General features: G+C 67.8%; 49 protein-coding genes, 1 tRNA gene and 1 other RNA gene (1 of these 51 only partly in view). 27 read left to right on the forward strand and 24 right to left on the reverse strand.

The annotated features are described in order from the left end of the window. Positions 1 to 132 precede the first annotated feature (132 nt). Positions 133 to 2,430, reverse strand: coding sequence for an MMPL family transporter (locus tag AB0H50_RS09900; RefSeq protein WP_357449069.1), 2,298 nt, complete (start codon positions 2,428 to 2,430; stop codon positions 133 to 135). Between the two features lie 202 nt (positions 2,431 to 2,632). Here AB0H50_RS09900 and AB0H50_RS09905 point away from each other — a divergent pair, with 202 nt between their 5' ends. The 4 genes from AB0H50_RS09905 to AB0H50_RS09920 all read left to right on the forward strand — a co-directional run bounded on the left by AB0H50_RS09905 (position 2,633) and on the right by AB0H50_RS09920 (position 7,440). Further along, positions 2,633 to 3,226: a TetR/AcrR family transcriptional regulator gene (locus tag AB0H50_RS09905; RefSeq protein ID WP_357449071.1), complete on the forward strand. Its 594-nt coding sequence runs from the start codon at positions 2,633 to 2,635 to the stop codon at positions 3,224 to 3,226. Positions 3,227 to 3,262: 36 nt separating this feature from the next. Then, on the forward strand, positions 3,263 to 3,721 hold the full coding sequence (locus tag AB0H50_RS09910) for an Rrf2 family transcriptional regulator (RefSeq protein WP_357449073.1): 459 nt from the start codon (positions 3,263 to 3,265) through the stop codon (positions 3,719 to 3,721). Between the two features lie 69 nt (positions 3,722 to 3,790). After that, on the forward strand, positions 3,791 to 5,524 hold the full coding sequence (locus AB0H50_RS09915) for an ABC transporter ATP-binding protein (RefSeq protein ID WP_357449075.1): 1,734 nt from the start codon (positions 3,791 to 3,793) through the stop codon (positions 5,522 to 5,524). After that, positions 5,521 to 7,440: an ABC transporter ATP-binding protein gene (locus AB0H50_RS09920; RefSeq protein WP_357449077.1), complete on the forward strand. Its 1,920-nt coding sequence runs from the start codon at positions 5,521 to 5,523 to the stop codon at positions 7,438 to 7,440. The genes AB0H50_RS09915 and AB0H50_RS09920 overlap by 4 nt, the downstream gene beginning before the upstream one ends. Before the next feature lies 1 nt (position 7,441). Here AB0H50_RS09920 and AB0H50_RS09925 read toward each other — a convergent pair whose 3' ends face one another. Then, positions 7,442 to 8,074 (reverse strand): helix-turn-helix domain-containing protein, encoded by a 633-nt coding sequence (locus tag AB0H50_RS09925; protein WP_357449079.1) that lies wholly within the window; start codon positions 8,072 to 8,074, stop codon positions 7,442 to 7,444. A gap of 60 nt (positions 8,075 to 8,134) precedes the next feature. On the opposite strand from AB0H50_RS09925, the gene tgt reads away from it, so the two are divergent. Continuing rightward, the gene (gene tgt, locus AB0H50_RS09930; RefSeq protein ID WP_357449081.1) at positions 8,135 to 9,388 is read left to right on the forward strand and encodes a tRNA guanosine(34) transglycosylase Tgt; all 1,254 of its coding nucleotides are present in this window, start codon (positions 8,135 to 8,137) and stop codon (positions 9,386 to 9,388) included. A 386-nt stretch (positions 9,389 to 9,774) separates the two neighbouring features. Here the strand turns inward: tgt and AB0H50_RS09935 are convergent, their stop codons facing one another. Next, complete coding sequence (locus tag AB0H50_RS09935) at positions 9,775 to 10,557, reverse strand: queuosine precursor transporter (protein ID WP_357449083.1); 783 nt, start codon at positions 10,555 to 10,557, stop codon at positions 9,775 to 9,777. 148 nt (positions 10,558 to 10,705) lie between these two features. Between AB0H50_RS09935 and AB0H50_RS09940 the strand changes: the two genes are divergently transcribed. Continuing rightward, a complete protein-coding gene (locus AB0H50_RS09940) occupies positions 10,706 to 11,239 on the forward strand; it encodes a DUF4190 domain-containing protein (RefSeq protein WP_357449085.1) in 534 nt (177 codons plus the stop codon). A gap of 128 nt (positions 11,240 to 11,367) precedes the next feature. Here the strand turns inward: AB0H50_RS09940 and AB0H50_RS09945 are convergent, their stop codons facing one another. Genes AB0H50_RS09945 through AB0H50_RS09955 form a run of 3 tightly spaced genes read right to left on the reverse strand, consistent with a single transcriptional unit; the run spans position 11,368 to position 13,690 of the window. Beyond that, positions 11,368 to 12,108, reverse strand: coding sequence for an RDD family protein (locus AB0H50_RS09945; RefSeq protein WP_357449087.1), 741 nt, complete (start codon positions 12,106 to 12,108; stop codon positions 11,368 to 11,370). Positions 12,109 to 12,153: 45 nt separating this feature from the next. Continuing rightward, the gene (gene gluQRS / locus AB0H50_RS09950; RefSeq protein WP_357449089.1) at positions 12,154 to 13,092 is read right to left on the reverse strand and encodes a tRNA glutamyl-Q(34) synthetase GluQRS; all 939 of its coding nucleotides are present in this window, start codon (positions 13,090 to 13,092) and stop codon (positions 12,154 to 12,156) included. Between the two features lie 52 nt (positions 13,093 to 13,144). Next, positions 13,145 to 13,690: a DUF309 domain-containing protein gene (locus AB0H50_RS09955; protein WP_357449419.1), complete on the reverse strand. Its 546-nt coding sequence runs from the start codon at positions 13,688 to 13,690 to the stop codon at positions 13,145 to 13,147. Between the two features lie 420 nt (positions 13,691 to 14,110). Between AB0H50_RS09955 and AB0H50_RS09960 the strand changes: the two genes are divergently transcribed. After that, a complete protein-coding gene (locus tag AB0H50_RS09960; RefSeq protein WP_357449091.1) occupies positions 14,111 to 14,320 on the forward strand; it encodes a DUF397 domain-containing protein in 210 nt (69 codons plus the stop codon). Between the two features lie 82 nt (positions 14,321 to 14,402). Here the strand turns inward: AB0H50_RS09960 and AB0H50_RS09965 are convergent, their stop codons facing one another. Further along, a complete protein-coding gene (locus AB0H50_RS09965) occupies positions 14,403 to 16,049 on the reverse strand; it encodes a cytochrome bc complex cytochrome b subunit (RefSeq protein ID WP_357449093.1) in 1,647 nt (548 codons plus the stop codon). Between the two features lie 171 nt (positions 16,050 to 16,220). Here AB0H50_RS09965 and AB0H50_RS09970 point away from each other — a divergent pair, with 171 nt between their 5' ends. Continuing rightward, a complete protein-coding gene (locus AB0H50_RS09970; protein WP_357449422.1) occupies positions 16,221 to 17,687 on the forward strand; it encodes a WS/DGAT domain-containing protein in 1,467 nt (488 codons plus the stop codon). A gap of 7 nt (positions 17,688 to 17,694) precedes the next feature. Here the strand turns inward: AB0H50_RS09970 and AB0H50_RS09975 are convergent, their stop codons facing one another. Then, positions 17,695 to 18,147 carry a hypothetical protein gene (locus AB0H50_RS09975; protein WP_357449095.1) on the reverse strand — a complete coding sequence of 151 codons (453 nt, stop codon included), beginning with the start codon at positions 18,145 to 18,147 and terminating at the stop codon, positions 17,695 to 17,697. A gap of 146 nt (positions 18,148 to 18,293) precedes the next feature. Here AB0H50_RS09975 and AB0H50_RS09980 point away from each other — a divergent pair, with 146 nt between their 5' ends. The 4 genes from AB0H50_RS09980 to AB0H50_RS09995 all read left to right on the forward strand — a co-directional run bounded on the left by AB0H50_RS09980 (position 18,294) and on the right by AB0H50_RS09995 (position 21,676). Then, complete coding sequence (locus AB0H50_RS09980) at positions 18,294 to 18,632, forward strand: type II toxin-antitoxin system RelE/ParE family toxin (RefSeq protein WP_357449097.1); 339 nt, start codon at positions 18,294 to 18,296, stop codon at positions 18,630 to 18,632. Beyond that, positions 18,632 to 18,913: an XRE family transcriptional regulator gene (locus AB0H50_RS09985; RefSeq protein ID WP_357449099.1), complete on the forward strand. Its 282-nt coding sequence runs from the start codon at positions 18,632 to 18,634 to the stop codon at positions 18,911 to 18,913. Before AB0H50_RS09980 ends, AB0H50_RS09985 begins: the two co-directional genes overlap by 1 nt. Positions 18,914 to 18,989: 76 nt before the next feature. Then, positions 18,990 to 21,212, forward strand: a complete 2,223-nt coding sequence (locus tag AB0H50_RS09990; RefSeq protein ID WP_357449424.1) for a hypothetical protein — start codon at positions 18,990 to 18,992, stop codon at positions 21,210 to 21,212. Continuing rightward, a complete protein-coding gene (locus AB0H50_RS09995; protein WP_357449101.1) occupies positions 21,209 to 21,676 on the forward strand; it encodes a GtrA family protein in 468 nt (155 codons plus the stop codon). The genes AB0H50_RS09990 and AB0H50_RS09995 overlap by 4 nt, the downstream gene beginning before the upstream one ends. A gap of 30 nt (positions 21,677 to 21,706) precedes the next feature. On the opposite strand, the gene AB0H50_RS10000 is transcribed toward AB0H50_RS09995, so the two are convergent. Then, the gene (locus AB0H50_RS10000) at positions 21,707 to 22,390 is read right to left on the reverse strand and encodes a hypothetical protein (protein ID WP_357449103.1); all 684 of its coding nucleotides are present in this window, start codon (positions 22,388 to 22,390) and stop codon (positions 21,707 to 21,709) included. A 190-nt stretch (positions 22,391 to 22,580) separates the two neighbouring features. On the opposite strand from AB0H50_RS10000, the gene AB0H50_RS10005 reads away from it, so the two are divergent. Beyond that, positions 22,581 to 23,417, forward strand: a complete 837-nt coding sequence (locus tag AB0H50_RS10005; protein WP_357449105.1) for an NmrA family NAD(P)-binding protein — start codon at positions 22,581 to 22,583, stop codon at positions 23,415 to 23,417. Between the two features lie 156 nt (positions 23,418 to 23,573). On the opposite strand, the gene AB0H50_RS10010 is transcribed toward AB0H50_RS10005, so the two are convergent. Further along, positions 23,574 to 23,951 (reverse strand): hypothetical protein, encoded by a 378-nt coding sequence (locus AB0H50_RS10010; RefSeq protein WP_357449107.1) that lies wholly within the window; start codon positions 23,949 to 23,951, stop codon positions 23,574 to 23,576. A 177-nt stretch (positions 23,952 to 24,128) separates the two neighbouring features. Beyond that, on the reverse strand, positions 24,129 to 24,389 hold the full coding sequence (locus AB0H50_RS10015; RefSeq protein WP_357449109.1) for a hypothetical protein: 261 nt from the start codon (positions 24,387 to 24,389) through the stop codon (positions 24,129 to 24,131). A gap of 256 nt (positions 24,390 to 24,645) precedes the next feature. Here AB0H50_RS10015 and AB0H50_RS10020 point away from each other — a divergent pair, with 256 nt between their 5' ends. Beyond that, positions 24,646 to 25,665 carry an alpha/beta hydrolase family protein gene (locus AB0H50_RS10020; protein ID WP_357449111.1) on the forward strand — a complete coding sequence of 340 codons (1,020 nt, stop codon included), beginning with the start codon at positions 24,646 to 24,648 and terminating at the stop codon, positions 25,663 to 25,665. Between the two features lie 323 nt (positions 25,666 to 25,988). On the opposite strand, the gene AB0H50_RS10025 is transcribed toward AB0H50_RS10020, so the two are convergent. Further along, positions 25,989 to 27,881: a VWA domain-containing protein gene (locus AB0H50_RS10025; RefSeq protein WP_357449113.1), complete on the reverse strand. Its 1,893-nt coding sequence runs from the start codon at positions 27,879 to 27,881 to the stop codon at positions 25,989 to 25,991. Positions 27,882 to 28,263: 382 nt separating this feature from the next. On the opposite strand from AB0H50_RS10025, the gene AB0H50_RS10030 reads away from it, so the two are divergent. After that, positions 28,264 to 28,755 carry a hypothetical protein gene (locus tag AB0H50_RS10030; protein WP_357449114.1) on the forward strand — a complete coding sequence of 164 codons (492 nt, stop codon included), beginning with the start codon at positions 28,264 to 28,266 and terminating at the stop codon, positions 28,753 to 28,755. Here AB0H50_RS10030 and AB0H50_RS10035 read toward each other — a convergent pair. Beyond that, entirely contained in the window at positions 28,731 to 29,288 is a 558-nt protein-coding gene (locus AB0H50_RS10035) for a TetR family transcriptional regulator (RefSeq protein WP_357449116.1), read from the reverse strand. The two genes, AB0H50_RS10030 and AB0H50_RS10035, sit on opposite strands and share 25 nt — an antisense overlap. A 15-nt stretch (positions 29,289 to 29,303) precedes the next feature. Continuing rightward, positions 29,304 to 30,266, reverse strand: a complete 963-nt coding sequence (locus tag AB0H50_RS10040; RefSeq protein WP_357449118.1) for a helix-turn-helix domain-containing protein — start codon at positions 30,264 to 30,266, stop codon at positions 29,304 to 29,306. On the opposite strand from AB0H50_RS10040, the gene AB0H50_RS10045 reads away from it, so the two are divergent. After that, on the forward strand, positions 30,261 to 31,421 hold the full coding sequence (locus AB0H50_RS10045; protein ID WP_357449120.1) for a nuclear transport factor 2 family protein: 1,161 nt from the start codon (positions 30,261 to 30,263) through the stop codon (positions 31,419 to 31,421). The genes AB0H50_RS10040 and AB0H50_RS10045 overlap by 6 nt on opposite strands. A gap of 159 nt (positions 31,422 to 31,580) precedes the next feature. Beyond that, positions 31,581 to 33,029, forward strand: a complete 1,449-nt coding sequence (locus AB0H50_RS10050; RefSeq protein WP_357449122.1) for a pyridoxal-dependent decarboxylase — start codon at positions 31,581 to 31,583, stop codon at positions 33,027 to 33,029. Positions 33,030 to 33,210: 181 nt separating this feature from the next. Here the strand turns inward: AB0H50_RS10050 and AB0H50_RS10055 are convergent, their stop codons facing one another. The 3 genes from AB0H50_RS10055 to AB0H50_RS10065 are packed head-to-tail and all read right to left on the reverse strand — an operon-like array spanning position 33,211 to position 35,923. Then, positions 33,211 to 34,761 (reverse strand): multicopper oxidase domain-containing protein, encoded by a 1,551-nt coding sequence (locus tag AB0H50_RS10055; protein ID WP_357449124.1) that lies wholly within the window; start codon positions 34,759 to 34,761, stop codon positions 33,211 to 33,213. Between the two features lie 8 nt (positions 34,762 to 34,769). Then, positions 34,770 to 35,165 carry a hypothetical protein gene (locus tag AB0H50_RS10060; protein WP_357449126.1) on the reverse strand — a complete coding sequence of 132 codons (396 nt, stop codon included), beginning with the start codon at positions 35,163 to 35,165 and terminating at the stop codon, positions 34,770 to 34,772. Next, on the reverse strand, positions 35,162 to 35,923 hold the full coding sequence (locus tag AB0H50_RS10065; protein WP_357449128.1) for a GDSL-type esterase/lipase family protein: 762 nt from the start codon (positions 35,921 to 35,923) through the stop codon (positions 35,162 to 35,164). The genes AB0H50_RS10060 and AB0H50_RS10065 overlap by 4 nt, the downstream gene beginning before the upstream one ends. 79 nt (positions 35,924 to 36,002) lie before the next feature. Between AB0H50_RS10065 and AB0H50_RS10070 the strand changes: the two genes are divergently transcribed. After that, the gene (locus tag AB0H50_RS10070; protein ID WP_357449130.1) at positions 36,003 to 36,596 is read left to right on the forward strand and encodes a helix-turn-helix domain-containing protein; all 594 of its coding nucleotides are present in this window, start codon (positions 36,003 to 36,005) and stop codon (positions 36,594 to 36,596) included. A 148-nt stretch (positions 36,597 to 36,744) separates the two neighbouring features. Here AB0H50_RS10070 and AB0H50_RS10075 read toward each other — a convergent pair. Continuing rightward, positions 36,745 to 36,832: transfer RNA gene (locus AB0H50_RS10075), tRNA-Ser, on the reverse strand. A 150-nt stretch (positions 36,833 to 36,982) separates the two neighbouring features. Between AB0H50_RS10075 and ffs the strand changes: the two genes are divergently transcribed. Beyond that, positions 36,983 to 37,077: signal recognition particle sRNA small type (ffs, locus tag AB0H50_RS10080), an RNA gene on the forward strand. Positions 37,078 to 37,310: 233 nt separating this feature from the next. Further along, positions 37,311 to 38,600, forward strand: a complete 1,290-nt coding sequence (locus AB0H50_RS10085) for an aminotransferase class I/II-fold pyridoxal phosphate-dependent enzyme (RefSeq protein WP_357449132.1) — start codon at positions 37,311 to 37,313, stop codon at positions 38,598 to 38,600. 70 nt (positions 38,601 to 38,670) lie between these two features. On the opposite strand, the gene AB0H50_RS10090 is transcribed toward AB0H50_RS10085, so the two are convergent. Next, complete coding sequence (locus tag AB0H50_RS10090; protein ID WP_357449134.1) at positions 38,671 to 39,477, reverse strand: methyltransferase domain-containing protein; 807 nt, start codon at positions 39,475 to 39,477, stop codon at positions 38,671 to 38,673. Between the two features lie 137 nt (positions 39,478 to 39,614). Here AB0H50_RS10090 and AB0H50_RS10095 point away from each other — a divergent pair, with 137 nt between their 5' ends. The 3 genes from AB0H50_RS10095 (at position 39,615) to AB0H50_RS10105 (ending at position 42,665) form a co-directional block, all read left to right on the forward strand. Then, on the forward strand, positions 39,615 to 40,199 hold the full coding sequence (locus tag AB0H50_RS10095; protein WP_357449136.1) for an HhH-GPD-type base excision DNA repair protein: 585 nt from the start codon (positions 39,615 to 39,617) through the stop codon (positions 40,197 to 40,199). A gap of 115 nt (positions 40,200 to 40,314) precedes the next feature. Next, entirely contained in the window at positions 40,315 to 41,031 is a 717-nt protein-coding gene (locus AB0H50_RS10100) for a hypothetical protein (RefSeq protein WP_357449138.1), read from the forward strand. Positions 41,032 to 41,396: 365 nt separating this feature from the next. Then, entirely contained in the window at positions 41,397 to 42,665 is a 1,269-nt protein-coding gene (locus tag AB0H50_RS10105; RefSeq protein WP_357449140.1) for an ROK family protein, read from the forward strand. Positions 42,666 to 42,733: 68 nt separating this feature from the next. Here the strand turns inward: AB0H50_RS10105 and AB0H50_RS10110 are convergent, their stop codons facing one another. Next, the gene (locus AB0H50_RS10110; protein ID WP_357449142.1) at positions 42,734 to 44,359 is read right to left on the reverse strand and encodes a DUF2207 domain-containing protein; all 1,626 of its coding nucleotides are present in this window, start codon (positions 44,357 to 44,359) and stop codon (positions 42,734 to 42,736) included. Between the two features lie 77 nt (positions 44,360 to 44,436). Between AB0H50_RS10110 and AB0H50_RS10115 the strand changes: the two genes are divergently transcribed. After that, a complete protein-coding gene (locus tag AB0H50_RS10115; RefSeq protein ID WP_357449144.1) occupies positions 44,437 to 45,597 on the forward strand; it encodes a neutral zinc metallopeptidase in 1,161 nt (386 codons plus the stop codon). A 1-nt stretch (position 45,598) separates the two neighbouring features. Next, the gene (locus AB0H50_RS10120; protein ID WP_357449145.1) at positions 45,599 to 46,786 is read left to right on the forward strand and encodes a neutral zinc metallopeptidase; all 1,188 of its coding nucleotides are present in this window, start codon (positions 45,599 to 45,601) and stop codon (positions 46,784 to 46,786) included. 51 nt (positions 46,787 to 46,837) lie between these two features. Here AB0H50_RS10120 and AB0H50_RS10125 read toward each other — a convergent pair whose 3' ends face one another. The 4 genes from AB0H50_RS10125 to AB0H50_RS10140 all read right to left on the reverse strand — a co-directional run bounded on the left by AB0H50_RS10125 (position 46,838) and on the right by AB0H50_RS10140 (position 52,039). Then, positions 46,838 to 48,139: an ammonium transporter gene (locus AB0H50_RS10125; protein ID WP_357449147.1), complete on the reverse strand. Its 1,302-nt coding sequence runs from the start codon at positions 48,137 to 48,139 to the stop codon at positions 46,838 to 46,840. A 50-nt stretch (positions 48,140 to 48,189) separates the two neighbouring features. After that, complete coding sequence (locus AB0H50_RS10130; protein WP_357449149.1) at positions 48,190 to 48,879, reverse strand: TetR/AcrR family transcriptional regulator; 690 nt, start codon at positions 48,877 to 48,879, stop codon at positions 48,190 to 48,192. Next, positions 48,876 to 51,125 (reverse strand): MMPL family transporter, encoded by a 2,250-nt coding sequence (locus tag AB0H50_RS10135; protein ID WP_357449151.1) that lies wholly within the window; start codon positions 51,123 to 51,125, stop codon positions 48,876 to 48,878. The genes AB0H50_RS10130 and AB0H50_RS10135 overlap by 4 nt, the downstream gene beginning before the upstream one ends. Before the next feature lie 89 nt (positions 51,126 to 51,214). Next, positions 51,215 to 52,039, reverse strand: a complete 825-nt coding sequence (locus tag AB0H50_RS10140; RefSeq protein WP_357449153.1) for a hypothetical protein — start codon at positions 52,037 to 52,039, stop codon at positions 51,215 to 51,217. Positions 52,040 to 52,518: 479 nt separating this feature from the next. On the opposite strand from AB0H50_RS10140, the gene AB0H50_RS10145 reads away from it, so the two are divergent. Both AB0H50_RS10145 and AB0H50_RS10150 read left to right on the forward strand, forming a co-directional pair. After that, the gene (locus AB0H50_RS10145) at positions 52,519 to 55,506 is read left to right on the forward strand and encodes a DNA polymerase III subunit gamma and tau (protein ID WP_357449155.1); all 2,988 of its coding nucleotides are present in this window, start codon (positions 52,519 to 52,521) and stop codon (positions 55,504 to 55,506) included. 335 nt (positions 55,507 to 55,841) lie between these two features. Further along, positions 55,842 to 56,521: the 5' portion of an acetyl-CoA C-acetyltransferase gene (locus tag AB0H50_RS10150; RefSeq protein WP_357449157.1), read on the forward strand. Its footprint extends 535 nt past the window's final position; the window shows 680 of its 1,215 coding nt (coding positions 1–680); it begins with the start codon at positions 55,842 to 55,844; its stop codon lies beyond the right edge, outside the window.

Below are 56,521 nucleotides of genomic sequence, written 5' to 3' on the forward strand. Positions count from 1 at the left end.
GGGGGGAATAGCGGAAATAATTGCTCCCCTCCGCTAGTGGGTGTCGTTCGGCCCAAGCTTCACCCCCCGGGCGCCACGCCGGCCCCCGCCCCCCCGCGGCGGGGCGCGCCCCCGACGGTCGGCGGAATCCGATCAGCTCACGGGGACCGGTTCCTTCTTCAGCTCGACGGACTTCCGCTGCAGATCACGCAGCTTGGTGCCCTCGACGTCGATGTCGGGCACGATCCGGTCCAGCCACTTCGGCATCCACCAGGACCACTTGCCCATGATCACCAGCAGCGCCGGGATCAGCACCATGCGGACGATGAAGGCGTCGAACAGCACGCCCGCCGCCAGCGCGAAACCGAAGGACTTCGCCGTGACATCCGATTCCAGGATGAAGGAGGCGAACACCGAGATCATGATGATCGCGGCCGAGGTCACCACGCGGGCGCCGTGGTGGTAGCCGGCGACCACCGCGTCCTTGGGCGACTTGCCGTGCACGTATTCCTCGCGCATGCGGGTCACCAGGAACACCTGGTAGTCCATGGCGAGACCGAACACAAGACCGATGAGCATGATCGGCATGAAGCTGACGATCGGCTGCGGATCGTCGATCAGGCCGAGCCTGCCCTCCTGGAAGATCAGCACGGTCGCGCCGAAGGTCGCCGCCATGGAGAGCAAGAAGCCGAGCGCCGCGGTCAGCGGCACCAGGATCGAGCGGAACACCAGGATCAGCAGGATGAACGCTGCGCCTGCCACGATGGCCAGGTACGGAGCGATCTTGCTGAGCAGCACGTGGTCGACGTCGGCGTAGATGGCGGTGGTGCCGGTGATGCCGTATTCGATTCCGTACTGCGCCTTCAGTTCCGCCTCGGCTTCGCGGGCGTCGCGCACCAGGTCCTTGGTGTCCTGGTTGTTCGGGCCCGACTTCGGCACGCCGTCGAGCAGCGCGCCCGCCTTGTCCTCGCCGCTGAACTGCGGTTCGGTGACGTAGTCCATGTTGTCGTACGAGGCGAGCCGCTCGCGCACGGCGTTGACCGCCTCGTCGCGCTTCTCCGGTGCGACGTTGCTCAGGTCGACGGCGACGTTGAGCACGCCGTTGCTGCCTTCGCCGAAGCCTTCGGTGCGCAGTTCGTAGGCCTTACGCACGGTGGAGGTCTTGGGCATGCTGTCCTCGCCGGGCAGGCCGAGGTTCAGTCCGGTCGCGGGGGCGGCGAGCGCGCCGAGCGCGACGACGGACAGGATCAGCGCGACCCAGGGCGCCTTGCCGATCAAGCGGCCGAAGCGCATGCCGTTGGTGACGACGGCGTCGTTCTCCGGGTCGTGCTTGGCGACCAGCGGCAGCTTGGGCTTGAACAGGAACCGGCCGAACGCGCCGAGCAGCGCGGGCATCAGCGTGGTCGCGGTGATGACCGCGAAGCCCGCCGCGATCGCGCCGCCGAGACCCATGAAGGTGAGGAACTCGACGCCCACGATGCTGAGCCCGGCCAGGGCGATGATCACGGTGAGACCGGCGAACACCACCGCGGAACCGGCGGTGCCGAGCGCGGTGCCCGCCGCCTCTTCCGGCGAATCCTGCACGGCGAGTTCGTGTTTGTACCTGGACACGATGAACAGCGCGTAGTCGATCGAGAGCGCGATGCCGATCATCGAGGCGAGGAATGTGGTGAAGCTCGGAACCTCGATGATCGAGGTGCCCAACAGAATGACGGAGGTGGCCGCGCCGAGGCCGACGATCGCGGTGACGATCGGCACGAAGGCGGCCACGATGGCGCCGAAGGCCACGATCATCACGACCAGCGCGACGCCCATACCGATCAGCTCGGCGGTACCGCTCGGCTGCTCCTGCGTCTGGGCGATGGAACCGCTCACCTCGACTTCGAGCCCGGAGTTCCTGGCGTCGGCCCCCACGTCGTAGGCCGCCTTGCGGTTCTCTTCGGTGACGTCGGTGAACTTCGCGATGCTGAACGGCACGCTGATGACCGCGACGGAGTTGGGGGCGTCCTTGCTCAGCACGTTGAGCGGTGCGCCGCTGCACTGCGAGGGATCGGGGTTGGCGAGGCAGCCCATCTCCTCGGCGGCGTCGATCGGGTTGGCGATCGGCTTCTCGTGCTCGACGATGTCGAGCTGGCCGAGCTTGGCGATGAACGCCTCGACCGCCGCACGGTTCGCGGGATCGGTCAGCTTCTGCCCTTCGGGGGCGCCGATGACATAGGTTCCGGTGACGGCGTCGAACTTGAACGCCTCGGACGCGCCGGGGAAGTGCTTGTCGAGAATGTCGTTGGCCCGGGCCGAGGGCAGCTCGGGCATGCTGAAGTCGTTGCTCATCGGCTTGCTGAGCTGAGCGCCGAGACCACCGAGCAGCACGAATAGGACAAGCCAGACCGGAAGCACTATCCATTTCCGGCGGAAAGCGAACTTTCCGAATCTATAGAGGTATACGGACACGAGGGGTACTCCTAGCGATGACTGGGTGTGCTGGATCGTGGCGAGCAGACAACACTCTCGCGGGGCTCCCTGCCGTCCCCGCCTCCATATACGCTTCTGCCTACCGTGCGGTAGGTAGACTACCGAGCGAGTAAGTGGAGGTTCAACCTCTATTTTCGGTGGCAACCTTAGCCATGCACAGGATTGATGAGAGGATCATCCAATGGCCGGACCGGACGCACCCGACAGCGTTCTCGCAGGTAGCGGCACTAAAATCGCGATTCGCGACGCCGCGGTGAAGCTGTTCGGCGCCAAGGGATTCGAGCAGACGAGCCTTCGTGAGGTCGCGGATGCGGTGGGAATCACAAAGGCTTCTCTCTACTATCACTACCCCTCGAAGCTCGATCTGCTATTAGCGATCATCGACCCGATCATCGACCATCTGCGCTCGGTCGTGGAGGACATCGACGCGGTCCCGCACGACGCCGAAGGTGTGCGCGCGGTGCTACGCGGCTACCTGCGCGGGCTGATCCGGCACCGTGACGCGGGCGCGCTGTGCGTGCGCGACGCGGTGGCCATCGTCAACGCGATGGCCGACCGCTACCCGGACCTGAGGGATTCCAACCAGGTGCTGCGCGAGTGGCTGGCGGGCCCGGATCCGACAGACGAATCGCGGTTGCGGGCGTGCGCCGCGCTCGAGGTGCTCGGGGTGGCGCTGATTTCGACGGAGCTGGTCCCGGGCGCGGACGACTCGCTGCTGGAATCCACGCTGCTCGACTCGGCCACCTGCGTGTTGACCGCCTGCGGCACCGCGTAGATTCGAGCGCGTCGTCGAACACGCCTGGGAGTAGCCGTGCACATCACCGCGAAGGTCGATTACGCGGTGCGGACCCTGCTGGAAATCGCCATGGCCACACCGGAGGCCAAGATCAAGGCCGACTCCATCGCGACCGTGCAGCGGATTCCGCCGAAGGTGCTGGAGACCGTGCTGGGGGAGCTGCGACGCGCCGAGCTGGTCGTCAGCAGGCGCGGTCCCGACGGCGGTTACTCGCTGGCCAGGCCCGCGTCCGAGATCTCCGTCGCCGATGTGATTCGCGCGATCGAGGGCCCGCTCGCCTCGGTCCGCGGGCAGCGGCCGGAGGACGTGAAGTATTCGGGCGCGGCCGAACCACTGCAGCGGGTGTGGATCGCACTGCGCGTGAACATCCGCTCGGTGCTGGAGAACGTGACCGTCGGCGACATCGTCGCCGACGGTTTGCCCGAGTTCGTGGAGGCGCTCACCGGTGACCCCGGCGCCTGGGCGCGGCGCTGAGCTGGGGATTTCCGCCGGGAGAAAACTCCACGACCGCTGTCACCGATTGCCGGTAGCCTGCCAAGCATCATGTTGATCAGACTGCTCAGGACCCATCTGTCCCCCTACCGCGCACAACTGGCGGGGGTCGTTGCGCTCCAGCTGGTTTCGGTCATCGCGATGCTCTACCTGCCGAGTTTGAACGCCGATCTGATCGACGACGGCGTCACCAAGGGCGATATCGGCTACATCTGGACCACCGGGCTGTGGATGCTCGCGGTCACCGGCGTGCAGATCGTCGCGTCCTCGTTCTCGGTGTATCTCGGCGCGCAGGCCGCCATGGGCGCCGGCCGGGATCTGCGCGGTGCGCTGGTGCACCGGGTCGGCACGTTCTCCGCCCGCGAGGTCGGCATGTTCGGCGCGCCCTCGCTGATCACCCGCAACACCAACGACATTCAGCAAGTGCAGCTGCTCATCGTGATGTCGGCGACCATCCTGGTGATGGCGCCGATCATGTGCGTCGGCGGCATCGTCATGGCGCTGCGCGAAGACCTCGGCCTGTCCTGGCTGCTGCTGATCGCGGTGCCGGCGCTCGCGCTGTCGATGGGATTCATCGTGGCCAGGATGGTGCCGGGCTTCCGCGACATGCAGGAGCGCATCGATGGGGTCAACCGGGTGCTGCGCGAGCAGATCACCGGCATCAGGGTGGTGCGGGCGTTCGTCAGGGAGCGGCAGGAGACCTGGCGGTTCGGCCTGGCCAACACCGAGCTCACCGAGACGTCGTTGCGCGTCGGCAGGCTGATGGCGCTGATGTTCCCGCTGGTCATGCTGATCAGCAACGTCACAGCGGTGGCGGTGATCTGGTTCGGCGGGCACCTGATCGACTCCGGTGAGATGCAGATCGGCTCGCTCACCGCGATGCTGTCCTACGTCATGCAGATCCTGATGGCGGTCATGATGGCGTCGTTCCTCGCCATGATGGCGCCGCGCGCCGCGGTGTCGGCCGACCGGATCGGCGAGGTCCTCGCCACCGAGTCCTCGGTGCGGCCCCCGCACCTGCCGCAGCCGTTCAAGGGCGACCCGTCCTCCGTCGACCTGCAGTTCTGCGAGTTCGCGTTCCCCGGCGCGGAGAAGCCGGTGCTGCGCGCGATCCGGTTCCAGGTGGAGCCGGGCACCACGACGGCAATCGTCGGTGCCACCGGTTCCGGTAAGACCACGCTGCTCAACCTGATCCCGCGGCTCATCGACGTGACCGACGGCGCGGTCTACCTGGGCGGCACCGACGTCCGCCACCTCGACCTCGAAGTGCTGCGCGAACAGATCGGGCTGGTGCCGCAGAAGGCGTACCTGTTCTCCGGCACGGTGGCGAGCAACCTGCGCTACGGCAATCCCGACGCCACCGACGAAGAGCTCTGGCGCTGCCTGGAGATCGCGCAGGCCGCCGACTTCGTGCGGGAGATGTCGCAGGGTCTGGAGACGCCGGTTGCCCAGGGCGGCACCACGGTCTCCGGCGGCCAGCGCCAGCGTCTGGCCATCGCGCGTGCGCTGGTGCGCAAGCCGCGCGTCTACCTTTTCGACGATTCGTTCTCCGCGCTCGATGTCGCCACCGACGCCAGGCTGCGCGAGGCGCTGAAGCCGGAAACCAGGAACGCCTCGGTGATCATCGTGGCGCAGCGCATCGCCACCATCCGCGACGCCGACCAGATCGTGGTGCTCGAAGACGGCGTGATGGCCGGCATCGGCACCCATGAACAATTGCTGCGCGACTGTCCCGAGTACCAGGAGATCGTGGCGTCTCAGCTGAGTGTGGAGGAGGCGCGATGAGGCCAGGAGCTCCCAATCCCGGATCGCCGGACGCGAAAGCGAAATCGTTCGGGCCGTCGCTGAAGCGGTTGCTGCGCAGGCTGGCTCCCGAACGGTTCTACGTCTGGTGCATCGTCGGCCTCGCGATCGTCTCGGTGGTGCTCAACACCCTCGGCCCGTACCTGCTCGGCAAGGCGACCAACCTGGTCTTCGACGGCGTCGTCGGCAGGAACCTCGAGGCGATGCGCGGTCTGTCCAAGGAGCAGGCCGTCGAGCGGCTGCGGGAGGGCGGCAACGACACCCTGGCCGACATGCTCAACGCCATGAACGTCGTCCCCGGCGTCGGGGTGGATTTCGGCGCGGTGGGCCGGGTGCTGCTGGTCGTGCTCGCGCTCTATATCGGCGCCTCGGTGTTCGGCTGGCTGCAGGGTTATCTGCTCAACATCGTCATCAACAGGACGGTGAAGCGGCTGCGCAGCGAGGTCGAGGACAAGATTCACCGGCTGCCGTTGCGCTACTTCGACTCTCAGCCGCGCGGCGACGTGCTGAGCCGGGTCACCAACGACGTCGACAACGTCTCGCAGAGCCTGCAGCAGACCATGAGCCAGCTGCTGATGTCGGTGTTCTCGGTGATCGGCATCCTGATCATGATGTTCTGGATCTCGCCGCTGCTGGCGCTCATCGCGCTGCTCACCGTGCCCGGCGCGATCATCGTCACCGCGCAGATCGCCAAGCGATCCAAGCCGCACTTCGTCGACCAGTGGAAGTACACCGGTCTGGTCAACGCGCAGGTCGAGGAGGCCTACACCGGCCACGAGGTGGTCACCGCGTTCGGCCGCAGCCGCGAGGTGGGCCGGGAATTCGATGAGCGCAACCAGGCGCTCTACGAATCCAGCTTCAAGGCGCAGTTCATCTCGGGCCTGATCATGCCCTCGATCATGTTCCTCGGGAACGTGAACTTCGTGCTGGTCGCGCTGGTCGGCGGTCTGCGGGTGGCGACAGGGCACATCTCGCTCGGCGAGGTACAGGCGTTCATCCAGTACTCGAGGCAGTTCAGTCAGCCGCTGACCCAGATCGGCGCGATGGCGAACCTGCTGCAGTCCGGCGTGGCCTCGGCCGAGCGGATCTTCGAGATCCTCGACGCCGAGGAACAGAGTCCGGACCCGGTCATGGAGAACGCGCGACCGGTGGATCGCGGGCGGGTCGAGTTCGAGGCCGTCTCGTTCCGGTACGAACCGGAGAAGCCGGTCATCGAGCGGCTCGCGCTGGTCGCCGAGCCAGGACACGTGGTGGCGATCGTCGGCCCGACCGGCGCGGGCAAGACCACACTGGTGAACCTGCTCATGCGCTTCTACGAGCTCGACGCGGGCACCATCACCATCGACGACGTCGACATCACCGAGATCACCCGCGACCACCTACGCTCGCGAATCGGCATGGTGCTGCAGGACACCTGGCTGTTCCGCGGCACCATCCGCGAGAACATCGCCTACGGCAATCCGAACGCGAGCGAAGCGGAGATCCTCGCCGCGGCCCGCGCCGCCTACGTCGACCGCTTCGTGCACGCGCTGCCCGACGGCTACGACACCATCATCGATGAGGAGGGCGCCGGCGTCAGCGCGGGTGAGAAGCAGCTGATCACCATCGCCCGCGCGTTCCTGGCCAAGCCATCGATCCTGGTCCTGGACGAGGCGACCAGCTCGGTGGACACCCGCACCGAACTGCTCGTCCAGCACGCCACCGCGGCGCTGCGCAAGGACAGGACGAGTTTCGTCATCGCGCACCGGCTTTCGACCATCCGCGACGCGGATCTGATCGTCGTCATGGAGGCGGGCCGGATCGTCGAGCACGGCACGCACGAGCAACTGCTCGAAGAGCGCGGGGCGTACTACCGGTTGTACAGCGCCCAGTTCGCGGCGGCCGCGGCCGAGGCATGATTCAGGTGCAGAGCTGGGGGAGCAGGGTTCGGTAGACCCAGTCCTCCCAGCGCTGCGCCGACCAGCCCCTGGTGCGGACCAGCAGCAGGAACAGTTCGGTGCTGAGCAGGCCGTACAGCAGATCGGCCGCCTCCTCTGCCGAGACATCCTGGCGCGCACCGGGTTTGGCCATCAGGGCGGTGGCGGTGCGCAGCTGCACGGTGTAGCGCGGATCGGCCGGGTCGGCGGGCCACATCGCCGCGACCTCCGGGTCGGTGGCCGCGGCCGTCTCGATCACCTTGTGGATCGGCGCGATGCGCTCGAGCACCGGCCGGGTGCCGCTGATGTGCGCGCGCAGGTGCTCCGGCGCGGTTTCGGCGGACAGCGCGGCGCGGAACCAGTCCCGTTCCATGGTCGCCACCGGTTCGTCGTCGCCCGCGATCGTGACGTCGACCAGTTCCTTGAGCAGGGTGCGCTTGTTGCCGAACACGAAGTAGATGGTCTGTACGGCCACACCCGCCCGCGCGGCGATCTCCTGCAGGTTGCTCGCGCCGTAGCCCTGTTCGACGAACAGCTCGCCCGCGGCGGCCAGGATTCGCCGCCTCGTCTCCTGCGCCTTGACGGCCCGCTTGTTCGTCCCCTTGACGGCGCTCATGGCTGGAGTTTATGTCCGGCGAGTCGGTCAGGCGCGGAACGCACAGGGCCGCCTGCGAGGATGAGAGGCGTGTCAGATCCGGAATCGTTCTCGTTCACCGTCGGCGCCCGGCTGGATGGGCGGCACGGTCGCACGGGCGTCATCCAGACGCCGCACGGCGCGATCGCGACGCCCGCGTTCATCCCCGTCGGCACGAAGGCGACGGTCAAGGCGGTGCTACCGGAGACGATGAGCGAACTGGGCGCGCAGGCGCTGCTGGCCAACGCCTACCACCTCTACCTGCAACCGGGCGCCGACATCGTGGACGAGGCGGGCGGGCTCGGCGCGTTCATGAACTGGCGGGGGCCCACCTTCACCGACAGCGGCGGCTTCCAGGTGATGTCGCTCGGCGTCGGGTTCAAGAAGGTGCTGGCGATGGAGTCCGTCGACGTGCGCAGCGACGACGTGATCGCCGCGGGCAAGGAGCGCCTGGCCACCGTCGACGACGACGGCGTCACGTTCCGCTCCCACCTGGACGGCTCCAAGCACCGGTTCACCCCGGAAGTCTCGATGGGCATCCAGCACCAGCTCGGCGCGGACATCATGTTCGCCTTCGACGAGCTCACCACGTTGCTGAACACCCGTGCCTATCAAGAGAAGTCGCTGCAGCGCACGCACGAGTGGGCGCAGCGCTGCATCGACGAGCACGAGCGGCTGACGGCCGCGCGCACGCACCGCCCCTATCAGGCGCTGTTCGCCGTCATCCAGGGCGCGCAGTACGAAGACCTGCGCCGCAAGGCATGTCGCGAACTGGAGGGGATCCGCGGCGCGGGCGGAACGGGTTTCGACGGTTACGGCATCGGCGGCGCGCTGGAGAAGCACAACCTCGGCGCCATTGTCGGCTGGTGCTGCGACGAACTGCCGCAGGACAAGCCGCGGCACATGCTCGGCATCAGCGAGCCGGAGGACGTCTTCGTCGCGGTGGAGAACGGCGCGGACACCTTCGACTGCGTCAATCCGTCGCGGGTGGCCCGCAACGCCGCCATCTATGTCGACGAGGGGCGTTTCAACATCAACACCAGCCGGTTCCGCCGCGACTTCACCCCGATCGACGAGAACTGCGACTGCTACACCTGCGCGCACTACACCCGCGCTTACCTGCACCATCTCTTCAAGGCCAAGGAGATGCTGGCCGCAACGCTGTGCACGATTCACAACGAGCGCTTCACCGTTCGCTTGGTCGACCGCATCCGCGCCAGCATCGAAGACGGCCGCTTCGACGAGTTCAAAACCGAAGCACTCGGCCGCTGGCAGGGGCGCATCCGCACGCCTTAGTTCCGGGCGCACGCGCCAGCTCGGCGTGCACGTCCCACCCTGGGCCCACGCCCCAGCCGGGCGTACGCACTGGACCGGCCTCGTCCCAGCGCAGCTCGGGCTGGACCGGCCTCCGTCCGAGTTGCGCGCTGGACCGGCCCCGCCCTAGCCCGAGCGTGCGCGCGCTGGACCGCAGCGTGCGCGCCGGGATAGGCGCATCAGGCCATACCTCCGCATTCGCTCCTGCCGCGCGCGGAGTCGAGGGCGGACTGCGTCCGGCAGCGCTCCCGACGCGTACCACCTCCGGTGCTGCCGAGGACGGACCGCGTCGGGCCGCACCCTGAGGCGTACCTCCGCCATCGCTGCGGGCGTGTGCGGAGGTCGGCGACGGATCGCCCGGCAGCGTCCTACGCGTGCAGCGGGTCGACCGAGCGTGGTGCGTAACTGGGTTCGTGCTTCTTCAGCAGCGCGATGACCCGGTAGGTGATCGGCATCACGAGTATCTCGACGAGCGTCTTCCACAGGAAGCCGACGATCACGTAATTCACGAACTGCTGCCAGGTTTCGATGCCGATGGCCCCCGCGGCGATCGAACAGAAGATCAGGGTGTCGGCGAATTCGCCGACCACCGTGGAGCCGATCAGCCTGGCCCACAGGTGCTTCTCCTTGGTGCGCTCCTTGATCAGCACGAGTGTCGCGGAATTCAGCAACTGGCCGACGAGATATCCGGCGAGACCGGCGATCACGAGCCGCGGCACCGGGCCGATGACGCTGCGCAGCGCCTCCTGGTTCTCGTAGAAGCCCGCGGCGGGCAGGCGGAGCGCGACGGCGAAGCACAGCACGGTCAGCAGCAAAGCGCCGAAGCCGTAGTAGATGGCGCGCCGGGTGGCGCGGAAGCCGTACACCTCGCTCAGCACATCGCCGAGGACATAGGCCAAGGGGAAGAGGAAGAACGCGCCGTCGGTGACGATCGGCAGGACCTGGAACGGTCCGAGCGTCACCGATTCGTCGCCGAAGAATTCGACGCCCTTGGTGGCGCAGATATTCGAGATGATCAGCGTCGCGGTGAACAGCGCGACGATCGGTGTGTAGTACCCCCGCGCGACCTGGGCGAATGCCGCGTGGTCCGGCGCGGGGTGTCCAGATCCGTCGTGTTCTTCGGTTTTGTGCACATCACTCACGGGCCTCATCCTCCCAGCTCGGACCCGTCCGCGTTGGCCTCTCGTCACCAGTTGGCCGCTGTCGTCCCGCTTTCGCGGTCGGCGCTGCCTGTCTGTGCGCCGGTCCCCGCGCAACTGAAGCGGGACCCAGTCCGCCTGCGCCCATTACGCTGTACTCATGACGAATCCCGGCGATTCCGACGAGTGGTGGAAGCAGTACGGCGGCCAAGGCGTGTCGCCGGACTCGGGCGCCCAGGGCTCGGTTCCGCAGTATCCGGCCTCCGAACCGACCGGGTACCCTTCCGCCCCGCAGTACCCGCAGCAGCCACCGCCGTCGCAGCCGCAGTACCCGAACTATCAGCAGCCCGCCGCCGGGTCGTACCAGTCGGGTCCCGCGCCCTATCCGCAGCAGCCGAACTACGGCTATCCCCAGGGCTACCAGCCGTACGGCGCGCCACCGAGCCAGGGCTCGAACGGTCTGGCGATCGCCGCGATGATCGTCTCCATCGCCGGTGTCGCCTCCTGCTGCTTCCTGCTGCCCAGCATCATCGGCCTGGTGCTCGGCGTCGTCGCACTGAACCAGATGAAGCAGTCAGGCAACTACGAGGGCAAGGGCATGGCTCAGGCGGGCGTGTGGGTCGGCGTGGGCGGCATCGTGCTCGGCATCCTGTATTGGGTGCTCAATATCATCGGCGTTGTGGCGGGGGCGTGAGTCGCACGGCGATCCACGCGAAAACGTCTCGCGCCGAAAACGACTCGCTCTGAAAACGACTCGCTCTGAAAACGCCTCAGGGGCGCTCCCGTTGCCGGGAGCGCCCCTGAGTATCTGCCGGGGTCGGATCAGCCCTTGACGACCTGAGTGCCGCCGGCGAACTTGTCGTGCCAACCCTGCTTGTTCGGGTCCTGCTCGATGGTGACGGCGATGTAGATCGCCAGACCGAGCGAGACCAGACTGCCCAGGCAGTAGACCGCGCTCGCCGCCAGGAAGACGTTGCGCTTGAGCGAGGTCATCGGGTCGATCTTGGCCGCGCCGCCGGGCGCGACCACTCGCAGGCCGAGGATCTTCTTGCCGAGCGTCGCGCCCTGCGTGGACTCCATGCCCACGAAGTAGCCCGTGATCAAGATGCCGGACAGCGCGGTGGTGATGATGCTGGCGACGAAGCCGCCGCCGAGCGCCGCCCCCAGGAAGGCGACGATGATGCCCGCCGGGATACCCGCGATGACGCCGTCGATCAAGCGCGCGGCGAAGCGCGGCAGCAGTTCACCGGGCTGCGCGCCGCCGAAACCACCGGCCCCGTAACCCTGCTGCTGCGCGTACTGCGGCTGGCCGTAAGGATCCTGGTTGTACTGCGGCTGCTGGCCGTACTGCGGCTGCTGCTGGCCGTAAGGGTCCTGGCCGTACTGGGGCTGCTGGCCGTACTGCGGCTGCTGCTGCTGCTGGCCGTAGGGGTCCTGGCCGTATTGCGGCTGCTGGCCGTACTGCGGCTGTTGCCCGTACTGCTGCTGGCCTTGCGGGTACGGCTGGCCGTACGGCTGCCCGCCCTGGGGATTCTGGTTGGGGTCGTACCCACCGCTCGTCATGCTCTGTCCTCGTGGTGATCGGTTGATCAGTGGTCGTTCCGTACGTTACGGACACCCGCTGGGTTGCAACAACCCGTCTGCGGTCATGATCCAGGGTTCCTTGGGCATTCGCGCCGGATCGAAATGTTCCAGGAGCTGCGACGGCGTGCTCGCGGTATAGCCGAGCGAGTCGGCGAGCATGGCCACCACCTGTTCGGGCGTGTTGCCTAGGGCGAGCCGGTCGGCGAGGGTCACCGCGCCGTCGCGCTTGGCCAATCGCTGGCCGTTCTCGTTGAGCACCAGCGGCACGTGGGCGTAGTGGGGGCTGGGCAATCCGAGCAAGCTCGCCAGATAGGCCTGGCGCGGGGTGGAAGGCAGCAGGTCGTCGCCGCGCACCACTTGGTCGATGCCCTGTTCGGCGTCGTCGACCACCACCGTGAGGTTGTAGGCGGGCGTGCCGTCGCCGCGGCGCAGCACCACGTCGTCGATCGGTCCGCGGTAGCGGCCGTGCAGTTCATCGGTGATCTCGAAGTCGGCGGCCACGGCGCGCAGACGCAGCGCGGCGGGTCTGCCCTCGGCGCGGCGTCGCGCGCGGGCCTCGGCGCTCAGGGTGCGGCAGATACCGGGATAGGCGCCCATCGGTCCGTGCGGCGCGGTCGCGGCCTGCTGGATTTCCCTTCGGGTGCAATAGCACTCGTAGGTCAGGCCGGCGGCGGTGAGCTGCTCGATGGCGGCGTCGTAGTGCGGCAGGCGCTCGGACTGGCGGACCACCGGGCCGTCCCAGTCCAGGCCGATGGCGTCGAGGTCGGCGAGCTGGCGCTCCGCGGCGCCGGGACGCACCCGATCGAGGTCGTCGATCCGCAGCACGAACCGCCGCCCGGTCGATCGCGCGAACAGCCAGGCCAGCAGGGCCGTGCGCAGGTTGCCCAGATGCAGGTCGCCCGAGGGGCTCGGCGCATAGCGGCCCGCGCCTCGGGCGAGCTGGTCGGCGTGGGCGGGCGGCACGACTGCCATGGTAGGCGGCGACGCTGTTGTCCCGGTCGAACGCGTGTCCCGGTCAGACGCGCAGCCGCGGCTTGAGATCGTCCTCGGTGATCGCGGTGCCGGTGTCCAGCGCGGCGAGCAGAATTTCGGCGCGCGCGATCAGGCCGGCGCCGTCGATGTCGTAGGGCAATGCTCGGTTCCCGAGTTCCATCGAGTCGTCCGTCCTGTCGCCATGACTATCGTTGTCCGAATTGCGGCTATCGCCTGGTTCGTAGGCCCTGAGCCGGCCCACCGCCCGAGTCAGCAGGGTCCGCGCTCCCTTCGGATTACCGCGCTGTATGTGTGTCAGACCGACCGCGTATTGCGCCAGTCCCTGCCACAGCATCCTCTCGGCGAACGGCCCGTTCTTCCACGCGGCCTCCAAAACCTCGTGTGCGTTGAATGCCAGACCGTCGTCCAGGAGTTGCTGGGCGAGGGTAAGTGTTTGCTGGGGTGGGAGATTCAGATCGTCCGGAATTCGCGGCACACCCGCGCTACCCACCGGTAGCGGGCGGCCGAATCGGTCTCGCGGGCGGGGGTTGCGGGCGCGACCTGCCTCGTCGCGTGGGCGTTCGACCATAAGATCCATGATCCACGCCGTGTCCAGGCCGGATGCGCGAGGTCCGCGATCGGCGGCTTTCATTGACGGATCACGGACCAATCACGTCGGCGCATATGTTTACCCTCCGTAGTATTCGAGGGAAAGCCGGAGACTGGCAATGTCTCCGCAACTTATCGTCTTCGCAAGCTTGGCAAATGGGCTGGTTCGACCGGCAAGAGACCGGCAAATTCTTCGTGGAACCTGCTAGGGTTTAGCCCGCAGGAGTAACCCGGGGGTGCATTCACCGGGAACTATCAGTGCGATACCGCGCACCGAGAAAGTTGCGCGCTATCAGCAGGCGCACCACGGCATTCGGCGTTCTCGCCGGGTGTCGGAGCTAGTTAGAACGATCTCAATTGGAAATATTCTCGTTCTCGACGCAGCAAAGGAGCTAGTGCCGTGGAAGTTGATTTGACGGGGGCTGTGTGGCGTAAGAGCTCATACAGCGGCGCCGACGGGAACTGCGTGGAAGTGGCATTTCTCGGCGGCGGCAATGTCGCGGTTCGCGATACCAAGGACAAAGGCAGCGGCCCGATCCTGGCGTTCACCCCGGGCGAGTGGGACGCATTCCTGAGTGGAGTATCGGCGGGGGAGTTCGACGGGGCCTGAATTTCAGGTCCGACGAGCTGTCAGCACGGGCCCCGGGTCGAGACAGACTCGGGGCCTTCGCGCATCCGAATTCGATCGCCGGCTATTCGGTTTCGTTGTGGCCGTTGCCGTTTCCCGTGATGCGGTCCTGGTAGCGCCGCAACACCGCCAGCTGCCGGTGCTCTTCCTCGTGCTCGATGGCGCGATTGCGGTTGGACTCGGCCACCGGATCGGCGCGCAGGAAACTGCCCGTGCCCGGCTTGCCCGCCGAACCCAGCCGGTTCATCTTCTTCGGCACCGCCGCGCCCTGGTACTCCAGCGGGAGCGGGTGACCGTGCTCGTCGACCGGGCCGAGCGGTTGGTGCACCTCGATGTACTCGCCATGCGGCAGACGCCTGACCACGCCGGTCTCGATGCCGTGGTCGAGTACCGCGCGGTCGCTACGTTGCAGCGCGACGCACAGGCGATAGGCGACGAAGTACGCGATCGGCGGCCCGAGCAGGAGGCCGATGCGGCCGATCCAGGTCGTCGCGTTCAACGAGATGTCGAACTTGTAGGCGATGATGTCGTTGACGCAGGAGAGCGTGAGCACCACGTAGAACGTGATGGCCATGGCGCCGATCGCGGTGCGCACCGGTACGTCGCGCGGACGTTGTAGCAGATTGTGGTATGCCTCGTAGTCCTTGGTGAGGCGCTTCTCGATCCAGGGATAAGCGATCAGCAGCGTGAACACCAAGCCCATGGTCACCGCGACCCAGAACACGGCGGGGACCGTGTAGTTGCCGATGTAGAGCTCCCACGGCGGCATCAGGCGCGCCATGCCGTCGGTCCACATCATGTAGAAGTCCGGCTGCGAACCCGCCGAGACCTGGGACGGGTTGTAGGGGCCGAGGTTCCAGATCGGATTGATCTGCAATAGACCGCCCATGATGCCGACGATGCCCAGGGTGAACGCGAAGAACGCGCCCTGATCCGCGGCGAACACCGGCACAATGCGCGCGCCAACCACGTTGTTCTCGGTACGACCCGGGCCTGGGAACTGGGTGTGCTTCTGGTACCAGACCAGCGCGATGTGCGCGGCGATCAGGGCGAGCATGATCCCGGGGAAGAGCAGCACGTGGGTGACGTAGAGGCGCGGGATGATGATGTCGCCGGGGAAGTCGCCGCCGAACATCAGCCAGTGCATCCAGGTGCCGATCACTGGGATAGAGATGGTGATGCCGGAGAACGCGGCCCGCAGACCGGTGCCGGAGAGCAGGTCATCGGGCAGCGAGTATCCGAAGAAGCCCTCGAACATCGCCAGGATCAGCAGCAGCGATCCGAGTATCCAGTTCGCCTCACGCGGCTTGCGGAACGCGCCGGTGAAGAAGATCCGGAACAGGTGCACGATGATCGACGCCGCGAACAGCAGGGCCGCCCAGTGGTGGACCTGCCGCACGAACAGACCGCCGCGCACCTCGAAGGAGATGTTCAACGCGGTCTCGTAGGCCCGCGACATCGTGACGCCGCGCAATGGCTGATAGGAGCCGTCGTAGACGACATGCGCCATCGACGGGTCGAAGAACAACGTCAGATACACGCCAGACAGCAGCAGGATGATGAAGCTGTAGAGGGCGATCTCACCGAGCAGGAACGACCAATGGGTCGGGAAGACCTTGTTGATCGACCGCTTCATGAACGCCGCAGCGCGATACCGCTGATCCGCCGCATCAGCCTGTTCGCCAATTGTTCGCGCAAGCTCGTTCGCCATGGCCGACACTCCGCTTCTGCGTGTGTGGAATGGGTCTACTACAGACGGTAGCAATATCTCGGCGCGGAATCGATAGTTTTCGGAAGTCCCTGTTGATCAAGATCATCAAAGGTCCACGGCACTGCCCGGGAGACCGCCTCGTTCGTGCCATATCGTCGGTGCGTGAGTTCGATGGCACCGCAGGACGCGACCATGTTCTGGCTGTCGGCGCGCACCCGCAACGATCTGTTCCTGCTCTACAGCTTCGCCGATGCGGGCGTGCCGACCGACGCGCTACGCACCACCGTGGCCGCCCGCAGCGCCCGGATTCCCGACCTGCGGGTCCGGCTCCGCGAGACGCCCGCCGACCTCGCCTACCCGTCCTGGGTGCCGGGCGAATTCAGCGCCGATCAGTTCGTCGAACACCGGTCGCCGGATTGGGCTGCGGTGCAAACGGCGCTCGGCGACCTGCTCGCCACCGGCGTCGACGCCAGGATCCATCCGTGGCGGTTGCACGTCTTCCGCGGTGTCGCGGGTGCGCCCATGCGGGCATCGGACGCCGAGCTCGCCACCGTGGTGGTGCTTCAGATGTCGCACGCGCTGGCGGATGGGAAGCGGGCCGCGGCGATCGCTCGGGAGTTGTTCTCCGAAGGGGGTGTCGGCGCGGGCGATGCGGGTTCGGATGGGCAGAGCGGGTTCCGCGTCGGCAGAGCCCAGGCGGTCGATGTGACATCCGATAGCGGCGGTGCGCACCCGGCACTCGACACCGTTGGCCGGATGGTTGCGCGACTGTGGCGTTCGGGACTCGCGGCGGCGGTGTCCGGCGCCGTTCTGCTGCCCGCCGGGGTCGCTCGCACGGCGGTGCGCGGGTATGGCGCGTTCCGCGCGCAGGCCGAGCTGTCCCGGCTGACGGAGGCTGGAGAGGTGCCGCCCCCGGTACCCGGGTTCGCGCCGAGCGCGGTGAACAAGGTTGGACCCCGGGGGATCATCGAGCATCGTGCGCGGATGATCGTGTGTTCCGCCGAGGAGCTTCGCGTTCCCGGCCGGACGGTCACCGTCGTCGTGCTGACGGCGGTGTCGGTGGCGCTGGCCGAATATGTTGCAGCGCATGGCGAACCGGTGGACCGGCTCGGAGCTCAGGTGCCGATGGCATTAACGGAGCAAAGTAATGGGTTGGTGCACAACAACTATCGCAGTCTCGGCATAGACCTTTTCGTCGACGAACCGGATCTGCGAGCGCGGGCCGACCGGATCGCCGCCACTCTCGCCGATCGTCGCCTGCGCGCGCGGCATCCGCTGCTGTCCGCCCAGGACCGCGTCACCGCCGTCACCCCCGCGCCGATCCTGCGCCGCGACGTCGACCGCTATCCCATCGACGCGGTGCCCGATTCCATCGCTGGCCACACCGTCGTCTCCAGCGTGTACCGCGGCCCCGCCGACCTGTCCTTCGGCGGTGGACCCGTCCGCTGCACCGGCGGGTTCCCCGCCCTCGGCGCGGTCATGCATCTCACCCACGGTGTGCACGGACTCGGCGACACGGTCACGGTTTCCATCCACGCCGACGCCGCGGTCGTCCCGGATGTGGACGAGTACGCGAACCTGCTCCGTGCCGCGCTGCGTGCGGTGGCGGCGACGCTCGCGGCGGATACCGAGCGCTGAACCGCGCTCAGTCGTTCTCCGCGGCCAGTCCATCGAAAACTCGCGTGTAGTAGCCGATGAAGAACCGCCGCCCCGCCAGCCGCATCATCGCCAAGGTGGCCTGTGTCGACGGATGCACCGCGGTGTTGTCCCACACCCCGTGCACATCGCTGCCGCCGTCCTCGGCCGGCTGGATCGTCACCTCGTGGAAACCGCCCGGCGCCAGATAATCGCTGTCGACCACGCGCATCCGCACCGTCCCTGGCGTCGACCAGTCGTAGCGCCAGCGCGCCGAAATCGGCGGAAAGTCCTGCCCTTCCACCACGTCCGCCGTGTGCTCACCCACCTCGAGCGCCCGATACCGCCGCGCCGACAGCGCGGGCCACCGCCGCGGCCGCTCCGCGGAGAAATCGGTGAACAACTCGACGACCTGCTCCGGCGCCGCAACGGTATGCAGGTCGAACTCGAACCGAGTACGCATCTCGCCTCGCTCACCACCGAAGACTGCAGAGTCCGAGTCTAGGCCCGCCCCCACGTCAGTTCCTCCGATATGCGTCTTCTGCGCAGCGGTTTCCCGAATCCATCGAACGGGGTACGCTGACATACAAAAATTTGTATATTGCCTGCGTGAAGCCGATCAGGTTCGTTGCCACCGCGCTCGACGACCTCCGCGAGTTCCCGCTCGCCGCGCGCAGAGAATGCGGTTACCAACTCGACCGGGTTCAACGTGGTCTCGACCCGACCGACTGGAAACCAGTCTCGGCCGTTGGGCTTGGCGTCCGTGAGATCCGGGTTCGGGACCACAACGGCGCGTTTCGTGTCATCTATGTCGCGAAGCTCGCCGAGCGCATCTACGTCCTGCATTGTTTCCAGAAGAAGACCCAGCAGATCCCGGCGGCGGATCTGAATCTGGCGGCCAAGCGGCTCAGGCAGGTCGTGGCGGAGTTCGAGAAGGGAGAGCGCTGATGGCGGACGAGTCGTTCGACAGCGTGTGGGACGCGATCGAGGACACCCCACAGGAGGCGGAGAACATGCGACTGCGGTCGCGCCTGATGATCGAGCTGACCGAACGGATCACCGCCCAGGGCTGGACGCAGCTTGCGGCGGCCGAGCGGCTGGGCGTGACCCAACCCCGGGTCTCCGATCTCATGCGCGGCAAGGTCCATCTGTTCAGCCTGGACTCGCTCGTCAACATGGTGACCGCGGCGGGCATGCACGTCGAGATGACGGTGAAACCAGCCGCGTGATCGGCCCACTCGGGTGCCGTCATCGATCGGCTTCCGTTCGGTGGCGGGCGGTTGCCTGTAGGGTCTGGGACTCGTGGTGGACAGTGGAACTCTCGCTCCGCGCGAGGTGTACAAATGGGGCATCATCACCGCGCTCGGCGTGGTCGCGGGGTATGTCGCGGTTCTACTGGCCAACGTCCGGCATTTCTATACCGACGACACCGAGTCCCAGTACGCCCCGCTGTGGGTGATGATGGGCAGGCGGCTGCGCGACGGTGATCTGCCGATCCTGGTTCCCGAGCACTGGATGGCGGGCAACTACACCATCGAAGAGGCGGGCCTGCTGAATCCGCCGCAGCTGCTGATCGATCTGATCGCGCCCTCGGTGGACAACCTCGCGCTGTACGCCACCGTGGTCAAGCTGATCTTCGCGATCGTGCTCGGACTCGGCGTCTACCGGATCTGTCTTGCCTACGGGTCGCGGGCGCCGTGGGCGGCCGTGGCCGGCGTCGCCATCCCGTTCAGCGGCTGGCTGCTGTTCTTCGACGAGGCCAGCTGGATGACCGCGTTCACCGGCACCGCTTGGCTGGCGCACGCGTGGGCGTCGGGTGTGCGCTACGCGCGCGGGCGCTCCGGGCCGATCCCGACCTTCGTCTTCCTTTATCTGGCCATCTCGGTGCAGTACATCTTCCCCGCCGTCGAGGCCGGGATCATGATCGTCGCGGTGGCCGTCGGCGAACTCGTCCACCAGCGCAAGTGGCAACCGTCGCTGCGGCTGCTCGTGGTCTCGGCTTGCGCGGCGCTGGCCGGACTCGCGACGTACCTGCCGAGCATGCTCTCGGCCAAGGTCACCTGGCGAGGTACCGCACAGATCAACAACGACCAGCTGCTGACCGTGCCGTGGTCGGAGTCGTTGAACGCCAGCCTGCCCAGCACCTTGCCCGCGTTCACCACGTGGTGGGGTTACGTGCAGCCGATGCCGGTGGTCTACGTGGCCTGGTTCGTCATCCCGGCGCTGGCGTTCGTCGACTGGCGCAAGGCGCTGGATTCGGCGCGCGAACTGACCGCGCCCGCGCTTTTCACGGCGGTCATGCTGATGTGGACCGCGGGTCCCGGCGCCATCGGTCCGCTGCGCTGGCCCGCGCGCGTGCTGCCGATGGTGGCGCTCGGCATGCTGGTGCTGTTCGGTGTGCTGCTCGGTCGTTTCGCCACCTTCGCCGATTGGCGGCGGCGCGGATTGATCGCGGCCGGGCTGATCGGCCTGTTGTGGCTGCGTTCGGTGTCGGCGGCGCCGCAGGAAGTGGTGTGGCATGCCGTCTCGGCCCTCGCGGTGGCGGCGCTCGGTGCGGCGGCGGTGTGGCTGGCGCGCGGCCGTGGCGCGGCGGCGGCGTGCGCGCTGATGGTCGTCTCGATCTTCCCGATCGCGTATCTGCAGGTGTGGTCGGCCCAGCCGACGCCACTCGGCTGGAATCTGCCGGAACACCGCTCGCAGATGAAGGCCGCCTTCCCGGATTTCCCCGGCACCACGCTGCAGCTGGGCGACCGCGCACTCATCCCGCCCGCCGAACGCACCTTGGACGGCGCGTACGGATCCCTCGTCTTCGGCAACTACGCCAAGGATCTCGAGCTGACCTACGTCAGCGGATACACACCGAACGGCCACTTTCAGTTCGGCGAGATGCTCTGTATGCGCTGGGACACCAGCGTCTGCCCCGACGCCTTCCGCAGGGCCTTCGCCGTCGAGCCGACCACCGGCAAGACCGTCGTCGATCTGATGAAGGTGGACCGGGTCTTGCTGCACACCGCCCTGTACCCGGACGCGCGCAACCAGCCCGCCCCGCAGGGCTGGAAGTGGGTCGACTATCCCGGCCACGAGAAGTACATCTCCGTGCTGGAGCGGGAGAACGGCCTGCTCTCCACCGTCAACGGCCGTGTTGCCACCGCGAACGGCGTGACCGCCGAGTCCATCGCCGAATCGGACACCACCAGCCGGGTGCGGGTGAGCTCGGAAACGGGTGGCCGCGTGGTGTTCGCGCGGTTGAACTGGCCGGGCTACCGTGTCACCCTCGACGGCCGCGAGATACCGACCGATGCCGTCGCGAAAACCTTTGTCGCCGTTGATATTCCGCCCGGCACCAGGAACGCCGAACTGAAGCTCGCCTGGCAACCGCCCGGCTGGCCGATCGGCGGCGCGAGCGCCCTGATCGGACTGCTCGGCGTCGGCGTTCTGCACTGGCTGTACCGCCGCCGCGGGAAAGACGAGCCCGCCGGACTTTCGCAGGCGGACGACGCCGTCGAGGCCGAGCTGGCCGTCCGATGAACACCGTCGACCAGGCCGAACTGGATCCCGGGCCGCTGCTGCGCATCGTGCGGCGGCAGGAGATCGCGTTCGCCATGGTCGGCATCGTGAACACCGGACTCGGTATCGCACTGACGGTGATGTGGCTGGCGATCTTCGACGGCCGTGTCTCGGCCGCGCTCGCGCCTCCCGCGGCGTACAGCATCAGCATCGTCGTCGCGTTCGTGCTGCACCGCACCCTGGTCTTCCGGGTGCGCGGACGCGTCGTGCGCGATTTCTTCGCCTTCGTCGCGGTCAACTCCGGCGGCCTGCTGATGAACATGGTGCTGCTCCAAGCGGCCGTCTCGCTGCTGCACCTGCCGAGCATTCCCGCGGCGATCGGAGTGATGGGCCTGGTCGCCGTCGCCAGTTTCTTCGGTCACCGGCACATCTCGTTCCGCCGCAAGCCCGCCGAGCCCGGTCTGGTCGGAGCCGCCGGACAATAGCGGTTCTGTGCCAGGCCTTTCGTGCTCGGGCTACGCCACGGACGGCGCGGGGACGCGCTCCGGTGCGGGAAGGGGCTCCAAGCCGAGTTCGGCTCGTGCGGCTTTGATGACCGAGAGTTCCTGTTCGACGGTGCTGGCAATGGCCTTGTGCCACAACGTCCTGATGTCGTCGAGGTCGTCCACGGTCGCATCCCCGTCCAGGGTGAGGGTCAGCTTCTGCACGGTGATGTTCGCGGCCGCGGTCAGCGTGCGCAGCAGATCTTCACAGCGGTTCGGGATGCGCGGGCTCGACAGGATGCGCAGCCGGGTGACCGATCCGGCGCACTGCCCGATGCTTTCGTGCAGATCGAGGCCGAAGCGGTCGATCTCGCCGAGGTAGGTGAAATCCTGACTGGACAGTTGCTGCCGGACGGTGGCCGAGGTCTCCAGCAGCGCGGTGACGGCCGCCAGCACCGATTCGCGACGCCACTTCTCGTGCTCGCGCTGTTCGGCGGCTTCGGTATTCCGTTGCGCGGCTTCCAGTGCGGACCTGCTCCGCTCCTCGGCCGCCGCGTTGACCGCCTCCACGTTCCGCTGCGCGGCCTCCAGCGCGATGCTGCCGCGCTCGTGGGCGGCGTCGATCGCCCTGCGGTTCGTGCGGTTGGTGATGAGGACGCCGACCAGTACGACGAAGGCGACGACCAGGGAACTGAAGAGGGGGAGCCACTGAGTCACCCCGGAATCATCGCAGCCCTGCCGCGTTCCCGGTGTCGGCCTCGCCGACAATGCGCGCGGATGTCGGAAAGCCCAGGGTTCAGCCGAGGTCGGCGCGGGCACGGGGCCTGGAGGGTGGGCCACCAGAATTCGGGGACTTGACCTCGAGTTAGGTCGAGCTCTTAGCGTCGGCGCGGTGGAAAGGAACACCGTGACAACACTGGTAACAGGCGCGACCGGCAACACCGGCCGCCACGTCGTGGCGGAGCTGGTGCGTCGAGGCGAGCGCGTGCGGGCACTTACCCGAAACCCCTCCGCGGCGGCCGCGAAGCTCCCGCCCGGAGTGGAACTGGCCGCGGGCACCCACACCGCACCCGAGACTTTGGCCGAGGCGCTCGACGGCGTCACCCGCCTGCACATCACCGTGACGGCCGGACTGGCCGAGGTCGGTCCCGAACTGGTCCGCCGGGCCGTCGACGCGGGCGTCCGGCGCATCACGGTCGTCTGGGGCGGTGGTGTCGGCCCGGTCGAACAGGCCGTGGCCGACTCCGGCGTGGAGTGGACGCGGCTCGAGCCGCAGGAATTCATGTCCAACACACTGACCTGGACCGACTCGATCCGCGCCGAGGGCGTGGTGCGAGAACCCTACGACCACCCGAGCGCCGTGGTGCACGAGGCCGACATCGGCGCGGTGGCCGCCGCGGCGCTGGTCGAAGACGGCCACGCCGGTCGCGTGTACAACCTCACCGGCCCGCAGCCGCTGACCCTGCACGAACGGCTCGCGATCCTGTCCGATGCGGTCGGCCGCGACATCGCCTTCGACCGGATCACCCACGCGCAGGCCGTGGAGCGACTGATAGCCACCGGCGTCTCCCAGGCCGACGCCGATTACGTCATCGGCTGGTACGCCACGCCACCCAAGGAATCGGCGATCGTCGACGACACCGTTCCCCGTGTACTCGGCCGCCCGGCAAGGACCTTCGCGGAATGGGCCGCCGAACACGCGGAGCGCTTTCGAAGTCCCGCACCTGCGGGCAACGTGCGCTGAAGCCGGTGCGCTGATATCTCACGACGAAGTTCCGTGTCCGCACGGCGCCATCCAGCGGCGCCGTGCGGGCACGTTGCATCCACCGATGCCGGATGACCCTGAGCGCGGGTCACACGGCCGGGTGGTTGCTACGCACGTTCCGTGCGACAGGCTCGGTCAGCTGCTACCGAACAAGCCGAAGGGGAAGAAGTTGTTCGATCCACCACCCCAACCCTGGTCCCCGCGGCACCGGTCGTAGCCGCGATCGCTCCAGCCGTAACCGCCGCCGCCGTAGCCGCCGTATCCACCGCCGCCGTAACCGCCGCCCCACCAGTTGTCGTTGCCGCGGTCGCACCGGTCGTAGTCGCGATCGACATTGCACATGAAACCGCGTTCACACGGCGGGAAGCCGGTCTGCACGACGCCGGGCGATGACGCGGGCACGGCCGTCGCGGGAGCCGCCGTCACCATCGGAACTGTCATCGCGGCCCCCACTACCGCTACCCCCAGGATTAGGCGCGCCCTGCCCACCACACGGATCTTGTTGGTGTTCATCTCTAGCCTCTTCCGGCGAGCCCGGCATGCGGCCTGGACAACCCGCCGATCGGTCGGTTGGTTGGACATTCCCCGACTTCCTAGATCCTAGGCGCGCACTATCGGTTGCCACCAGTATGCGGGCACCCGAATTTCGGGGGTTCCGCCTCGCTATGCGGGCAAATTGTTCGGGCCCACTCAGGAACCCTCGTCGGCCTCTTGCGCGTCGCTGTGGGCACAGAGCTTCAACACCGGTGGGGTTGGTCGTCCGCGGCTTCGTCGGATGTTTCGACGGATCAGTCCGCCGAACGCGACGTCATCGACCGCCCGCGGCAAATTTGTCGCGGCCTCGGGGGTGTATTCAGCGCGATACGACATGTCGTCGTCATGGCGACCGGTCAGGAAAGCGACGTCGGTAGCCGAGAGCGGCTTTTCGAGCAGCAACACGGTGGTGAACACGACGGCAAATGGCGCCTCCGAATGACACTGTCGAGTAACGGTTTTGGCTCGGCGGGAGACATAGTTCGGGGGAGATGGGCCCCGGGGCCTGTCCGAATGCAGTAAGAGAGTGATCGATGCCCTATGAATGCCGAGTGACCCGGTCCCGGGCCGGAACTACGGCGCGCCCACGTGTCGCGGGTGATCGACCGCTGGGGGAAACTACTTCGACGACAATGTGGCCGATGATGGCCCGTGGAATGGAGCCGACTGTTCGATGAAGCTTTCCGCACTACGCAGCGTGGCCGCTCTGCGCACCGCGGCCCTCGCGCTCACCGCCGCGTTGTCGGTGGCGGTGGCCGGTGGCGCCGCTTCGGCCGAGCCGCAGAAGCCCTCGGCCGTGACGTCCATCGTCAAGGAGGGGCGTACCTGGCACCTGAAGGTGTACTCGGCGTCGATGGACACCGAAATCAAGGTCGACGTGCAGCGTCCGGCCGACGAGTCGACGCCCGCGCCGAACCTCTACATGCTCAACGGCCTGGACGCCGGCGAAGGAACCGCCAGCTGGAGGGCCGCAACGCACGCGCTTGAATGGCTGGCCGACAAGCCGGTCAACGTCATCCAGCCGATCGGTGGTCGCGGCAGCTACTACACCGATTGGCAGCAGCGGGACCCGGTCCTCGGGCTGAACAAGTGGAAGACCTTCTTCACCGAGGAGCTGCCTCCGCTGCTCGACGAGACGTTGAACTCGACCGGCCTCAACGCGTTGGCCGGCCTGTCGACCTCGGGCACGTCGGTGTTGCAGCTGGCCGAGGCCAAGCCGGGGCTGTGGAAGACGGTCGCCGCTTACAGTGGCTGCGCGCAGATCGCCGACCCGATGGGTCAGCAGTTCGTCAAGTTGGCCACCGAGACCTGGGGAGGCGGCAACACCGTCAACATGTACGGTCCCGCCGACAGCCCGCTGTGGGCCGCGAACGACCCGGTCATCAACGCGGAGAAGCTGCGCGGCACGCTGCTCTACGTCTCCAGCGGCAGCGGCATCCCGGTGATGGAGGACGTCCAGTACTACCTGAGCACCGCGCCCGGCCCCATGGGCGCGGTCAATCTGAGTCTCGGTGTGATCATCGAAGCGGCCGTCAACGGTTGCACCGCCAACCTGAAGAACCGGCTCGACTCGCTGAACATCCCGGCGACCTACCAGTTCAACCCGGTCGGCACCCACTACTGGCCGTATTGGGAAGAGGCGCTGCACAACTCGTGGCCGCTGCTCGCCCAGGGCATGGGCCTGAACGGCTGATACCCGCGCGGGACGGATTCCTGCGGATCGAGTGGACCACTGAGTAGTTACCGCGCGGGCGGATCGGTACGAATTCGGTACCGATCCGCCCGCGTTGTTTTGCAGAGGCTCCGGTGTCAGCGCGGAATCCGGCACCGGCGGCGTGCGACCGCGCCGTCGGTGCTCGCCGGAGCCGACGCGAGCTCAGATGGGCGACGGACAGCCGAGATCGTCGGCGACGCAGAGTGATTCCTGTGGATGAAGCGGACCGCTCAGAAGCTCCGCGCGGGCGGGTCGGCATGAGGTACCGATCCGCCCGCGCGGTTTGTGTATGGGCCCCGGTGTCAGCGCAGGGTCCGGCTCCGGCGGCGTGCGAGGGCGAGGCCGATGACCGCGGCGCCGACCGCGACGCCGACGACGGCCACCGCGGCGATCACGACCCACTTCGCCGGTGACGAATCTTCGCGCGCGCTGTCGGCGGAGTGCACGATCGGTTTACCGCTCGAGCCCGCGTCCTCGCCGAAGATGCCGCCGGTCTTCCCCGTCGTGTAGGCGGGGCCCGGTTCCGGGTTCCCGGCGACGGTCAGGTCGAGTCGCATGGGGACCGGGGTGCCGGCGCCTTCGGTGAAGGTCGAGCCCAGTTTGACCGCGATGTAGTACCAACCCGCGACCGATTGCTTCCGGACCACGGAATCGTTTGCGTCGCGGTTGGCATAGCGGATCGGCGCCGTGGCCATCGCCGGGTCGTTGGTCGGCAGTACGCCTGCGCTTCCGGTGTAAGCCGCTGTGTCGAAGTCGATTTCCTCGCCGAGCGGCGAATACAGAGTGGTGGCGATGTTCGAGATGACGTCGAGGCCCCGCTTCCCGTTCGCCTCGAAGTGCACCCGGTAGGCCAGGCCCTGACCCCAGTTCAGCCGAACCCGGTAGAAGACGTACTCGCCGGGCCGCAGCGTATCGGTGTAGCGGCCGCTGCCTTCGAGTGTCACCGCTTCGGTGAACGATCCGGCGCCTGTCACGGGGGTGCCCGGACCTGACGGTTCGACGAACGTCGTCTCGGTCGAGACGCCCGCTGGGCCGCGATCGGTGACACCCGGTTCGACGCCGACGATCAGCTCGAGCGGCAGCCGGGGCGGCACACCGTCGGAGACCCGGTCCCAGGTCAGCGTGAAGTAGTACCTGCCGCCGCCCTTGCATTTGCCGGTGCCTTGCTTGGTCGCGCCGTCCCAGGTCTGGGTGACGGTGAGGGCGACGCCGTCGCTGGACTTCGTCGCCTGTTCGGTCTCGAAGGACAGGCAGTCCTCGCCGTCGCGGCCGTAGACCCGCGACTGGACGGTGTTGAAGTCGTCGGTCACCGATACGCCGGACACCCGTGGGAAGGAGACGATGCCGGTGAAGTACGCGGTGGCCCCCGCGGGGACATCGATGGCGTAGTAGCGCGTCTCGCCGTGCCCGATGGTGTCCAGGTAGTGGCCCGCTCCGGCGACCGGCGCGTCGGCGTAGTTCCCAGCGCCGGTGATCGGTGTTCCGCTCGCGCGGTAGTCGCGCAGCGCCGCGGTGCTCACGCGCGGCAGGATCTCCTTCAAAGCGGGCCCGTCGACGGCGTCGTTGTACGTGCCGCCGGTGGCTTCGGCCATGCAGCGCAGCTGCGCGCGGGCGTTGCCGTCCACCGCGAATCCGATGGTGTGCACGACGAGATCGAGGCCCTGCTGCTTCAGTTCTCGCGCCACATCGCACGGATCGGGCGGCGAACAGGTGTCGTCGCCATCGGAGACCAGCACGATCGAACGCGGTCCGGACTTCGGCAGTGCCTGCGCGGCCTCGCGCAGCGCGGCGCCCATCGGGGTCCACCCGCGCGGCTCGATGCCGTCCACCGCGCTGATCAGCGCCGATCTATCGATGGTGTCGGGCTGCCGAAGCAATTGGACATCGCGGCAGCCTGCCGTCTTCTCCGCTTCGGTGTTCCCGGTGCCGGTGCCATAGGTGGTCAGCCCCACCTTCGCGGCAGCGGGCGCGGACTCCACGAACGTGCGGACGGCGTTCTTGGCCGCGCCCATCATGGTGCCCGCCGGGTCGGGACGTTGCATCGAACCGGAGGCGTCGAGGATCAGCATGGTGGGCGCGTACTGCGCGGCGTCATCGGCCTGCGCCGCCGCTGGCAGCGCGAGAGGCGCGCCGACGACCACGCTCGCTGCGATGGCCGCGGTGAGCTTGGAAAATATCGACATAACGCCGGGCACGCTACCGGCCGCACCAGCGCTCCTCCAGTCGAAACCGCTGCATGCCCGTATTTCTCGGGTCGGCGTGGGGTGCGAAACCGCAGGTAGGCGAAGGCAGGTGCAGCCGGGCACGCACCGACGATCGGGGCGGCGTTCACGATCCGCCTGCCGTGCCGCGCACGTCGGCGCGGGGCTGCGAACCTGCGAAGTCGCGGCCCTCCCAACCGGGACGGGCAATGGGTACCCGACCGCACCGTCCCTCCGCTGACAGTCCAGTCGCCGCAAACACGCCCTGCTTGGCCACCTTTCGCCAAATTCGGGCCAGGTTGCCGGTTCATGAGCGCGCGGCGCCGCCAGCCTCCGTACAGTCCTGTATGGAAGGGGCGAGAGGTGGCGATGCGTCGTGAAGATCGTGGGTTCGGTGTCTTCGGAGAAGACGAGGGTCCGGTTGCTGTTCGCCGCCGCGATACTGATGGTGATTGTCGCGGTCGTGCACGAGGCTGTGGGGTATTTCTGGTACGTCGATCCGCTGGTCGAGGACGCGTCGGGAATACCGAACAGCGTGGAGTCCGGTTCTGAGGGTCAGCCGGTCATGATGGCGGTGGCCATGTATCACTTTGTCGGATGGGTGTTCCTGGTGATGGGATTGGCCCCCGGCTGGGCCGCCCGATTGATGCGTGGCGGCGAGTACCGGACGGCGCGGGCGCTACTTGTGGTCACTCTGGGCTTGTTGTGGGCGATGGTCGCCACGTTCGTCGTGGTCAACGTAGCGTTCCGCGGGCTCGATGACATTCTGATCCTGGCGCAATGGACCTTCTTTGTGCCGTCGCTGCTCCTGGTCCACCTGGCTCTGCGCGGAATGCCGGCGAGTCAGGCCGAGCGGGTGAGCAGATGAAGCAACGTGTCGAGATAGTCGGTGTCGCGGTAGGCAGTTGGGGTGGCGCGGCGGGCCTGAAAATGGCCGAGGTAGGACACGTGGAAGATGCGGGCGCGCTGCTCGCTCTCGCTCGGGTCGAACCCCAGTTCGCCGAAGATCTTGCGTAGCAACGTCAGTCGGGCTGCGGTGATTCGCTTCAGTACGGGCGCGACGAGCGCGTCGTCCGCATGAGTGGTCAGCGCGGCTTCGATGTTGGCGGTCTCGGGATGGCTGAAAGCGGTGGCAAAGATCGCTCGGAGTCGCGCGGTCGGGTCGTCCAGTGCTGCCAGTGCGGTCTCGACATCGGTGATGCCGTCTCTTTCCCACATGTCCAGCGCTGCTGTCAGCAGATCTCGGCGATCCTCGAAATGCCAATAGAAGCTGCCGCGGGTGGCGCCCAATTCGGGTGCCAGCCGGTCGACTCGGACCGCGGCGATTCCGCCCTTGCCGATCGCATCGAGGGCAGCGCGCGCCCAATCGGCACGGGTGAGAAGCTTCTCTCCTTTCCGCATGGCCACCACCCGACACTACGCGGGGTTGGCGGTCTGAAATGTGGTGCGGTAGGCCTGCGGTGAGATCCCGACGAGGCGGGTGAAGTGGTAGCGCAGTGTGTTCGAGGCCCCGAACCCGGTTTCTTCGGCGATTCGGTCTATGGGCATGGCGGTGGTTTCGAGCAGCTGTTGGGCACGGTTGGCGCGTGCGCGGAGCAGCCACTGTAGCGGTGTCGTGCCGATCTGGGCGCGGAAGTGCCGGTTGAGGCTTCGGATACTGGTTCGGGCGTGGCGGGCAATGTCGTGCAGGGTCAACGGGTGATGGAGGTTGGCTTCCATCCAGTCCAGCGTGTCCTGCAGGAATGCGTCATGGCCGCGGGGGTCGGGGTACTCGATGAACTGTGCCTGACCGCCGTCGCGTTGCGGGGGCATGACGATGCGCCGCGCCGTGGCGGCGGCCCGGGCGGCGCCCAGGTCGTGCCGGAGCATATGCAGGCAGAGGTCGAGTCCTGCAGCGACACCGGCGGAAGTGAGCACTAGGCCGTTATCGATGAACAGCACGTCGGGGTCGACATCGATCCGCGGATAGCGTTGGGCCAGTTCGGCGGCGTGCTGCCAATGGGTCGTCGCCCGCTTCCCGTCGAGCAGGCCGGTCGCCGCCAGGGTGAACGCGCCGATACAGACCGACGCCAGCCGGGTTCCCCGCGCGGCGGCAGCGCGGAGTGCGTCGAGCGCGGGCTCTGGCGGCTGGGCGAGGTAGTCGACGCGGCTGGGAATGACGATCGTGTCCGCGTCGATCAGGGTGTCCAGGTCCCACTCGGTGTGCAATCGGACAGCGCCGAGACCGGCATCGGTGGACGCGCTGCGGCCAGGCGCGGCGATCCGAATGTCGTAATGGTCGCTGCCGATGGCTCTGTTGGCAGTCCCGAAGACCTGACCTGGGATGGCGAGCTCGAAACCGACGACGCCATCGAGTGCGAGAACCGCGACGATATGCACGGCCAGAATTTAGCGCATATCGGCATTCTGGCCACTGGTTGGGTTGTGCTGCGGGCAGCAGGATTTGAGCCGGAGCAACCCAACGAGCTAGGAGTGCCCACTGTGGCTGATGATTTGCCTGACTTCTACACCGAGTTCCGGCTTCCCGAGACCGCGCTGGCGACAGCGGCGTATCGGTTCGCCGAACAGACCGAACCTGCATTCGTGTTTCACCACAGCGTGCGCAGCTTCATATACGCCCAGGCGCTGGCCGAGCGGCGCGGGCACGTGCCAGCTGTCGACTACGACGAGGAGTTGCTGTTCCTCGGCTGCGTCCTGCACGACCTCGGTTTGACCGAAAACGGCAACTGCGATCAGCGATTCGAAGTCGACGGAGCGGACGTGGCCGCTGCGTTCCTGCGTGAGCACGGGGTCGATCAACGCCGGATCGACACGGTATGGGACGCGATCGCCTTGCACAGCAGTGAGGGGATCGCAAGCCGCAAATGCCTCGAAGTCGCGCTGACCCAGGCCGGCACCGGCGCCGATGTGCTCGGACTCGACCGCGAAAGCCTGCCCGCCGATTTGGTGGAGCGAGTGCACGCCGTATTACCGCGGGCCGATATCGGCTACGCCTTGACCGATGCGATTGTGGCGCAAGCTATCGGGAAACCGAGCAAGGCCCGCCCCATGACCTTCCCGGGCGAGTTGGTGCGCAGGCACTTGCCGATCGGGACTATGCCGAACTGGCATGATCTGATGGCACAGAACGGGTGGGGGGATCGGCCCGTTGGCGCCCGCACCGAGGGCTCGGCCGGTACTCCGGAAGAGCTGGGCCTGTTGTTCATGAAGAACCTGGCCGCAGGTGACCTGGAGGGCTTGGTGTCGTTGTACGAACCGGAAGCGACGTTCGTGCCGGCTCCGGGTGTTGTCGTCTCCGGTGCCGAGACAATCCGAGACAGCCTCCGGGGCTACATCGAGCGCGGTGCGCGTATCTCCCTGGAATTGCGAAAGATTCACACTGTCGGGGATGTGGCGGTGCTGTCCAGCCTCGCCACGGCTACCGGTGTGGGTCCGGGCGGGGAGGAACTCACCACAACGACGACCGAGGTGGCGCGGCGGCAGCCGGACGGCCGCTGGCTGTACGTGGTCGACGATCCGTTCTTCGCAGCCTGACCGCGACCCGTGCACCCCGGACCGAACGCGTAGCCGGGCGAGTGACGCCTCTGGTGTGAAGTCGCTTGTGCGGTAGCGTGTTTCGGCTTGGCTCGAATTGGGTGAATCATGGCTTTTCCGCCGCTTCCTGCCACCGCGCTACCCGGAGATGCTGGAGTCATGGCGAAGATCATGAACCCCGGACCGCTGGAATTGGCCGCCGACGAGGCCGGTCGGCTGCTCGCGTCGGCCGCCGATCTCGTGCTCCGGTATGCCGAGGAGGTGCCGGACGGTCCGGTGGCGCCCGGCGAGGCGGGTAGCGACCGTATTCGGGAGTGGTTGGCGGATTACGACTTCCGTACACCTCGCCCGGCCGAGGAAGTGCTGCCCGAGGTAATGGGCGCGTTGCGGCGGTGGGGTGTGCAGACCGCTCATCCGCGGTATTTCGGCTTGTTCAACCCGACTCCCACCTGGTGGGGTGTGGCAGGCGAACTGCTCGCCGCGGGTGTCAACCCACAACTGGCGGCGTACAGCCATGCTCCTGCGGCGGTCGAGATCGAGCGGCATGTGCTGCGTTTCCTCGCCGACCGGCTCGGGTTGCCGGAAACGTCGGAAGCCAGTTTCACGGTTGGGGGCGCGGAGGCGAACTTGACCGCGGTACTTGTCGCGCTGACCCGCCGTTTCCCCGGCTTCGCCGAGCGTGGTCTGGCCGGGGTGCCCGGACGGCCGGTGTTCTACGCCTCTGCCGAGAGCCATCTGGCGTGGTTGAAGATCGCCCACCTCACCGGGCTCGGTCGCGAGGCTGTGCGGCTGGTGCCGGTCGATATCCGGCACCAGCTCGATCCGGTGCGGTTGCGCGAGCTGTACGAGGCGGACATCGTCGCCGGGCACCTGCCCTTTCTACTGGTCGGCACCGCTGGAACGACCGGCGGTGGAATCATCGATCCGCTCGGCGAATTGGCCGGGCTGGCTCGTGCATGGGGCATGCACTTCCACGTCGATGCGGCATGGGCGGGTGCGGTGGCTCTTTCCGATCGGCTGCGGCCGCTGCTGGCGGGCGTGGCGGCGTCGGACAGTGTCACGGTGGACGCGCACAAATGGTTGTCCGCACCCATGGGTGCGGGAATGTTCTTCACTCGGCACCACGGCGCGTTGGCGGAGACCTTCCGTGTGAGCACCGCGTTCATGCCCGACGCGGACGGGGGTGGGGACCCGTACACCACCAGCGTGCAGTGGTCACGCCGCTTCGCTGGACTGAAGGTCTTCCTGGCCATGGCCGCGGTGGGCGAGCGTGGGTTCGCGGCCCAGGTGGAACGCGACGTCGCACTGGGCGAGCTGCTTGCCAGTCGGTTGGCCGAGACCGGGTGGCGGCAGATCAACGAGACCCCACTTCCGGTCGTCTGCGTCGTCGACTCCGACATAGACGCGACGGGATCCGAGCGCAGTATGCGCTGGCATACCGCTGTTGCCGAACACGTGGTGCGCAGCGGGCAGGCGTGGATCGCCCCGATCGGCCTCGCCGGACGCCCTGCCCTCCGGCTGTGCATCACGAGCTACCGCACCCAGCCACACGACATCGACCGAGTGGTCGCCGCCCTGGACAAGGCCCGCGCCGCGATCCGCGCATGAACAAGGTGCGGATGCTCGACACGGTCACCCCTCGGTGTCGCGCTCATGTGGCGCGCTGACTGAGCCCTCGGAACAAGCGGTCCGTCGACCGCTTGTCGGCCAGCAGGTCCGCTGCGGCGGTCAGGACCTCGGTGAGCTATCCGGCCAGCTAGTGCCTCCTCATGCGGTGGAGGCGCCGAGCTCATTCGGTGACGAAATCGGCCATCATCGCCATGTCCTCGTGTTCGAGGTTGTGGCAGTGCAGCATGAAATTGCCCGGGTGATCGGTAAATCGGACGAGGATCTCGACCGCTTCGGACGGGCGCACGTCCACTGTGTCCTTCCAGCCTGCGTCGAACGGGCCCGGTGACCGGTTGTTTCGCGACAACACCTGGAACGGGTCGAGGTGGACGTGCACCGGATGGTGGAAATCGCTGACGAAACGCCAGATTTCGGTATCCCCGAGCCGGGGGCGGGCCAGCGCCCGGCCTGGTTGGTACGCCAGACCGTTGATGGTCCAGCCGTGGTCGGGCCGCAGTTGGAAATGGAAAGATCGGGTCGTCGTAGCGCGATTCGGGTCACGGTTGGGTGCACTGCTGCTCAGTCGTTCAGGGAGGTAGGTGTCGTCGCGAACGGCGGTTTCCGTGATGTCGAAGCACATCACCTCGGCCGTTGTGCCCGCGCCGAGGCGGTTCACCAGCCGAACTCGCGTGCCAGGCCGGTAGCGGGCGAAATCGACGATGATGTCGAATCGTTCGGCGGGCGCGATCTCCAGGGCGTCGTGGCGGATCGGCCTCGCGAGCAGGCCGCCGTCGCTGCCGATTTGCACGAGCCCTCCGCCGCCCGGTGGCTGCGGATCCAGTTCGAGCCGGTATCGACGCGCGTTGGAGGCGTTGAGCAACCGGAGTCGGTACCGCGCGGGACTGACCGGCGCGACCGGCCATGGCGCTCCGTTGACCAGGATGACGTCGCCGAGCACGCCGTTCATGTATTCGTCCTGTACGCCGTGGGTGCGCAGCGTCGGGTCGAGCAGCGGGTACAGGAACGAACCGTCTTCGGCGAAGGATCGGTCCGCGATCATCAGGGGAATGTCGCGTGGTCCGGTGGGCAACGGGAGAGCATCTTCTTCGTCGTCGTGTATGAGATGGAAACCGGCCAGCCCCTGCCACACCGCATGGCCGGTGAAGCCATGCCGGTGATCGTGGTACCAAAGGGTGGCCGCGCGTTGCTGATTCGGATACGTGTAGTCGCGTTCGCCATGGCGCACCGCGCCCGGATGATGATCGGTATGCCCGCTGGTCATGGGATCGGAGTGTCGACCCGCGGGCAGGATCAGGTCCATGGGGTAGCCGTCGCTGTCGGCCGGGGTGTGACCGCCGTGCAGATGGACCACCGTCGGTTGCGGCAATTCGTTGCGGTGCCGGACCACGGTGCGTCGACCCGACCGGGTCACGATGCTCGGTCCGGGAAAGGTGCCGTGATAGGTCCAAGCCCGAGTCCGCAAGCCGGGAACGATGTCGAGATCGGCCTGCTGCTGAATGATTTCGAAGTAGTCGGTGGTCGCGTCACTGCGTACCGGCTCGAGCACCGGCGGTTTCGGCAGCGGCACCTGATACGGTCGCGGCAGTGGCACTCGGCTGGTGAGCAGGCGTCCGGGTTCACCGGGACCGAGCAGTCGACCGCCTGCGAACCATCCGGTGGCCGCGACTCCGGTGGCCGCGATCGCCGAACCGAGAAATCCGCGGCGAGTCATGCGGGAGCTCACCGGATTTCGCTCGATTCGGATCGCCAACTGCGGGCCGCGACGATCAGGACACCGATCGCCAGCAACACCGCGAGCGGAACATGCACGGTCAGGATTCGATGATGGCCGAGCGGAATCAATACTGCGGCAACAAGAGTCTGCGCCAGACTCGCGACCATCAACTGAACCGCACCGGAACCCATCCGCCAGGCCAGCGCGGCGACGGCGGTCTGCAGCAATAGCGCGGCGGTCGTCATCCCGCCGTTGCGGGCGTGGGCGGCGAGCGATTCAAAGTTACCCGACAGGAAACTGCCTGCCAGCGCGGCCTGTAGCAGCACGAGCGTGGCGACTCCGGTAGCGACGATCCGGAACGAGATCACCGGCCAACGCCGGGTGGTATCGATCGTTGTCATCGGGCAATCGCTGACTGCCGCACCGGAATGCCGTCGACGCTCGCGCAGAACTCGGCAACGAGATCGGCGATTATCGTTGCGCCGCAGGTGTTCTGATGAATCATATCGGTGGTCAGCGCGAGGCCGCGGCGGCGGGCGATGGTGTCGAACGAGCGGCGCAGCACGAAATGCTGTGTCGCGGCGAGGGCCGACAGCATCCGGCCGTCCCGGAATCGAATACCCGGCACGTGTTTCGCGGCACGCAGGTGAGCGAGTTGCCGTTCGTTGAGCGGGAGATAGGTGACCCCGTTGGCCTCCGAGATCTCCTGGATCGCCGCGCTGTATTGCGCGGAACGCTGAACGGCCTCCGAGCCGATTTCCTCGCCGAGTACGGGCAGTGAAAGCAGCGCGATCCGCGCGTCGGTTTCGACGGTGAGCCGGTGCACAACAGCGGTGAGGTTCTCCCGGAACCAGTCGATGGTCGGCCGCGTCGGCAGCTTCTTCATCCGGGTCATCATGCGAATGTTCTTCTCGCTGAGGCTCGCATTGGCGTCGTTGGTGCCGATGAGCACGGTCACCACGTCGGGCCGCAGTGCGATCACCGAATCGAGGCGTTGTAGCGCGTTGTACGCGAGATCGCCATTGACGCCCATGTTGGTGAACCTGAAACGGGTTGCGGGCATTCGATTTTCGAGGATACCGAGGTAGTCCGCGCTGACCTGGCCGCGGGTGATGCTGTCGCCGAGGCAGACGACGTGGCGGGGATTGGTCGAGTCCATGACGGCTCCAAAGGTTGGTGAGTACTTACTAACCGCTATAGTGGGTGAGCACCCACTTACTTGTCAAACGGAGGCGCCAGTGAGTACTCGTGATCGGATGCTGGACGCGGCCGCGCATGTCATGCGCACCCGCGGCCTGGCCCGCACGACCACCAAGGAGATTGCGAAGGCGGCCGGTTACTCGGAAGCGGCGCTGTACAAGCACTTTCGCGACAAGACCGACCTGTTCCTCGCCGTCCTCGTCGAGCGCGCGCCGACCAACCTCGGGTCCGCGGTCGCCGGTTTGACTCAGCGGGCCGGACAGGGCTCGGTCCAGGAAACCTTGGAGCAGGTCGCGCGCGGGGCCCTCGCCTTCTACCGCGTCGGTTTCCCGATGGCCGCCTCCCTGTTCGCCGAACCCGATCTGCTGGCAGCCCACCGCGCCGCACTGCGCGACCGCGGCGCAGGCCCTCAATACATCGGCATCGCGGTGGCCGCATACCTCACCGCCGAACGTGACCTCGGCCGCATCCGCTCCGACGCCGACCCCGACGCGGCCGCCGCTCTCCTGATCGGAGCCTGCCTCCAGCACGCGTTTCTGAGCAGCTTCGCCGGTGAGCCCGCCGACCAGGATGCCACCGACCAGATCGCGACGGCCCTGGTCCGGACCCTGATGTCCGGTCTGAACCCCTGAGTCCGGCGACCCACCCCGGTGTCGTCCCAGGCGAATGTGCCAACCGCGCTGACCTACAGGCTCTCAACCATGTCGTGCGTGGTCGGCGTTGTCGGTCAACAAAAAACAGCAGGTCGGGACACTGAAAATGTGTCCCGACCTGCCGTTGTGGCGGAGGATAGGGGATTTGAACCCCTGAGGGCGTTAACCCAACCCGCGTTCCAGGCGAGCGCCATAGGCCACTAGGCGAATCCTCCGTGGAGCAGCATACCGGTTGCCCCCGGTCGGACGCCAAATTGCCCCGGTGAATCGATGGTTTGTCCTGGTCGGGCCGGGTGTGGAGGCCGGAGCGTATGGGTCGGAACGGCCCCATTCGGATGGAGCGGGGATGACCCGCTACACTGGCCGACGGATCCCGCGCGGCGCGCATCCTGTGAACTCCCCCAGGGCCGGAAGGCAGCAAGGGTCAACGGGCTCTGCCGGGTGCGCGGGGTCCCCTATATTTCCGGCCCCGGGTTCGGGCACTCGCCGTCAGTCCACTGATATTTCGGGAACGGCGCAGCCGCAGTAGTCCGTCATCGGACCGCGCGGAGCCCCAGCCAGGCAAACGACCCAGCGTAGGCAAAGGTACGCCTCCAATTCCGAGCAACACACGGGTAACGTGGTCAACGGTCCACCGACGGTCGTCGGCACGGACGAACCACGCCCCTTCGCTGCTTCGAAAGGCTGCTCAGGATGCCCCGGCAAACGCAGATCGGTTTGATGAGCCACGAGGAGCTCGTGTCGGAACACGAGTCCCAGACCGCGAACTACGCGACGCTCCAGACCGAGAAGCTCACGCTGGACCTGACGAGGGGGAAACCTTCGCCGGAACAACTAGACCTATCGGTGGAGCTGCTCTCCCTGCCCGGCGAAGGCGACTACCGGGACGCCACCGGCACCGACTGCCGCAACTACGGTGGGTTGCACGGTCTCCCGGAGCTGCGCGCCATCTTCGGTGAGCTGCTCGGCATCCCGGTGGAGAACCTGCTGGCGGGCAACAACGCGAGCCTCGAGCTGATGCACGACGTCATCACCTACGCGATGCTCTACGGCACCAACGATTCCGAGCGTCGCTGGGCGGCCGAGCCCGCGCTGAAGTTCCTCTGTCCCGCACCGGGTTACGACCGGCACTTCGCGATCACCGAGGCGCTCGGCTTCGAGATGATCCCGATCCCGATGCGCCACGACGGTCCGGACACGCATCGCATCGCCGAGCTGCTCGCCGCCGACCCGCAGATCAAAGGTCTGTGGGCGGTGCCGAACTACTCCAACCCGACCGGTGTGGTCTTCTCCGAAGAGGTTGTGCGGGAACTGGTTTCGATGCCCGCCGCGGCCCCGGACTTCCGGCTGTTCTGGGACAACGCCTACGCTGTGCACCCGCTGACCGACACCGCGGCGCCCGTGTTCGATGTGCTCGGCCTTGCCGCGGCCGCCGGAAACCCGAACCGGCCCATCGTCTTCGCCTCCACCTCGAAGATCACCTTCGCGGGCGCGGGCGTCAGTTTCCTCGGCGGGTCCGCCGCGAACCTGGACTGGTACCTCTCGCACGCGTCGAAGAAGAGCATCGGCCCCGACAAGATCAACCAGCTGCGCCACCTGCGTTTCTTCAAGGACGCCGAGGGCGTGCGCGCGCACATGCAGAAGCACCGCGAGATCCTGGAGCCGAAGTTCGCCCTGGTGCTGAAGATCCTGGAGGACCGGCTCGGCGCGTCCAAGGTCGCCTCGTGGACCGAGCCGAAGGGCGGTTACTTCATCAGCCTGGACGTGCTCGAGGGCACCGCGGCACGGGTGATCGCGCTGGCCAAGGACGCGGGCATCGCGCTGACCGCGGCGGGTTCGGCCTTCCCGTACCGGAACGATCCGGAGGACAAGAACATTCGCATCGCCCCCAGCTTCCCGAAGCTGCCCGAACTGGAGAAGGCGATGGACGGCCTGGCCACCTGCGTGCTGCTGGCGGCCACCGAGAAGCTGCTCGGCAAGTAGCCGGCACAGAGAACGAGCGACGGCCCTCCGCACACCGGTGCGGAGGGCCGTCGTTTGCCCGAGGCTCGGCTCAGTGCGGCTTGTGCGCCAGCACCGCGAACATCGTCACCGACAGATGGATGTCGCCGGTGTCGGCGCCGCGCTCGAGGTCGGCGAGCAACCGGTCGCGCTGGGCCTCGGTGATGGCGCCGCGTGCCACCGCCATGGCCGAGATACGGGTGACCAGCGAGCCGGGGCCCACGCTGCGGTCCTGCACGAGCGCGTGTGAGCCGACGTCGTCGATCACTAGACCGGCCTGGGTGAGCAAGCCGGGTAGCCTGCGGCCGGACAGCGGGTTGGTGGTGGCCGAGACCAGCGTGTCCAGCACCTGGCGGACCACCTGCCGGTCGCCGGGATGCACGATCGCGGTGTCCCAGTCGACGTCGACCACCACGGCGCGGCCGCCGGGGCGCAGCACCCTGGCGATCTCGTTCGCCGCGCGGCCGGGCGCCGTGAGGTGCTGGAAGACGCGCTCGCAGAGCACCGCGTCGAAGGTGTCGGCGCCGAACGGGATGCCGTAGGCGTCGCCGGAGTGGAACTTCGCGTGCGAGCCGAGCTGGGACGCGCGGCGCTCCGCCGAGGCGAGCAGATTCGGGTCGGGTTCCACGCCGACCGCCTCGCCGGTCGGACCGACCGCGTCGGCGAAGACGAAGGTCTCCGAACCGGTGCCCGAGCCGACGTCGACGGCGTGTTCGCCGGGTTGCAGCGCGAGTGCCTCGTGCGCCCAGGTGCGCAGGCGCCGGATGCCGGGTAGGGCGGCCTGCAGGTCGCGCACGTCGACCAATTGATCCCTGCCCGCCCTGTCGAAGCGATCCGGACGCAATGAATAAGTGTCCATGGGCGCGTGTCCGTCCCTAGGTACTGCCGTCGTCTGAGGCATGGCCAGAGCCTACGCGCGGCTGTGGCGTGCCGCACAGCTGGACGCGGGTGAGATGATCGACGGACGAACGCGCCGACAAACCGAAAGGAACGACGGTGACCGTCACACTGTGTCTCGCGCAGGAACCGGAGGCCGACAAGCTCCTGTCGGAGGACCCGTTCGCTCTGTTGACGGGCATGCTCCTCGATCAGCAGTTCCCACTCGAACACGCCTTCCGCGGTCCGAAGAAGATCGCCGACCGGATGGACGGGTTCGACATAACCAAGATCGCCGAAGCCGATCCGGAGGCGTTCGAGGAACTCGCCGCGACGCCGCCCGCCATCCACCGCTACGGGCGGTCCATGGCGCGGCGCACCCAGGAATTGGCGCGTTTCGTCGTCGAACACTACGACGGCGACACCGCGGCGATTTGGACGAACGGCGATCCGGACGGCAAGGAAGTGCTGCGCAGGCTGAAGGCATTGCCGGGCTACGGCGACCAGAAGGCGCGTATTTTTCTCGCACTTCTCGGCAAGCAACTCGGAGTGCGCCCGAAAGGCTGGGAAAAGGCGGCGGGCGCTTACTCGGAGAAGGACTCGCGACGCTCGGCCGCCGACATCACCGACGCTCAGTCCCTGCTGGAGGTGCGTGCGTTCAAGAAGCGGGTGAAGGCGGAGGCGAAGGCCGCCGCGGCGAAATAGCATTCGCCCGCCGATTGCCCATTCGGATCTTGTTGCATTTTTTTCTCGTCCGAAACCAGCCGGTGCTCGATAGTGTTCCCTCGAACACGCTCCATCGGATGAGGGACAGCAGTACATGAGAATCAGGAAACTCGCCGTGGTCGCGGCACTCGTGACCATGGCGACCGGCGTCACGGCGGGAACCGCGGTGGCCGGTCCGGAGACCCCCGCCGGGGACGTCATCGACTTCACCGCCACCCAGACCGAAACCGCCGCGATCATCAGCACCGACGCGGGCTCGCTCGTCACCGAGGACGGCGCGCTGAAGATCAAGGCCGCGGACGGCACCGTGGTCGCGGGCACGCCGTTGAAGTTCCGGCTCGACGAGTTCGAGTTCCCGATCGCGGCGCAGATCTCGGATCGCACCGCGACGCTGACGCCGCAGCTCGATCTCGACCACGCGACCTACAAGCCGGTCGCGCTGCCGTTCGAGGACAAGGCGCCGTGGAAGTCCGAGTACGACCGTGAGGTCGCGGCCTGGAGCCGGTTGACCAGCACCATCAGCATGGGTGCCACGATCGGCACGCTGGTCGGCGGTCTCGGCGGTGCCGCGGTCGGCTGCGTGGTGGGCGGCATCCTCGGCGGCGCCGCCGTCGGCGGCACCATCGTCGGATTGTTCGGGCCCTTCTTGCCCGCGGCGGCCGTCGGCTGCCTCGCCGGTGCGGCCGCGGTCGGCGCGCTCGGCACCATCGCGGGCCAGATCTTCGTGACGGCGCCGGTCGCCATCGGCGCGGCCATCCAGTACTTCTCGACAGTCAACGCGCCGTTCAACGCGCCGACTCCGGCGAAGTAGTCCATTCCCGCTTCCTCGGTCGTCACCGCCGTGGAAACCCGCCCCGCCCAATGCCTTCGGCTTGGGCGGGGCTTTGGCGTGCCCGCCTGCGACCAGGCAAAACGCTGTGGCCTCGAGCACCGGGACTTGTGGATGCTTGGTGCGCCGGTGAATTCGGTGTTACCTTTTTTTGTATGTCCTCCAGCAGCCGCTCCGCCTTGCGGGTCACCTACGTGACCGCCGCGCTCGGCCTGCGGCTGCCGCTGACGCGGGAGCTGTGTCGCTCCCGTCGTTGCAGCTGAGCCGCCCTTTCGGCGTGCGCGCTGCCTCGTCGCCGCTCGTGTAGGCACGTCCCGTTCGACGGGACTTCAGCAAGGACTCTTCATATGTCGATCCCTACCCTGGAACGTCCCGCTTCGCGGGTTGCTACCGGTCGTGTCCGCGTACAGCGTCCCGTCGTTGCGCCGGAACTCCGCATCTCCGACAATCCGGCGGCCGCCGTGCTGCGCGCCGCCACCGGCGGGCCGATTTCTCGCGACAATGCCGCGCGCGCAACGGGTTTGAGCATCGCGACGGTCAACCGTCAGGTGTCTTCCCTGCTCAGCACTGGTCTGTTGCGGGAGCGGCCGGACCTGACCACGTCGGGCGCGGTGGGCCGCCCACGGGTGCCGTTCGAGGTCGACTACGACACCTACCTGACCCTCGGCATTCACATCGGCGCCGCCGCGACCAAGATCGTGGTCGCCGACCTGCGCGGCCGGATTCTCGGTGGGCTGGCGATCGCCACCCCGCAGACGGGCCAGGAATTCGCGACCACCACCGTGGCGCGCAGCGCGAAAGCCTTTCTGCAGCGCTGGCATCGGCGAAAACCGCTGTGGGCAGGCGTCGCGATCGGTGGCCGCGTCGACCCGCTGACCGGCATGGTCGATCACCCCAAACTGGAATGGAAGGGCGCTCAGATCGGCGCCGTGCTGGGTGAAGTGCTGGAGCTGCCGGTCTCGGTGGCGCCGCACGTCGAGGCGATGGCGGGCTCCGAATTGCTGCTGCCGACCGCGGAACCGCCCGAGGGGCAGCAGCGCGGCAGCAGCCTGTACTTCTACGTGCGCGAAACCGCGGGCATCGCGGTCACTCTCGACGGCCGGGTGCACACCCCGAGCAACGGTCCCGGTTCGATCGCGCATCTGCCCACCGGCTCCGACGTCGAGTGCACCTGCGGCAGGCGGGGTTGCTTGGAGGTCACCGTGGGTGACCGGGCGCTGCACGCACGGGCTGTCGGGCGCGGAATCATCCCGGCGTACAACGGGACCGCGGGGTCCACCATCGCGGACCTGTACCGGGCGGCCGCGGCCGGTTCGGTCCCGGCGCGCGAGCTGCTCGCGGAGCGGGCGGTCATGCTCGGCAGCACCGTCGCGCTGGTGCGCGACATGCTGAACCCGGATCGCGTCATCCTCGGCGGGCAGGCGTTCACCGGCTACCGGCCCGGCATCGCGCACGTCGCCGAGTCGTTCCGGCGGAGCTCCACCCTCCCGCCGACCGATATTCGCCTCAGCGGATTCGGCGGCAAGGTCCAGGAATTCGCCGCCGTGGTGGCCTCGCTCAGCGCGCTCTACGCCGATCCGCTCGCCGCCATGCGACGCACCACGTTCGCCGACTGACACCGAACTCGAAAACCTCGAAAGGCCGGGTCCTCCTCGGAGAACCCGGCCTTTCGACGTGTATTCGGTCAGCGGGCCGACGAACCGGCGAACAAACCCTCGAGCGCCGTGATGAAGAACGGGAAGTGGGCGGCGAAGCGGTGCAGGTTCTGGTCGCGTTCGAAGCTGCCGAACCAGTAGAGGCCCGGCTGGGCGTCGGCGGCCGGATTCAGGTCGCGGAACGCGCGGATCCAGTTGTCGGCGCGGCCGCCGATGACGGTGAACGGCAACGCGCGGGAGAACACCGTCTCTTGATCGGTCGGCGGAATCTGTTCGCGCCGAGTGGCATCGAGGCCGCGCTGCAAGGCGCGCACCTGGGAGGACAGCTTGCGGCCCGCCTGGGTGCGCAACGGTAGGTACTTGGGCATCAGCACGGTCGCCACGCCGGCCAGCAGGATCGCGACGCCGACCAACGCGGAGCCTGCGGTGACGGCCAGACCCACGGTGGCGGCGATGCCGGCCACGATGAGCGCGCCGCCCACCCAGACCGGCAGCCCGATGCGGGACCGGTCGGCGAAGGCGCCACGCCGCACCGCGTCGTCCACCATCGCCCGGCGGATCTGCTCGGCCTGCACCCGTCCTGGCGCGCGCAATTCGCCGACGGTGACCGAGTCGGCTCCCTCGGGCAGCAGCGCCGTGTACACCGCCTTCTCGTAGTCGCGCAGCTGATCGTCGGCGGCGTTCACCCGGTTGATGCGCCAGTCGCTGTCGCTGATCGGCGTCACCCAGATGTAGCGGCGCACCGCGAAATCGACCACGGTGGCGGCGATATCGATGGCGTCCGCGTGCTCGTCGAGCAGCAGACCCGCCTCACCGGGCAGGATGCCCTCGGGCGAGGTGAACTGCACCTGGTTGCCGTCGCGCAGCAGCGGGTCGACGGTATCGGAACCGGTTCCCGCCGCGGCGTTCTCGCGACGCGCGCGCAACACGAAGACGGCCAAGCCCGCCAGCGCGAGCAGCAGCACGCCGAAGGCGGCCAGCACCGGAGTGGTCACCGAGAACGGACCTGGCGCGCTCTCGTCATCGATGTCGGCGTTGGCGGGGACGGTGCCCGGCGGCAGCTGCAAAGTCAGGTCGATGGCGTCGCCCTTGTGCAGATCGGTCTGCTCCAGCCAGAGCACGCCGTCGGACTCGATACGGACGTCGGCGCACGGCCTCGTGTTGCCCGGCGGCCCGAGTTTGCAGTCCAGAATGGCCATTTCGTAGCTCGGGCTGATCACCGACGCGCTGATGGAGGCGATGTCGGTATTCATCACGCCGAGCCAGTGGAACACCTGGGTGCCGGGCGCTTCGCTGACAGTGTTGTGGATCGAGTACTTGTAGCTGGACTCACCGGGTTTGGCGTCGATGGTGAGCTGATCGTTGGCGACCGTCGCGGTGCCTGCGCCCTGCGCGTCGATATCGGTGACCTCGAAGCGCCGTTGCACGTCGTCGCGCAACTGAAGGCGCAGCGGCAGTGACATCTTGAACGATCCGCCGGGTGGCACGGTCACCGTCTCGTCGACTTCGAGCACGCCCTCGCGGCTGAGCTTCAGATCGGCGACGATGGTCACGCCCTCCGGCGTCGGTTCGCTCTGGGCACCCGGCGCGGTGGCCACCAATCCCGCGGCGGCGAGAATCAGCGCGCCAGCGGCGGCCCCCCGAAATGTCAGCATGAGTGCCTACTCTAGACAGGTTGCTATTCTTCGTCAGCGGCTGTCGACGATCACCAGAGGCGAGGGGGTACGGGGGAGTGACCCAACCACCGTACGGTTATGGACCGGTTCCACCTGGTGGACACCCTGTTCCGCCGCCCGGCTACGGCCCGCGTCCTGGTTACGGGCCCCCGCCCGGATACCCGCCGCCGCCCGGCTACGGGCCGCCGCCGGGATACGCGCAGCGTCCGGGATACGCCCCGCCGCCGGGCTATTCGGCCCCGCCCGGCTACGGTCAGCCGCCCGGCTACGGTCAGCCGCCCGGGTATCGCCCGCCGATGCCGCCTCCGATGCCATACGGCCCGCCGGGCCGTCCGCCGCAGCCGCCGCGCAAGGGTGGCGGAAGCAAGATCGTCTCGTTGCTGCTGGTCGTGGTGTTCCTGGTCGCCGGAGCGCTGGTGCGCACCGCGATTCGCAGCGACCGCAACGACCGCGCCTCCGGGCCGTCGTCGAGTTTCACCTACACACCCGACGGCTCCCAGGGCCCCGCGGAGACGGGTAACAACCCGCTGCTCACCGATCCGAACGCGACGCTGATCCCGGCCGACTGCAACTACACCCCGTGGAGCACGCAGGTCGAGACCGCGCGCAAGTTCTTCGAGACCGCGGCGGGCTGCCTGGAGTCGGCGTGGAAACCGGTGCTGCAGAAGGCGAATCTGCCGTTCACGCCGCCGACGCTGAACGTCAGCGCCTCCACCGCGGGCATCTCGACGCCGTGCACCGGCACCACCACCAACTTCGCCGCGTTCTACTGCCCGGCGAACAAGACCATCTACATGCCGATCAGCCAGTTGCAGACCGAACTGTTCAAGGACAACTGGGTGGTCTACCTGTCGGTGTTCGCGCACGAGTACGGCCACCACGTGCAGGCCGTGTCGGGGATTCTGCGCAAGGCCAACAGCGAGCGGGTGGACGCGGGCACGCGCAGCCAGCGCGGACTGGAGCTCTCGCGGCGAATCGAGTTGCAGGCGCAGTGCTTCAATGGCATGTTCCTCGGCTCCTCCGAGGACGGCGGATCGCTCACCACCACGCAGATCGGCGTGGCGCGGCGGGACGCGCACGGCCGCGGCGATGGACCGACCGACGCGCGCGACCACGGGTCATCGGAGAACAGCGGCGACTGGTTCGAAGAGGGCGTGGACAAGAACCGCACCAACCAGTGCAACACCTTCACCGCATCGGCAGGCAGGGTGAGCTGAGATGACGACGCCGCCTTACGGTTACGGACACCAGCCGCACTATCCGCCGCCGTACGGCCCGCCGCCGGGTTACGCGCCGCCGCCCGGATATCCGCCCCCGGGCTACCCGTACCCAGGGCACGCGCCCCCGCCCTACGGGCCGCCGCCGGGCTATGCGGTTCCGCCCTACGGCCCACCGGGTTACGGGCGTCCCTATCCGCCGCCTCGGCGCGGCGGCGGAGCCGGCGCTGTCTTCGGAGTGCTCGGGATCTTCCTCATGGTCGGCGCGCTGCTCGCCGCGGCGGTCGCGGTGGCGAGCACCGAGAACGAGAACGACCGCAGGACAACGGCGTACACGCCGAGCTACACCTATACGCCGACGATTCCCTCGTCGTCCGCGGCGACGACCACGTCGGCGGCCCGTCCGACCACCGCGGCGAGCAGTCCGGTCCGGACCACCTCGGCCACGCCGACCAGACCAGCCGGGCCGCAACCGGTCGCGAAGCTCGGCGATCATCCGCTGTTCACACACGCGGACACGGGGTTGAACAACATTCAGTGCACGTTCTCGCGCTGGGCTCCGAATGTGGCCGCGGCCCAGGCATTCTTCCAGTCGGCTTCCACGTGTCTCGGCCAGATGTGGAAAGCGCTGCTCGACTACGAGAAGCTGCCGTTCTCGCCGCCGAACATCAGCGTCCCGGCCCGTGGCGTCGACGCGGTCTCGCCGTGCACCAGCTCGGGCGGCAACTACGCGGCGTTCTACTGCTCGATGAACAACACCATCTATATGCCGCTGGACAAGATCCAGACCAACTTGTACGGCGACAACTGGGTCATCTACCTGATGGTGTTCGCGCACGAGTACGGCCACCATGTCGAGGCGATCACCGGTATCTCGAAGAGAACGCACGAGGAGCGATACAACGCGGGGCCGCGCAGCGCGCGGGGCCTCGAGTTGTCGCGCCGCCTGGAGTTGGGCGCGCAGTGCTTCGGCGGGATGTTCATCGGCTCGTCCGCCTATGTCGGCTCGGTCTCCGGGGCGCAGGGCGAGAACACGGTGCGGGACAACTACACCCGCGGCGACAACCCCGGTGACGCACGCGACCACGGATCCAAGCAGAACTACGGTCTCTGGTACGAGTACGGCTACCGGAACAACCGCGTCCAGAAATGCAATTCCTGGGCCGCCTCGGCCGACGCGGTGTCCTGAGCTGTACCGACGAGGTCCGGCCCGGCGGCGCCGGACCTGCTAGCCGGTCGCTCAGTCCGCGTCCCGATCGTGCGGTGTGTGTCCGCCGCCGATGCCGAAGTGTCCGCGCGGCGAATGTCCGTGCACCCCTTCGGCGTACGCGGTCTCCGCGTGCAGCGCGAAGTCGATGCCCGAGGTCTCGTCCTCCTTGCTGATCCGGAAGCCGATGACCCGGTCGATGCCCTTGCCGAGGGCGAACGAGACGCCGAAGGCGTATGCCGCGACCACCACCGCGCCGAGCAGCTGCTTGCCGAGCTGGGTGAGCCCGCCGCCGTACAGCAGACCTTCCACGCCGCCGGTCATCACCTGACTGGCGAGCAGGCCGATGAGCACCGTGCCGACCACGCCGCCGACGAAGTGCACGCCGACCACGTCGAGGGAGTCGTCGTAATTGGCCTTGAACTTCCAGCCGACCGCGAAGGAACACACCGTGCCCGCTGCGAGTCCGACGACGACCGCGCCGATGGTGTCGACGTAACCGCAGGACGGAGTGATCGCCACCAGGCCGGCGACGACGCCGGACGCGGCGCCGAAGGTGGTCGGGTGTCCGTCGCGTACGCGCTCGACCGCGAGCCAGCCGAGCATGCCGAGGCAGCCCGCGACCAGGGTGTTCAGGAACACGGCCGCCGCGAGACCGTTGGCGTTCAGCGCCGAGCCCGCGTTGAAGCCGAACCAGCCGAACCACAGCAGGCCCGCGCCGAGCAGCACGAACGGCAGGTTGTGCGGTCGCATCGCGTCCACCTTGAAGCCGATGCGCGGGCCGAGCACCAGCGCCAGCGCCAGCGCGGAGCCGCCGGAGGCGATCTCCACCACCAGGCCGCCCGCGTAGTCCAGCGCGCCGAACTTCGCCAGCCAGCCGTCCGGTCCCCACACCCAGTGCGCGATCGGCACGTACACGGCCAGCGTCCACAGCGGCACGAAAACCATCCAGCCGGAGAATTTGGCCCGGTCGGCGATTGCGCCGCTGACCAGCGCCGCGGTCAGGATGGCGAAGGTGAGCTGGAAGGTGGCGTAGAGCAGTTCCGGCACCGTGCCGCGCACCGTGGTCGGGTCGATGCCCGCCAGACCGACGTGCTCGAGCGTGCCGATCAGTCCGCCGCCCGCGTCGGGCCCGAAGGCCAGGCTGTAGCCGAACAACAGCCAGGTCACCGTGACGAGCGGGATGGCGATGAAGCTCATCATCAGCATGTTGAGCACGCCGGTGGAACGAACCATGCCGCCGTAGAAGATGGCCAGGCCGGGTGTCATCAGCAGCACCAAGGCGGTGCTGCCGAGCAGCCAGGCGGTGGCCGCGGGATCGATGGTCGGTGGCATGGGGTAACTCCTTCTACGCGCGCGTGCGTCGCGAAGAAGTTACCGAATGCTCACGAGGTCGTCCGCCATTGCGGGAGGTTTTCGTCCAGCCAGGCGTCGAGCTCGTCGGGGCTCGGCGAGCCGCCGATCACATTCAGCACGGTGTGCCCGAGGCAGGCCGCGCACATGATGCGATTCGCCATCTCCTCGTGATCGCCCCACGGCAGATGCGGTTTGGCGATCAGCAGGGAGGCGATGCCGTGTGCGACGGTCCACATGTCGAGCACGATGGGCAGCGGGTCGCCCGGCGCGATCGAGCCCTCCGCCATGCACTCGCGCACCGTCGCCGCGAAATGCTGGAACGCGCCGCTCGTGAGCACCTGGTCCACCGCGCCGCCGCTCTCGGTCGGCCCCGTCGCCAGCCGGTACTGCTCCGGGTGCTCCAGCGCGAAGCGCACGTAGGCCAAGCCCAGGTCGCGGAGCCGGGTCATCGGCGATACCGCGGGGTCGGCGGCCGCGCGCATGGCCTCGGCCAGATCCTCGAACGCCTTGGCCACCGCCGCCTCGATCAGCTCTTCCTTGTCGGCGAAGTGCCGGTAGATGGACGGTGCGCTCACCCCGACCAGCTTGCTCACCTCGCGGATCGACACCGCGTCGGCCCGTCCGGTGCGCGCGAGCAATTCCGCTGTGGCGGCGAGTATCTCGGTACGCAGTTGGGCGCCGGAACCGCGCGGTGATCGAGGTCGACGGGGAAGAGTCATGTCCGTCCCGCGTGTTCCGGTTCCGGTGTGATGGCGTGCTGCTCGACGTCCTCGGCCAGGCCGATCCGATCGTGCAGCCGGGCAAGGGGTTTCGGCGCCCACCAGTTGGCCGTCCCGAGCAGGCGCATCAACGCGGGCGCGAGCAGGGCGCGGATGATCGTCGCGTCGACCAGCACGGTCAGGGTCAGGCCGAGACCCATCAGCTGCATGAACGAGACGTTCGAGGTGATCATCGCGCCCAACACGATAGCCATCAGCACCGCGGCGGCGGTGAAGATCCGGCCGGTGCGGGCAACGCCGATGGCGACGGCGCGGTCGTTGTCGTGCGTGCGCAGCCACTCCTCGCGGATCCGCGAGAGCAGGAACACCTCGTAGTCCATGGACAAGCCGAAGGCCAGGCAGAACATCAGGATCGGCATGGTCGGCACCATGTAACCGACGGCGGTGAAGCCGAGCAGGTTCGACAGGTGCCCCTCCTGGAACACCCACACCATCGCGCCGAAGGCGGCCGCGAGCGAGAGGGTGTTGAGCGCCAATGCCTTGATCGGCAGCACGACGCTCCCGGTGAACAGGAACAGCACCACCAAGGTGGCCAGCACGATCAACATGGCCGCCAAGGGCAGTCGATCATTCAGGGCGGCAAGCGAATCCGCGTTGACCGCGGCGGCCCCGCCGTACAGCGCGGGCGCGGGGGCCTGCACCGCCTCGATCGCACGCAGCTGACGTTCGCCTTCGGGGGAGAAGGGGTCGACGTGACTGACGACGGTGAGGTAGGTCCCGGTGTCGTTGGCCATACCGGGCGGCGCCACTCCCACTCGCGCGCCGTTCACGAAGGTTCCCGCGCTGGACAGCACGGCAGGCACGCTCGGCAACTGGGAGAGCTGGGCGGCGTAGGCGCCGACGTCCGCGGTATCGCCGGTGTAGCCGTCCAGCACGATCGTGGTGCTCGCGCCCGGATCGGCCTGCGGGAAGCTCGCGCGCAGCTCGTCGCCGACCTGCCTGCTTGTCGAAGAGGTGGGCAGCACCCGGTCGTCGGGGTAGCCGAATTTCACCGACAGGAACGGCGCGCCGAGGACGAGCAGCAGCGCGATGATCACCACGGCAATCGGCGCCGCGTGCCGCATCACCACCGTGACCAGCCGGTACCAGCCGGACTGCTCCGGCGGCACCGGGCCGGCGGGCGGCGCGAGCCGGAACAGCCGCCGCAGCGGGACGCGCAGATCGAGCGCGTTGACGCGGTACCCGAGCAGCACCAGCGCGGCGGGCAGGATCACGATCGCCGCCGCGGCCGCCGCCGCGACCACCGCGACGCCCGCGTAGGCGAAGGACCGCAGGAAGTACAGGTTGAACACGCTCAGCGCGGCCAGCGACAGCGCGACGGTGAGCGCGGAGAACAGCACCGTGCGTCCCGCGGTCTGCACGGCCCGGATGGTGGCCGCCGTCGGATCGAGGCCGTTGCCCAGTTCCTCGCGGTACCGGCTGACGATGAAAAGGCTGTAGTCGATCGCCAGGGCCAGGCCGAGCGCGGTCGTCATGTTCAGCGCGTAGATGGACACGTCGGTGACGAACGTGAACAACCGCAGGATGGCCAGAGTCGCCGCGATCGCGAACAGACCGACGGCCAGCGGTAGCGACGCCGCGACCAGGCTGCCGAACACCAGGATGAGCACGATCATCGACAGCGGTACCGCGATGCCCTCGGCGATGGCCAGGTCGCGGGTGGTCTGCTCGTTGACGTCGTGATAGATCGCGGCGATGCCGCCCTGGCGCACGGTTATGCCGTCGCTGGCGCCGGTGAGCCGGTCGGTGAGTTCGCCCGCGATCTTCTGGACCTCGGTTTCGTCGCCTTCGAGGAAGGCGGCGATCAGCGCGCTCGACCCGCCGTCATTGCTGCGCAAGGCGGTCGAGAAGGGCAGCGGGGTGGTCCAGTAGGACTGCACGGCGGTCACGTCGGGGCGGGCGCGCAGTGCGTCGACGAGCCGGAGGCCGGTGGCGCGCGCGGCGGGACTGTCGACGCCGTCCTCGGCGCTCACCAGCAGGACGAAGTTGGGCGATGCCCCGCCGAAATTCTCCGAGAGGATCCGGTTGACCTGCGATGATTCGGCATCGTTCGAGACGAATCCGCCGGACTTCAGGTGCGCGGCCGCGGTGGCGCCGAAGAGTCCGCACCCGACTACCAAGGCCAGCGCGGTGATCAGGATGACGCGCGGGTATCGCGTGGTCGTCCGTGCGATCCGATAGAGCATCGCGGCTCCCCTCCATGAGTTAACGCGGTTAGCGTAACGCTGTTAACTCATCGATGTCGAGGGGCGAAAAGCAGTGGCCGGGAAATCACTCAGCTGCGGTTCTTGCGCGTCAACGCGCGCCGGCCGCGCCGACCGGGGATCAGCAGATCGTCCTCGACGACGACCCACTCGGCGGTGGTGAGCCACAGCTCCTGCGCTCGCGCGTCGGCGGTGTCGTGGAAGACGCGGCGGCCGCGGTCGTCGCGCAGGTCGTGCGCGATGCTCGACCAGCGCGGCGGACGGCCGTGCTCGTCGAGATGGGCGGCGAGATGTCCGGCGACCAGCGTTCCGATGGCGTTGACCGGCCGCAGCGAGACCCGGTTGCCGTATTTGGCGGCGTGGAAACGCCTTGCCGCGCAGAGGGACTGCGGATTCGCGTTGGACGCGATCCAGCCCGCTCGCTGGGCGCGCTCGATCAGCCACAGGTGTTTGACCGCGTTGGGTGCGATGACGCCGATGCGTTCCTCGAGCAGCGCCGTCACCGGTTCGGAGGAGAGGATGTCGCGGCGGATCGGACCGACGCCGTGCGTCATCCAGTGCTCGTGTGCGAGACGGGCGAGGACCCGGCCGAAGTCGTCGATGCTGCGCTGGGCGCGGCGGCCGAGCCGTTCGATGCGTTCGGCCTCGCGACGCATCTCGTTCTGCGCGGTGAGGGTGCGTATTGCGGCCATGGTCGGCACCTGGCCGCGTTCGAGCAGCTCCAGAATGGCCGAGGCGGTGGCGGGATCAGCGGCGGCGGTTACCGGCAGCGAATCGCGTTTGAGCGCGAATTCCTGGGGGCTGATGGCGCGGCTGAGCAGTCCGACGGCGGCTCGATCGCCCGCGAAGTCGGTATGGGAGAGCCAGGCGGCGGCGATGTCCTCACACGACGGCACGTAGAACGGTCCTCCGATATACGCGGTGGGGAGTTCGGCGATGTCGCACGGGGCCGAAAGATATTCAGGTTGTGCCCCGGCCGGGATGAGGGACCGGCCGGGGTCACCAACCTGATGAAGGTTTGGCTACCGAAGTTGCCAACAGCCACGGTAGCCAGCGGGCCGGGTAGCTGTCACCCGGATTGACTTATTCGTTACATCGGTAAAGAGGGCCATAACCGGGGCGTGAGTCGGTATTGCCGCTGGCGGGAAGCCGAACGGACTGGTTCGTCCGGTTTTGGATAACCGGTTGATACACGATTGCTGGCGCGTTGCCTGTTTGTGAGAGGAACGAAGTGCTGGAAGAAGTCTTCCAGAATCATGTGATATACATCACATCAGAAGGAGATTTTGTGACACACCCTGAGTGGGGCAACGGCCCGTTGGTGTTAGCTCCGGTCGCCGACCGCTTTGTCAGTGGTCGCCGGTAACCTCTGGCCGTGGCTCTGTACCGGAAGTACCGACCGGCAACGTTCGCTGAGGTGGTGGGTCAGGAGCACGTCACCGACCCGCTGAGCACCGCCCTGGACACCGGACGGATCAGTCATGCCTATCTGTTCTCCGGTCCGCGCGGCTGCGGCAAGACCTCGTCGGCGCGCATCCTCGCGCGCTCACTCAACTGCGTGCAGGGCCCGACATCGCGGCCGTGCGGCGTCTGCCCGTCCTGCGTCGCGCTCGGTCCTGGCGGACCGGGCAATCTCGACGTCATCGAACTCGACGCCGCGAGCCACGGCGGCGTCGACGACACCCGCGAGCTGCGCGACCGCGCCTTCTACGCGCCCGCTGAATCCCGGTACCGCGTCTTCATCGTCGACGAGGCGCACATGGTCACCACCGCGGGCTTCAACGCGCTGCTCAAGATCGTCGAGGAGCCGCCCGCCCACCTGATCTTCATCTTCGCCACCACCGAGCCGGACAAGGTGCTGCCGACCATCCGCTCGCGCACCCACCACTACCCGTTCCGGCTGCTGCCGCCCGCGACGATGCGCGGCCTGCTCGGCAAGATCTGCGAACAGGAAAACGTTCCGGTCGAGGAAGCGGTGTATCCGTTGGTGATTCGCGCGGGTGGCGGTTCCCCGCGCGACAGCCTCAGCGTGCTCGACCAGCTGCTCGCGGGCGCGGGGCCGGAGGGCGTCACCTACAACCGCGCGGTCGCGCTGCTCGGCGTCACCGATGTCGCGCTCATCGACGACGCGGTGGAGGCGCTGGCCGCCGACGACGGCGCGGCACTGTTCGGCACCGTGGACAGCGTCATGGAGGCTGGGCACGACCCGCGCCGTTTCGCCGTCGACCTGCTGGAGCGCTTCCGCGATCTGATCCTGTTGCGCGCGGTGCCCGACGCCGCCGACCGCGGCCTGGTCTCGGGACCGGGCGACGTGCTCGACCGCATGCGCGACCAAGCGCAGCGCATCGGCCCCGCCAGCCTGACCCGCTACGCCGAACTGCTGCACGAGGGCCTCGGCGAGATGCGGGGCGCGACCGCGCCGCGGTTGCTGCTCGAGGTCGTCTGCGCGCGCATGCTGCTGCCCTCGGTCTCCGACACCGAATCCGCCGCGCTGCAGCGCCTGGAACGTCTCGAACGCGGCTTCGCGGGCGGTGCGATCGCGCCGGCTCCCGCCGCTGAAACGGGCCCGAGCGCCGGGCACGCTCCAGCCCGCGTACCCGGTGAGCCCTCACGTCGCCGGGGCGCGGAGGCGCTCGCCGCGCTGCGTGAGAGCAAGTCGCGGGGTACGGATGCGGGCCAGAGCGGTGTCGAAAGCGGCTCGGTGGGAAGCGCTTCCGTCGAGCGGACGGGCCGAGATCTCGCCGAATCGCCCGCCGGTGGGCAGGTGGACGCATCTGTCGGCGGTCCGCAGGGCTCCGATGCCGTCGCCCCGGCTGCGCCCCCGGACGACCAGCATGAGGGTGTGAACGCGGCGGCCGCTACCGGGCGGGCTGGCTCCGATCGATCGAGCGGTGACCTGGGCGCTGCCGAGCATGGTGCTGCCGCGCATCCGAGCGCTGACTTTGCTGTTGGGGGGCGGGTTGGTGGCGCGGAGCCAAGTGCCGACTTTGCTGTTGGGAGGGGTGTTGGTGACGCCGGACCGGGTGCTGACTCGGTCGCTGGCGGGCGCGTTGCCGGGCCGGGCGCTTCCGAGTCCGCGGTGACCGAAGGTCATGTGGGGCGGACGGCGGCGGCGCAGAACGCTGAGGCCCCGCTCGAATCTTCGACTCGCGATCCCGGTCCCCGCGCCGAAGCCGAGTCGCGGGCCGCCGAGGTGCCGGGTTACCGAGCCGATGGTCGGTCCAGTGCTCCGGACGGGTCGGCCGCTCTTGCGCGACCGGATCGGTCCGTCGCACCCGATGCCGAAGCCGCGTCGGCTCGAGCGTCAGAGCGACCCGTGGGGCTCGGGCCCGTCGGCAGGGGAAGCGCGGCGGGTGAGCCCGCGTCGAGTGACTCGGCCGGTACGAGCCGTCCGACCGAACGTGCCGAGTTCTCGCGGGCGACGACCGGTCCGGCCGACGACAACGCTCGCCGTGAACCGGACGATCGCACGGGATATCAAGCGGCACAATCGGTTTCCGATCCAAGGCCGCCTTCGGAGCAAGCGGCCGGGGAATCGGCCGCGGGCCGTCGCGGCGGCTCGACGGCGGCCGAACGGCCCGCCGAGTTCTCGGAATCGATGGCGGCGGCGTTGCCCGGCGAGCCCGCGGGCGCGCAGGGCGCGGATCTGTTGCGGGCCGTCGAGGGGGCGTGGGCGGAGATCAGGGCCAAGGTCAGAGAGTTCGGTCCGACCGTGCAGGCGCTGCTGTCCGGCGCGTCGGTGGCGCGGGTCGACGGCACGGTCATCGTGTTCGCGCACCAGCACGCGCCGCTGGCGCAGCGGCTGTCGGAGGCGCGCAATGTCGACGCCGTGCGCGCGGCGGTGCGAGCCGTGCTCGGGAGCGACCACGAGATCCGCTGGGAAGCCGGTGGCGCGACCCCGCGTCCCCCAGCCCAGCAGGCGAAGGGTGCGCGGGGCGCGGGTTCGGGTGGCGCCGGGCGCGGCGCGGGCAATCAGGGCGGCCGCGAGGCGGGCCCGCCTCGGTTCTCGCGACCGAGTCAGGCCAGGGCGAACGCGGCGGGCGACGCGCCTGCTCGCGGGCAGCGGCCCGCTCCGCCCACGCGGTCCGGCGACGACGACATCCCGCCGCCCGACTATCCCGACCTACCCGACGACCCGGGCCCCGGCGACTACCCCCCGCCCGATCCGGGCGGGTACGAATCGTTCGCCGGTTCGGCCGGATCCGGCCCCGGCGGGGTACCGGGCCCGTCGACGCCGGAAGAGGAGCAGGAGATGCTGGCCGAAGCCGCCGAGCCGGTGGCGCCGGAGGCCCGCCACGACCCCGACGAGGTCGCCCTGGAATTGCTCCGCAGTGAGCTCGGTGCCACACGGCTGGATGGTTGACAACCACCGCCTCGAGGACGTTAAGTTAACCGGAGTTCGCACACGACGGTAGTATGAACGGGTGGCCGTGAGCTCCGGTGTGGCGGCGTTCTATGGTATGCCCAGGCGTACGGGCGTGTCCGGAACGTGCGTCCGCTGGTGCTCGCCGACTTTTGTACAGCGTTATGCGGTGCGAGCGACGGGCCCGGGGACGGAACCTTGCGTACCAACCCTTGGCCTCGTGAGCACGGCAAACTGAATACGGACGGTCGGTCTCATGGCCGGTCGGCGAGGTGACCCGCGGCCGTGCCGCACAACGCGGTGCAGGCGCACCCCAAGGAAGGAAACACTCCGATATGACCACAGAGGCCTACATTTACGAGGCCATCCGCACTCCGCGCGGCCGCGGCAAGAAGAACGGTTCGCTGCACTCGGTCAAGCCGATCGACCTGACTGTTGGTCTGATCCAGGAGCTGCGCAACCGCTTCCCCAACCTCGACGAGGACCGCATCTCCGATGTCGTGCTCGGTGTCGTCAGCCCGGTCGGTGACCAGGGCATGGACATCGCGCGCACCGCGGTGACCGTCGCGGGCCTGCCCGACACCGTCGGCGGCGTCCAGCTGAACCGCTTCTGCGCCTCGGGCCTCGAGGCCGTCAACATCGCCGCCCAGAAGGTGCGCTCCGGCTTCGACGACATGGTCATCGCCGGTGGCGTCGAGTCGATGTCGCGCGTCGCCATGGGCTCCGACGGTGGCGCATGGGCCCTCGACCCGGCCACCAACTACGACTCGTACTTCGTTCCGCAGGGTGTCTCCGCCGACCTGATCGCCACCATCGAGGGCTTCAGCCGCGACGACGTCGACGCCTACGCGGTGCGCTCGCAGGACCTGGCGGCCAAGGCCACCACCGGCGGCTACTTCGCCAAGTCCATCGTTCCGGTCAGGGACCAGAACGGCCTCGTCGTGCTGGACCGCGACGAGCACATGCGCCCCGGCACCACCTCCGAGGACCTCGCCAAGCTGCAGCCCTCCTTCGC

Source organism: Nocardia sp. NPDC050793 (assembly GCF_040654065.1).
GTDB lineage: Bacteria > Actinomycetota > Actinomycetes > Mycobacteriales > Mycobacteriaceae > Nocardia.

What these genes read in the sequence shown, in the direction of transcription:
- AB0H50_RS09985 (WP_357449099.1), top strand. Translation starts at nt 18,632, where the DNA reads ATGGCGGACGAGTCGTTCGACAGCGTGTGGGACGCGATCGAGGACACC.
- AB0H50_RS09970 (WP_357449422.1), top strand. Translation starts at nt 16,221, where the DNA reads ATGGCACCGCAGGACGCGACCATGTTCTGGCTGTCGGCGCGCACCCGC.
- AB0H50_RS10125 (WP_357449147.1), bottom strand. Translation starts at nt 48,139, where the DNA reads ATGCCACCGACCATCGATCCCGCGGCCACCGCCTGGCTGCTCGGCAGC.
- AB0H50_RS10100 (WP_357449138.1), top strand. Translation starts at nt 40,315, where the DNA reads ATGAGAATCAGGAAACTCGCCGTGGTCGCGGCACTCGTGACCATGGCG.
- AB0H50_RS10090 (WP_357449134.1), bottom strand. Translation starts at nt 39,477, where the DNA reads ATGGACACTTATTCATTGCGTCCGGATCGCTTCGACAGGGCGGGCAGG.
- AB0H50_RS09965 (WP_357449093.1), bottom strand. Translation starts at nt 16,049, where the DNA reads ATGGCGAACGAGCTTGCGCGAACAATTGGCGAACAGGCTGATGCGGCG.
- AB0H50_RS10045 (WP_357449120.1), top strand. Translation starts at nt 30,261, where the DNA reads ATGCACGGCCAGAATTTAGCGCATATCGGCATTCTGGCCACTGGTTGG.
- AB0H50_RS10055 (WP_357449124.1), bottom strand. Translation starts at nt 34,761, where the DNA reads ATGACTCGCCGCGGATTTCTCGGTTCGGCGATCGCGGCCACCGGAGTC.
- AB0H50_RS09940 (WP_357449085.1), top strand. Translation starts at nt 10,706, where the DNA reads ATGACGAATCCCGGCGATTCCGACGAGTGGTGGAAGCAGTACGGCGGC.
- AB0H50_RS10060 (WP_357449126.1), bottom strand. Translation starts at nt 35,165, where the DNA reads ATGACAACGATCGATACCACCCGGCGTTGGCCGGTGATCTCGTTCCGG.
- AB0H50_RS10035 (WP_357449116.1), bottom strand. Translation starts at nt 29,288, where the DNA reads ATGCGGAAAGGAGAGAAGCTTCTCACCCGTGCCGATTGGGCGCGCGCT.
- AB0H50_RS10135 (WP_357449151.1), bottom strand. Translation starts at nt 51,125, where the DNA reads ATGCTCTATCGGATCGCACGGACGACCACGCGATACCCGCGCGTCATC.
- AB0H50_RS10010 (WP_357449107.1), bottom strand. Translation starts at nt 23,951, where the DNA reads ATGAACACCAACAAGATCCGTGTGGTGGGCAGGGCGCGCCTAATCCTG.
- tgt (WP_357449081.1), top strand. Translation starts at nt 8,135, where the DNA reads ATGAGAGGCGTGTCAGATCCGGAATCGTTCTCGTTCACCGTCGGCGCC.
- AB0H50_RS10020 (WP_357449111.1), top strand. Translation starts at nt 24,646, where the DNA reads ATGAAGCTTTCCGCACTACGCAGCGTGGCCGCTCTGCGCACCGCGGCC.
- AB0H50_RS10050 (WP_357449122.1), top strand. Translation starts at nt 31,581, where the DNA reads ATGGCGAAGATCATGAACCCCGGACCGCTGGAATTGGCCGCCGACGAG.
- AB0H50_RS09920 (WP_357449077.1), top strand. Translation starts at nt 5,521, where the DNA reads ATGAGGCCAGGAGCTCCCAATCCCGGATCGCCGGACGCGAAAGCGAAA.
- AB0H50_RS09975 (WP_357449095.1), bottom strand. Translation starts at nt 18,147, where the DNA reads ATGCGTACTCGGTTCGAGTTCGACCTGCATACCGTTGCGGCGCCGGAG.
- AB0H50_RS09945 (WP_357449087.1), bottom strand. Translation starts at nt 12,108, where the DNA reads ATGACGAGCGGTGGGTACGACCCCAACCAGAATCCCCAGGGCGGGCAG.
- AB0H50_RS09905 (WP_357449071.1), top strand. Translation starts at nt 2,633, where the DNA reads ATGGCCGGACCGGACGCACCCGACAGCGTTCTCGCAGGTAGCGGCACT.
- AB0H50_RS10065 (WP_357449128.1), bottom strand. Translation starts at nt 35,923, where the DNA reads ATGGACTCGACCAATCCCCGCCACGTCGTCTGCCTCGGCGACAGCATC.
- AB0H50_RS09935 (WP_357449083.1), bottom strand. Translation starts at nt 10,557, where the DNA reads ATGAGGCCCGTGAGTGATGTGCACAAAACCGAAGAACACGACGGATCT.
- AB0H50_RS09925 (WP_357449079.1), bottom strand. Translation starts at nt 8,074, where the DNA reads ATGAGCGCCGTCAAGGGGACGAACAAGCGGGCCGTCAAGGCGCAGGAG.
- AB0H50_RS10110 (WP_357449142.1), bottom strand. Translation starts at nt 44,359, where the DNA reads ATGCTGACATTTCGGGGGGCCGCCGCTGGCGCGCTGATTCTCGCCGCC.
- AB0H50_RS09955 (WP_357449419.1), bottom strand. Translation starts at nt 13,690, where the DNA reads ATGGTCGAACGCCCACGCGACGAGGCAGGTCGCGCCCGCAACCCCCGC.
- AB0H50_RS09995 (WP_357449101.1), top strand. Translation starts at nt 21,209, where the DNA reads ATGAACACCGTCGACCAGGCCGAACTGGATCCCGGGCCGCTGCTGCGC.
- AB0H50_RS10085 (WP_357449132.1), top strand. Translation starts at nt 37,311, where the DNA reads ATGCCCCGGCAAACGCAGATCGGTTTGATGAGCCACGAGGAGCTCGTG.
- AB0H50_RS09915 (WP_357449075.1), top strand. Translation starts at nt 3,791, where the DNA reads ATGTTGATCAGACTGCTCAGGACCCATCTGTCCCCCTACCGCGCACAA.
- AB0H50_RS10130 (WP_357449149.1), bottom strand. Translation starts at nt 48,879, where the DNA reads ATGACTCTTCCCCGTCGACCTCGATCACCGCGCGGTTCCGGCGCCCAA.
- AB0H50_RS10120 (WP_357449145.1), top strand. Translation starts at nt 45,599, where the DNA reads ATGACGACGCCGCCTTACGGTTACGGACACCAGCCGCACTATCCGCCG.
- AB0H50_RS10105 (WP_357449140.1), top strand. Translation starts at nt 41,397, where the DNA reads ATGTCGATCCCTACCCTGGAACGTCCCGCTTCGCGGGTTGCTACCGGT.